Here is a 48,318-nt window from a genome sequence, read left to right as displayed (position 1 = left end):
CGACCCGGTGAACGATAGTGGACACCGCACTAGACTCGCCCGGGTGGGCAGTCGCAGGGGGACGATCGCGCTCTGGGGGGTCTTCGGCGTCGTCGCGGTGGTCTCGTCGGCACTCGTGCTCCGCCGGCCCGGCTGGGAACGCCTCTCGGATCTGCACATCTACTACGGCGCCATCCGGCACCTGCACGCCGGCCAGCCGCTCTACGAATTCGTCGCCGAGAACGGTGGGCCGTTCACGTACCCGCCCTTCGCCGCCCTGGTCCTCTCGCCGATCGGCCTGCTGCCCGAGGGCGTCCTCCAACTCTCCTGGCTGGCGCTGACCTGCGCGGCGATCGCCGCCATCGCCGTCGCGGTGGGTGGCGCCGTCACCTCGCAACGGCACCGGCGACCGCTGGTGGTCGCGGCCATCGCCTGCGCGCTGATGCTCTCCGCGCCGGCCCAGAGCAACCTGCGCTTCGGCCAGGTCAGCGTCTTCATCGTGCTGCTCGCCCTGGTCGACGGGACGGGGCTGACCCCGGCCCGGTATCGGGGCGTCCTGGTCGGGATCGCCGCGGCCGTCAAGCTGACCCCGCTGCTGTTCGTGGTCTTCTTCCTGGTCGCCCGCCGCTGGCGCGACGCCGGTCGGGCGGCCGGCGCCTTCCTGGCCTGCGGCCTGGTCGGCGCGGTCGTGCTGCCGGCGGAGAGTTGGACCTTCTGGACCGGTACCTTCCTCAACACCTCGCGGGTCGGCAACCTCGCCTCGCTCGGCAACCAGTCCCTGCACGGCATGCTGCTGCGGGTGGGCGCGGAGGGCGAGACCTTCCCGCTGCTCTGGGCCGGCCTGGTGCTGGTCGTCTGCGGTACGGCGCTGCTGCGGGCACGCCAGCTCGAACTGTCCGGCCGGTCCGCGCAGGCGGCCGTGCTGGTCGGTTGCGCCACCGTGGCGGCCTCGCCGGTCTCCTGGACCCATCACCAGATCTGGCCGGTGCTGGCCGCGATGTTCCTGGTCGGGGCGTACGGGGTGGCGCGCCGGGTGGCCGGTGTCGCGGTGCTGGGCGTGATGGTGCTGTCGCTGGGCGCGCTGCTCAGCTCGGTCTCGATGACCCCGGGACTCCAGTTCCTCTTCGAGAACTCGCGTTCCATCGCCACCATCACGCTGTGTCTGGCCGGCTTCGGCGGGGCGGCGGTCGCGGCGGTCGCCGCCGCTCGGCGTACCTCCACGGCCCGGGGTTGGCTGCGGGTGGGCACCGCCGCCCTCGCCGGGGTCGCCTTCTTCGCCGTACAGCCGCTGCCGGCGGGGGCGGACCCGACGTTCAAGGCGTACTCGATGTCCGACGTGCACAACCCGCGCTACTTCTTCGTCTGCCGCAGCGCGGCCGGGTGCGCCGCGTTCGGCGCGGGTGCGCCGATCACCTTCGGAGTCACCGCCGAGAAGACCAAGGTACGCGTCAGCGGGGTCGTCGACGCCACCGTGGCCCGGCTGGAATACCAGTCCGCGCCCGGGGGCGTCGCCCGGACGATCCCGCTGCTGGAGGTATATCCGGGGCAGCGGCTGTTCTCGTTCCGCTCGGCCAACCTCTCGCACGGCCGGTTGACCGCCTACCGCGCGGACGGCAGCCCGATCGCCGCGTACAGCGAGGAACTCGTCGCCGGGTGACGGCGCGGTACCGGCGGGTGGGGCGGTTCACCGACCCGGCAACCGGTGGCCGGGGCCCGGTCAACTCGGGATGTTAACGTGGCGCCCGGCTCACGACGGCGGCACGCAGACCAGGCAGGTCACCGCCTCGACCGGTGCCGGCCGGCCAGGCCGTGCCGGCGCCGCCGACCTCGCGCGACCGTGCGGGTCGGTCACTCCCAGTGGCGAGCGGGCGTCACCAGGCTTCACAGGAAAGGGCCTCTGGATTGTCGGCTTTCACGCGCCGTCGTCGAACCCCGACCGATGCACCGCCGGAGCCGGTGGAGGTCCCGGCCACCGACGGCCACCCGTCACCGGAACCGGACGACCACGGTACGCCCGACGCCAACCACACGTCGGAGGTCGCCGGTGGCCCGACCGACGCCGCGACCGACGCCGCCGCTCCCGCTGTAAAGCGTGGCAGGCTGCGGACCGTGGCGGCCGGCCTGACCAGCGTCCTGGCCCTGCTGCTGGTCGTCTTCGCCCTGCTCGCGCCGAACCAGCTCACCCTGCTCACCCCGGGTGCGTTCCTGCGGCTGCCGCTCGAAGCCCTGCTGGTGGTCGCGCTGGTGCTGCTCCTGCCGGGCTGGGGACGCCGGGTGGTGGCGGTACCGGTCGGGATCGCACTCGGAGTGCTGGCCATCGTGAAGGTCATCGACATGGGCTTCTTCGCGGTGCTGGCCCGGCCGTTCAACCCGGTCTTCGACTGGATCTCGTTCGAGGCCGGCACGGACTACGTCGAGGAGTCGTACGGCCGGACCGGCGCCGTCGTCGCCGTGATCGCCGCCGGCCTGCTCGCGGTCGGCCTGCTCGTCCTGATGACGCTCTCGGTGCTCCGGCTGACCCGCCTGGTGGTCCGGCACCGCCGGGCGTCGACGCACATCGTGTCGGCCCTCGGGGCCACCTGTGTCGTCGGCGCCGTGCTCGGCGTGCAGATCATTCCGGACGTGCCGGTCAGCACCCTGACCTACGACCGGGCGCTCCAGGTGCGGGCGGCCCTGCGCGACCAGGAGGTGTTCGCGGCCGAGGCCCGGGTCGACGCCTTCGGCGACACCCCCGGCGACCAGTTGCTCACCGCGTTGCGGGGCAAGGACGTGGTCCTCGCCTTCGTTGAGAGCTACGGTCGCTCGGCGGTCGAGGACCCGGCGTTCGCCCCGGAGATCGGCGCCACCCTCGACACCGGCTACACCCGACTGCGCACCGCCGGGTACGCGGCGCGCAGCGGCTGGCTCACCTCGCCGACCTACGGCGGCGGAAGCTGGCTGGCCCACGGCACGCTGCTCTCCGGTCTCTGGATCAACAACCAGCAGCGCTACACCCACCTCGTCGCCAGCGACCGGATGACCCTGAACCGGGCCTTCCAGCGGGCCGACTGGCGGACCGTCGGCGTGATGCCGGGCATCACCCAGAAATGGCCGGAGGGGACGTTCTTCGGCTACGACGAGGTGCACGCCTCGAAGGAGCTCGGATACCGTGGCCCGCAGTTCAGTTGGGCCCAGATGCCGGACCAGTACACGCTGTCAGTCTTCGAGCAGCGCGAACACGCCAAGCCGGACCACCCGCCGGTGATGGCGACGATCCCGCTGGTGTCCAGCCACGCGCCCTGGACACCGATCCCGGAACTCATCGGCTGGGACCAGCTCGGCGACGGATCGATCTTCGGGCCGATGGCCGAGGTGGGCGAGTCGTCGGACGACGTGTGGCGGGACACCGACAAGGTGCGCACCCAGTACCGCCGCGCCATCGAGTACTCGCTGAACACCGTCGTCTCCTACCTGGAGCGGTACGGCGACGACGACCTGGTCTTCGTCTACCTCGGCGACCACCAGCCGGCCCCGCTGGTGACCGGGGAGAACGCCAGTCACGACGTACCGATCACCATCGTCGCCAAGGATCCGGCCGTGCTGGACCGGATCTCCGGCTGGAACTGGCAGGAGGGACTGAAGCCCGGCCCGGACACTCCGGTCTGGCGGATGAGCGACTTCCGGGACCGGTTCCTCACCGCCTTCGGGTCGTAGCTCCGAGCCGACCCCGCTGCGCGGTGGGCCGGCCCGGCCCGGTGAACCCACCCGAAGTGTCGGGGCCCGCCGGTAGGATTTCCGGGCCCGTGCCACGGTGCTGGCCGGGCCCGGATCGATGTCCGGCCAAAGCTCTGACCAGCATTCGGAGGTTCCGCATCATGCTCGACGGCACCGGTCTGACGTTGACCACCGTCAATCTGAGCGCACCGGACCCGGCAGCGCTCGCCCGTTTCTACCAGCGCCTCCTCGGTTGGGAGATCACCGAGGAGGAGTCGGACTGGGTGCTGATGCGCGACCCGGCCGGGGGAGTCGGGCTGGCCTTCCAGACCGAGTCGCCGTACGCCCGGCCACGCTGGCCGGCCGGTCCCGGCGACCAGCAGATGATGATGCACCTGGAGATCCGGGTCGACGATCTGGAGAGCGCCGCCGCGCACGCCGTGGCGTGTGGCGCCACCCGCGCGGACTTCCAGCCGCAGCAGGATGTCCTGGTGCACCTCGACCCGGCCGGCCACCCGTTCTGCCTCTACCTCGGCTGATCCACCGCGCCGGATCGGGGAACCTCATTGGGGTGGGCACCCGTCCGGGCCGTCCCCGGCCCACCGCACCCCGATGCTCCCCGACCCATTCGGGGCCCGCCGGATCAGTCGGCGAGGCGGGCGGGGAAGCCGCCGGTGGCGACCGGCCCCCAACCGTCGATGGTGACCCGGATCAGCGACTTGTCCTGCCGGCGCATGGCCTCGCGGTACTCGTCCCAGTCCGGGTGCTCGCCGGAGATGCAGCGGAAGTACTCGACCAGCGGCTCCAGCGCCTCCGGCAGGTCGAGCACCTCGGCGGTGCCGTCGACCTGGACCCACGGCCCGTTCCAGTCGTCGGAGAGGACGCAGACGGAGACTCGGGGATCCCGGCGGGCGTTGGTCGCCTTCGCCCGCTCCGGATAGGTCGAGACGACGATCCGGCCCTCGGTGTCCACCCCGCAGGTCACCGGCGAGGACTGGGGTCGCCCGTCCGGGCGGGTCGTCATCAGGATGGCGCGGTGCCGGGGTCGGAGGAAGTCGAGCAGTTCGGCGCGGTCGACGCGGGTGTTGGTCGCGATGCTGCGGGTCATTGATCGTTTCTATCAGGCTGCGCCGGGACGGCGGGCCGGGCGGAGGGGGTCTGGGTCCACTGCGGGGCCGGCAACCGCTGTTCCGGGATTGCCGGACAGTTCAGGTGCCGGACGCGGAACGGTCGGCGTCGGTGGCGGCCTTGAGTGCGCGCAGCACGGAGAGCTCCGAATCGGTCGGCGGCTCGCCGGTACGCAGGTCGTCGGCGACCCGCAACCGCCAGCCGGTCGCCGCACGGGCCTGCTCGACCGTGGCGCCCGGATGCAGTTGGGTCAGCACCAGTTCCCGGCTGGACGGGTCGGGCCGGAGGATGCCGAGGTCCGTGATCACCACCTGCGGTCCGGCCCCGCGCAGCCCGAGTCGTTCCCGGTCACCGGAGCCGGCGCCGTAACCGAACGAGGTGACGAAGTCGACCCGCTCGACGAAGGTACGCGGACTCTGCCGCATGATGACGATGACCTCGCGGCAGGAGGCGGCGATCTCGGGTGCCCCACCGGCCCCGGGCAGCCGTACCAACGGATTGCTGTAGTCGCCGCCGATGGCGGTGGTGTTGATGTTGCCGTACCGGTCGAGCTGGGCACCGCCGAGGAATCCGACGTCGATGTTGCCCGGCTGGAGCCAGTAGTTGAAGACCTCCGGCACGCTGACCACCGCGTCGGCGGTGTCGGCCAGGATGCCGTCGCCGATCGAGAGTGGCAGCCGGTCGGGTTTGGCGCCGAGACACCCGGACTCGTAGATGAGCACGAGCCGGGGTGCGTGGGTCACCCGGGCGAGGTTGGCGGCGGTACTCGGCAGGCCGATTCCGACGAAGCACGCGGTGCCGTCCCGCAGTTGCCGGGCGGCGGCGACGGTCATCATCTCGTCGGCGGTCCACTCCGCGCTCATCGCCGCCACCTCCCGGGCCGCTCGATCCGCTCGCCCATCCCGCCGCCAGGTCCGTGCTCGCTCATCCCGCCTGCTTCGTCGGGCTCCTTCGGCCCGCCGGCCGGCCCGCGTTCGTCCGTCCCGCCACCATGTCCGCGGTCGTTCGTTCGGCCGGCTTCGCCGCGCTCGTTCATGGGTTCCTCCGGGCGTCGAGGACGTGCTGCCGCATCCAGGTGGTGAAGGTGTCCCGGTCGCGGCTGATCGCGTCCCACGCCTGGTAGAAGTTGTTGTCCCGGACCGAGTAGCCCTGTGCGTAGGACGGGTGCGAGCCACCGGGGGCGAGCGCGACCGCGCTGACCGCCCAGGTCGGCAGGACCACCTGGGTGGGCATCGGCTCCAGGGAGTCGACGATCTCCTCGACGGTGACCAGGGACCGCCTGGCGGCCAGCACCGCCTCCTTCTGCACGCCGGTGATGCCCCACATCTGCACGTTGCCGGCCCGGTCGGCGCGCTGGGCGTGCACGATCGTGACGTCGGGGTTCAACGCCGGTACGGCGGTGAGCACCTCGCCGGTGAACGGGCAGGTGATGGGCTTGATGGTGGCGGTATGCCGGGGCAGGTCGGTGCCGGTGTAGCCACGCAGCACCGCGAACGGCAGCCCGGAAGCCCCGGCCACGTACCGGTTCGCCATTCCGGCGTGGCTGTGCTCCTCGATCTCCAGCGGTGCCGGCCAGCCGTGCTCCACCGCCTCCCGAAACCGGTGCAGCGAGCCGACGCCCGGGTTGCCGCCCCAGGAGAAGACCAGCCGACGGGCACAGCCCATCCCGATGAGCTGGTCGTAGATGACGTCCGGGGTCATCCGGACCAGTTCCAGGTCGCGCCGCCGCTGCCGGACGATCTCGTGGCCGGCGGCGAACGGAATCAGGTGGGTGAATCCCTCCAGCGCCACCGTGTCACCGTCGTTGACCAACTCGGCCACACCTTCGGCCAACGAGACGATCTCAGCCATCCGTCCCCAGTCTCCTGATCGCGCGTCGTCGCCCTGCCGAGCGGTGACGGCAGACGGGCGCAGTCGTTCGTTTGGCGTACGCCTGTTCTGATATCGAACGTAGCGTGACGCATCCGGCCCCGTCAACGCCGCCCGGCGCGGCCACGGGATTTTCCGCCGCCGTCGTGGCCGTGCTGGGCCGAGCGTCCGACAGGTCCGCGCCCGCCGAGGCGGTCCGGCCGGTACGCGGACCCGCTCGGCCGGTACGCGTGGGAGAGCGCGAGCGCGCCCGCGGAGTACGGCTTCGCGGCCGGGGAGAGCGCGGTGACCGCGACGGCGCTTCGCCCGGTCGTGCACGTCGGGGCCCGGCACACCGGCGTACCGGGGCGACCCTCCCTGCCTCGTACCCGCGCCGGAAGGGTGACCCGCGCGGCGCGGTGCTGCCGTACCGGCCTCCGGACAGTTGCGATCTTCGCTGTGTCGGGAGTACCGTAGGTGAATAATTCATCGTCCGTTGAATAAGGTGATCGCGGTGGACGAGCGTACGACCTGCGTCGTCGTCGGCGGTGGACCGGCTGGAATGGTGCTCGGGCTGCTGCTGGCCCGGGCCGGCGTCGACGTGACGGTGCTGGAGAAACACGGCGACTTCCTGCGCGACTTCCGGGGCGACACGGTGCACCCGTCCACCCTGCAACTCCTCGACGAACTGGGCCTCGGCGAGCGGTTCGCCGCCCTGCCGCAGAGCCGGCTGGACGAGGTCGCCTTCCCGGTGGCGCCGGGGCGGCAGGTCGTCATCGCCGACTTCCGCCGGCTGAAGACCCGGTACCGGTACGTCGCGATGGTGCCGCAGTGGGACCTGCTCAACCTGCTCGCCGAGGCGGGCGCGGCCGAGCCCTCCTTCACGCTGCGGATGAACACCGAGGTGACCGAGCTGATCCAGCAGGACGGCCGGGTCCTGGGCGTGCGCTACCGGGGGCCGGACGGCAGGACAGCTGAGCTGCGCGCCGAGTTGACCGTCGCCTGCGACGGCCGGTGGTCGCTCGCCCGGGCACAGGCCAACCTGCCGGTCCGGGAGTTTCCGGTGGAGATCGACGCCTGGTGGTTCCGGTTGCCCCGCGACCCACACGACGACCCGGCCGGGCTCACCCCCCGGGTCGGCCCCGGCCGGTTCGCCGTGGTCATCCCCCGGGAGGGTTACCTCCAGATCGCCTACATCGCCCGGAAGGGCAGCGACGCGCGGATCCGGGCCCAGGGGGTCGAACAGTTCCGCCGCGACATCGCGGAACTGGCTCCCGGCTTCGCCGACCGGGTCGACGCGATCACCTCGATGGACGAGGTCAAGCATCTCGACGTACGGCTGAACCGGCTCGACCGCTGGCATGTGCCCGGGCTGCTCTGCCTGGGGGACGCGGCGCACGCGATGTCGCCGGTCGGCGGGGTCGGGATCAACCTCGCCGTGCAGGACGCGGTCGCCGCCGCCACGCTGCTCGCCGAGCCGCTCCGGCGCGGCACGGTGACCGAGGCCGACCTGGCCGCCGTCCGGTCCCGGCGGCTGCTACCGACCATCCTGGTGCAGCGGTTGCAGCGGTTCCTGCACCGGAATCTGGTCACCCCGATCCTGGCCGGGCGCCGGGCCGGACCACCCCGGCCGGTGCTGGCCCTGCTCCGGCGGTTCCCGGTCGTGTCCATCGGCCCGGCCTACCTGATCGGCGTCGGCGTACGCCCCGAGCACGCGCCGCCGTTCGCCCGCCGGCCGCCGGCCCCGGTCGACACCGACGGAGAGGCCGGCTGAGCACGTCCACCGCCCCGCCCACTCTGGACGGAGCAGGGCGACCCGGCCCGGATGCGGCGTCTCGGTAGCCGCCCTTCCGCTATCCGGAAGACGTACTTCCCGGCCGACCGCGTGCTCGACATGCTCGGAGGAGAAGATCCCCCGCTTCTCCAGGGAGTCGCCATGACGGCTTTCGTACGCGACCAGTGGTATGTCGCCGCATACAGCCGGGAGGTCGGGCGGGAACTGCTCGGCCGCACCATCCTCGGCGAGCCGATCGTCTTCTACCGGACCGAGGGCGGCGAGGCGGTCGGACTCGCCGACCGGTGCGTGCACCGGCGCTTCCCGCTCTCCGAGAGCCGGCTCGACGGCGACACGATCGTCTGCGGATACCACGGCTTCACCTACGACCGCGGCGGTTCCTGCGTCTTCGTCCCCGGCCAGCAGCGGATCCCGCGTACCGCCAGGGTGCCGGCCTACCCGGTGGTGGAGCAGGACTCGTTCGTCTGGGTGTGGATCGGCGACAGGGCCGTGGCGGACCCCGGGCTGATCCCCCGGGCGCCCTGGCTGGCCGACCCGGACTACACCGCGGTGTGCGGGATGGAGCCGCTGGACGCCCGGTACATGCTGCTGGTCGACAACCTGATGGACCTCTCCCACGAGACCTACCTGCACGGCGGATACATCGGCACGCCGGAGGTCGCCGAGACGCCGATCCAGACCGAGGTCGACGAGGACTCCGGGACCGTCTACGTGAGCCGGCACATGGACGACGCCGCCTGCCCGCCGTTCTACTCGAAGTCGACCGGCATCGAGGGCCGGATCACCCGCTGGCAGGACATCGAGTACCACCCGCCGTGCCTCTACCTGCTGCACAGCCGGATCGCGCCACAGGGCGGCTACCCGCCGGCCGAGGGCCCGGACGACCAGGCGTTCCACGTCGAGGTGGTGTACGCGATCACCCCGTCCACCGCGAACACCACGTACGACTTCTGGGCCGTCGCCCGGGACTTCGCCCTGGAGGACGAGGAGGTCTCCCGGTTCCTGTACTCCAGCAACCACACCGTGGTGATGCAGGACGTGACCGCGCTCAACCTCCTCGAACAGGTACTCGTCACGGAGGCGGACGGCTACCAGGAACTCAGCATCAACATCGACACCGGCGGCCTGGCGGCCCGCCGCATCCTCAAGCGGATGGCCGAGCGGAGCCGGCCGGAGGGCGCGGTGACGTCGTGACCGGGTGGAGCGGCGGTACCGCTGAGCCCAGCCGGATGCTCACCGGCCCCCGGGTGTACCGGGTCGAGTGGGTGCTCGGCACCGACCGGCTGCGCGGCTTCTGTTTCTGCGGCACCTCGCACGACGCCGAGGACCCGATCGCGCTGTGGGCCTGGCTGCTGGCGCACCCCGACAGCCACGGCGGGGACCGTCCGGTGGACCCCGAGCCGGTCGACGAACCGAACGGGATCGACGAACCGAACGGGATCGACGAACCGAACGGGATCGACGAACCGACCGGAGTCGACGAACCGACCGGGATCGACGAACCGACCGGATCGGTCCGGGACCGCCAACCCGTCCCCGCCTGAGCCGGGCCCCCACTGCCCGACCCCGACCGAATGGCCGAACCGATGCCCAGCGACACCGATCTCGGTTCCGACACCCCGGTCATCACCGCCGACGGCCCGGTCGCGACCGCTGGCGGTGAGACCGAACTCGACCTGCTGCTGACCGCCAAGACCGTGGTGGCCGACGGTGTCGTCGTACTCCGGCTGCGGCATCCCGCCGGAGCGCCGCTGCCGTCCTGGGAACCCGGCGCCCACGTCGACCTGCTGCTCCGGCCGGACCTCGTCCGGCAGTACTCGCTCTGCGGAGATCCGGCGGACCGCACCGAGCTGCGGGTCGCGGTGCTGCGGGAGAGCGGCGGTCGGGGTGGTTCGGCGTACGTGCACGACGGGTTGCCGGTAGGCGCGACCGTACGCGTCCGGGGCCCGCGCAACCACTTCGCGCTGCTGCCCGCGCAGCGGTACCTCTTCATCGCCGGCGGGATCGGGATCACCCCGATCGTTCCGATGCTGGCGGCCGCGGAGGCGTCCGGTGCCGACTGGCGGCTCGTGTACGGCGGCCGCTCCCGGGCCTCGATGGCGTTCCGCACCGAGCTGCGGGACCGGTACGGCGACCGGGTCTCGATCCGGCCGCAGGACGAGATCGGGCTGCTCGACCTGCCGGCGCTGCTCGCCGAGCCCGATCCGGAACGGCTGGTCTACTGCTGCGGCCCGGAACCCCTGCTCGGTGCGGTCGAGGCGAACTGCCGGCACTGGCCGGCCGGGACGCTCCGGGTCGAGCGCTTCGCGCCGAAGACCTTCGACGAACCGGTCCGGCGGGAGTCGTTCGAGGTGGAACTCGCCCGATCCGGCCGGACCCTGGCGGTGCCACCGGACCGGTCCATCCTGCAGGTCGTCGGGGAGGCCGGTATCCCGGTGCTCTCCTCCTGCCAGGAGGGGACCTGCGGCACCTGCGAGACACCGGTGCTCGCCGGGATCCCGGAGCACCGGGACTCGCTGCTGACCGACGAGGAGCAGGCGGCCAACGACGTCATGATGATCTGCGTGTCCCGGTCCCGTACCCCGAAACTCGTGCTCGACCTCTGACCACCCGGATCCCGGACGGCAACGGCGGGCCACGGCGGCGGCGCGGGCCCGGTGTGCCGGCCGGGGATCGTCCCGGCGGCACGCCGGTTCCCGGCCACGCGTCCGGCGAATACGCTGGCGGTAGCGGGTGTGTACGGCTTGGGGGTGGCGGTGTCGGACGGGACGCCGTCGGGGACGGGTTCGGTGACGGTACGAGCGCTGCGGCTGCTCGAGGCGTTCACGCCGGACCACCGTGAACTGACCCTCACCGAGCTGGCCGGCCGGGCCGGGCTGCCGCTCACCACCACGCATCGGCTGGTCAACGACCTCGCCGGCTGGGGTGCGCTGGAACGGGGCGCGGACGGCCGCTACCGCATCGGGCTGCGGCTGTGGGAGATCGCCTCGCTCGCACCGCGCGGCCTCGGGCTCCGTGAGGCGGCGCTGCCGTTCCTGGAGGACCTGTTCCAGGTGACCCAGGAGAACGTCCAGCTCGCCGTCCGGGAGGGCCTTGAGGTGGTGTACGTCGAGCGGATCGCCGGGCACAGCGCGGTGCCGGTGCTGACCCGGGTCGGCGGGCGGTTCGCGATGCCGCCGACCGGCGTCGGCCTGGTGCTGCTGGCCCATGCCCCGACCGACGTGCAGGAGGCGGTGCTCGACGCGCCGTTGCAGCGGTTCACCGAGCGGACCATCACCTCCGCCCGGGAGCTGCGCCGGGTGCTCGCCGAGGTCCGGCGGACCGGGATCGCGATCAGCGACCGCCAGGTGACCATGGACGCGCTGTCGATCGGCGCCCCGGTGTACGGCCCGACCGGGGAGGTGGTGGCCGCGGTCTCGGTCGTGGTCCGGGCGCCGCGCCCGCAGCGCGCCGGACTGATCCCGGTCGTCCGGGCCGCCGCCCGAGGCATCTCCCGGGCGCTGCGCGCCCCCGCGCTGCCGGCCGTCCGGCCGGGCCGCCGCGACCCTGCGGCCGGGTAGCCGGCACGTCCGCCGGGTACGCCGCCGCGGCCCTGTCCGGAGCTTGTCTCTCGGGCGTCCGCGACCGGACCGGCGGACGGTCACGAGGTGGCGGTTCCCCGTCGACGGTGCCGTCCGGGACGCCCCGGTCGACGGTCACGAGGTGGCGGCTCTCCGTCGACGGTGCCGTCCGGGACGCCCCGGTCCCGCTCGATCCGGGACGGGACGGCCAGCCGGGCGGCTGTGCGCCGGGTCGCCGGACGCACAGCCGCGCGGTCGTGCCGGAGCCGGTCGGTACGGTCCGACCAGCGGGCGGAACTCGTGCCGTCGGCGGAACCTAGGCGCTGACCAGGCCGACCCGCCGCTGGATCGGGTCGATGGCGTCGAGGCGGGCCTCAAGCCGGGTACCGACGTCCACCGGGCCGGCCTTCCAGAGCAGGCCGGGAACGCCCTCGACGGTCTCGACCAGGGCGCCGAACGGCAGCGTCCTGGTGACGGTCACCGCGACGGCGTCGCCAACGACGTGCCGACCCAGGAACTCGTCCCAGCCGGCAGGGGTGTTCGTCCGAGTCAATGTGATCACCTCCTCTCCTCACCCGGACCTCACGAGATCTGGGGGAGAGGGTGGCGGGCCGCGCGCCCGCGGCCGGATCACGCGGCCATCGGGTAACCCGTCTGCGCATGGCGCCGTGGCGCCGACCCGACCGTCACGGGAGTGATGCTACGACATCGGGGACGCCGCCCGGGTCGCCGTTCCGGCCGGGAGGTCCTGTTCAGGCGTAGGGTGGTGCGGTGCCGGGACAGCCGCCCGCATTCCAGTGGGACGAGACGCTCTACGCCGGCAGTGCGGACTACTACGCCGTCGGCCGGATGCCGTACCCGGCGGCGGTCGCCGACGCCCTGGCCACCGAACTCCGGCTCGACGGCCGTGGCCGGCTGCTCGACGTGGGCTGCGGACCCGGCTCGCTGACCCTGCTGCTGGCACCGCTCTTCTCGTCGGTGCTGGGGATCGACGCCGACCGGGACATGGTGCGGCGGGCCGAGCGGGCGGCCCGCGAGGCCGGCGTCGGCAACGTGCGGTGGCAGCGGTTGCGGGCCGAGGAGTTGCCCGCGGGGCTCGGCACGTTCCGGGTCGTCACGTTCGCGCAGTCGTTCCACTGGCTCGACCGCCCCCGGGTCGCTCGCGCGATACGCCCGATGCTCGGCGCCGACGGGGTCTGGGTGCACGTGGGCGCCACCACCCACCGGGGGGTGGACGGCACCGACCCACTTCCGCTTCCCCGCCCGCCGCACGACGAGATCGACGCGCTGGTCGCCCGCTATCTCGGCCCGGCGCGCCGGGCCGGTCAGGGAGTGCTGCCCGGCGGCACGGCCGGTGGGGAGGAGGAGGTGATGCACGCCGCCGGCTACCGGGGCCCGCGCCGGTTGACCGTCGGTGGCGGCGTCGTGCGGGAGCGCACCGAGGACGAGGTGGTGGCCGCGGTCTTCTCGCTGTCGTACGCCGCGCCGCACCTCTTCGCCGGCCGGCGGCCGGAGTTCGAACGGGATCTGCGACGGCTGCTGCGTACGGCGGCACCGGCCGGGCGCTTCGCCGAGCGGGTCGGGGAGATCGAGCTGGTGCTGTGGCGGCCGTAGTCCCGGGTGGCCGGCGCGGCGCCAGCGCCCTGAAGTGCTGACTTGTCCCACTTTCCGGTGTGGATTTGGCGACATCGAGGGACAGGACTACGGTCAAGGCCGGCTGATGCCGCGAAATGGGGCCAACACGACCGACGGGATCATGGTGACTGTCCTCAACTTTCGGCGTACCCGATCAGGTGTCCTGCTCGCCGTGACGTGCGCGGCGGCCCTGTCGCTCTCCACGGCCTGCGCGGGCCAGGGGGCCCAACGTCCACAGTGGTCGAACGGTGTCCCGGCTGCCGATTCCTCGTCGGCGGCGCCCACCCCGACCGCCGCGAATCCGAGTCCCACCCCCACGCCGAGGCCCACGGCGGCCCGGACCACCCGGCCGCCGGCCAGCAGCGCGCCGCCCCGCCGGGCCCGCACCATGGGCGAGCAGACGACGGTGACGGTCAGGGTCACCGGCGGGTTCGGCCAGGCGCAGAACTTCACCGGCCTGCACCAGGAGGGCTGTGGCAACCCGAGTTTCGGGCTGGTGCAGGTCCGGGTGGGCGCGGCCGGCAACGTCTCGTCGGTGTCGTTCCGCTACCGGGTGAACACCGTGGTCCCGTTCGACGGCAGCGGATCCGCCCGGACCATCGGCAGCGACCGGGGGACCTGGCTGACCAGCCTCGGGCCGTTCCGGGCCGAACCGCGCAACTCGGCGGGCGGCACCATCGCCATCACGGCGACGGCGAAGTTCAAGGACGGCTCGACCCGTACCGCCCGGACCAGCACCTCGCTGAAGGGCTGCCAACGCTGACCCGGCACCCCCGGCCGACCTGCGCTGCCAGTGGGTTGACGTGAAGCGAGGTTGAACTTGCAACCTGGTGACCATGGCGGACTTCACCATCGACGAGGCGTACGAGCGGCTCCGTGACACCGGCCCCGAACGTGACGGCACGCGATCAAGTTCGTCGACACGTACGCCCGCAGCGGTGACCCGACGCTTCCGGGCGTGGTCGCCGAGTCGATCCGGCCGCTGACCGAGGACTGAACCCGCTGCACCGCGCCCGGTAAGCCCGCCACCTCGGCGGTGGGCCACCGGGCGGGCGGTTCCGGACCGGACTGGGGCATGATCGCAGCGATGTCCTTCGTCCTGCACGAGCCGGCCCGGCTCGACCTCTGCTACGACAGCCTGCACGGGTTGTCCGTCGGTGACGCGCTCGGCGCGCAGTTCTTCATGGTTGGCCGGTCGCCGGCCGACCTGGCCGCGGGTCGACCGCCGGCCGGCCCCTGGGAGTGGACCGACGACACCGAGATGGCCTGCTCGGTGGTGGCCGAACTCGCGGCGCACGGCGAGATCGGCCAGGACCGGCTCGCCGCCGCGTTCGCGGAGCGCTGCGAGCCGTACCGCGGCTACGGGGCGGGTGCGGTGGTGATCCTGCACCGGGTCCGGGACGGGGTGCCGTGGCGGGAAGCGGCCCGGGACGCGTTCGGCGGAGAGGGCTCCTGCGGCAACGGCGCCGCGATGCGGGTGGCTCCGCTCGGCGCCTACCACGCCGACCGGCCGCGTCGGGCCGCCGAGCAGGCGATCCGGTCCGCCGAGGTGACCCATGCCCACCCCGAGGGGATCGCCGGGGCCGTGCTGGTCGCGGTCGCCGCCGCGCACGCCGGAGCGGCCCGGCTCACCGGAGTACGCCCGTCCGCGCCCGAGTTCCTCGACCGGCTGGAGCCGTACCTGATCGACGGGCAGCTGCGCCGGGGCGTCGAGCGGGCCCGCCGACTGCTCAGCGGCACGGCGGTGACGGTCGAGGAGGCGGCGTACGAACTGGGCAACGGCTCGCGGGTGACCGCCCAGGACACCGTCCCGTTCGCGCTCTGGGCCGCCGCGACCCACCTCGGCGACTATCCGGCCGCGATCACCGCGTGCGTGGCCGCCGGTGGGGACATCGACACCACCGGGGCGATCGTCGGCGGCGTGCTGGCCGCGTACACCGGGATCGGTGACCGACCCGACGCGGTCGGCGTGCCGGCGGCCTGGTTGGCCGCCCGGGAGGCGCTGCCCGGCTGGGTCGACCGGCCTCCGGACGACGACCCTGTCGCCGGCCGGCGATAGCCGGTTCGGCGGTTGTCGGGCTGGCGGTTGTCCCGGGACGGTCCGGCCGGTGGGGGCTCAGCGGGAACCGTTGCCGCCGTGTTCCTGGCCGGGCGCCCTGCCGGGTGGATCGGTCGGTGCATCCCTGCCCGGAGGCCGGTGCGGCTCCTTGGCGTCCGGCTCCGGGTCGGTGGCCAGCAGGCGTCGGCAGTAGTCGTCGACCTCGTCCCGACCACCGGCCGCCCGGATCAGGGCGGCGGAGGGCGGCCGGCCGGCTGAGGAGCCGTCCGGACCACCCCCGGTCAGGAAGGCCCGACACTGCGCCACGAGCGCCTGCGGCGGGGGAGTCTGCCCGGGCCGGCCGGACTCGGCCAGCGATGGCTCGGCGCCGGTCGGGGTGGGCCTCAGCGCCGGTCCGGTCGTCGGCGGCGCTGACGTCCGCACCGCCGGCGTGCCGGCATCGGCGCTCGGCGGCGTGCCGCTGGGTGGCCCGGCGGGACGCAGTGCGGGGATCTCCGCCGCCAGCGCCACGCCCGCGGTGAGCGTGGCGGCGGCCACGGCGATCCAGCCCAGGGCGCCGGCTGTGCGCCGGCGGCGATCGGCAGGTGGATCGGCGGCGGTACCGGCCAGGGCCTCGCGGGTCCCGGTCGTCCGGGGTGTCGCCGCGGAGGCCACGGTGAGGCCGTCGCGGGCCGCCCGGAACGCCGCCACCGCGGCGTCCTCGCCGTGGAGTTCTCCGGGGCGGGCCGGTGCCGCCGCGACGGCGAGCAGCTGGGCGAGCGGGTCCGGGACATCGCCGTGCGCCTGCCGGGACCCGGCGGCGCCGGCCGCGACGGCGTCGAGTAGCCGCTCCGCCGCCTCCGGATCGGGCCGACCGCGTCGACGGAAAGCCATTCTCATCTCTCTCAGCGCCATCCCTGTCCAGCTTCGACGTCCTCGCCGGACCGTACGTCGGCGACCTGCCCGTCCCCGGGTCCGGCGTCGACCGGCCGCACGGCACCGTCCTGCCCGTTCTGTGCCAGCACGCGGGCCAGCCGGCGCAGTCCCCGGTGGGCGGCGGTGCGGACCGCTCCCGGTCGCTTGCCGAGCACCCGCGCCGTGCTCTCGGCGTCCAACCCGATCACGGTACGCAGCAGCACCGCTTCGGCCTCGGTACGCGGCAGGGTGGCGATGAGTGCGACGGCGGTGTCGGTACCCAGCCCTTCGTCGGCACTCGCGGCGGTGTCCTCGGCACCGGGCAGCTCGGCGAGCGCCTCGACCGGTACCGGCAGGGTCGGCCGGCGGCGCTGGTGGCGCAGGTGGTCCAGCGCCCGGTTGCGGGCGACCCGGGTGGCCCAGGCCCGGAAGCCTGGCCCGCCGGCGAACGTCGTCAGGTCGCGGGCGATCTGCAACCAGGTCTCCGATGCCACATCCTCGGCGTCCGGCCCGACCAGCACGGTCAGGTACCGCAGCAGTCCGGGCTGGAGTTCCCGGTAGAGCATCCGGAACGCGTACTCGTCGCCCTGCTGCGCCGACCGGACCAGGGCGGTCAGCTCGGCCGGCACGGCTCAGCTCCGGTACGGGTCGCCCCGGCCCCGTCCGCCCGGGGTGCCGTCCGGACGTGATGACGGGATACCGGAGCGCTTTCCGCAGCGTCTCGTCGTACCGTGCGTTGTCGTCGGATCCCGATCCGCACCGGTCGTCCCCCGTCCACGTGATCGCCGTCCTACGCTAGGTGCGGGCCGACTCCGTAGGCAAGTCGTGACCGCGCCGCAACGAGTGAGATATCTCCGCCGCCGGCACGGTGCGTCCCGGTAACGCGATTCCGTCCTCCGGCGCTGCCGCCGACCATTGAACCTTTTTCAACCTGAACCGCGCGGCGCTCGCGCACCGCGTCTGACCTTGCGGTCCACCGCACCGCAAGGGGAGGTTGAAAAGGTTCATTCCGCGACCGCGGCGCCGAATTCCGGCCCGACGGTGACGGAGTGTTTGTCGCCGGTCGCGCTGTGCGGCGTGTTCCCGCGAATTCCGGTGCGGCCCCCGGCTACCGCCGGACCCGACGCTCGGTAGCCTCTGCGTTTCGGCAACGGACCGCCAGGGCGTCCGCGCCGTCTGGGCTACCAGGCGGACCTGGTGGGAGGGCGTCGGGAAGGCGCGGGAGGCGCGTTGACGACGGGGAAGGGGAGACGGTGATGTGGCCGTTCCGTAAGAAGCAGATCGCGGAGTCGCCGGAGCGTCCGGCCAGTACCGCGCCGCCGATCGACAAGGCCAAGGGCGACCCGGGGGCGGCGTGGCTGCGTGCCGCGCTGGAACAGCGGAACTGGATGGCCGCCCGCGACTTCCTCACCTCGGTGGAGCATCCCGACGACCGGGCGTTCTATCTGGGCGTCTGCGCGGACGTCGACGGGCTGCAGGACTGGATCGGAGAGTGGGTCGCCGCCGAGCCGCACTCCACCCTCCCGACGCTGGTACGCGGCTGCCACGCCGTCTACTGGGCCTGGGAGGCACGCGGCGCCGCCACCGCCGACCACACCAGCCAGAGTCAGTTCAAGGGCTTCTTCGACCGGTTGCGGATGGCCGAGAACTGCCTCGACGAGGTGGTGGACCGCGACCCCGACGACACCACCGCGTGGACCTTCCTGGTGACCGCCGCGCGAGGCCGTCAGGTCGGCCGGGAGGAGGCGATGCACCGCTTCGCGCAGGTGGTCCGCCGGCATCCCACGCACCTCGTGGCACACCAGCAGATGCTCCAGTTCCTCTGCCGGAAGTGGTTCGGCAGCACGGAGGAGATGTTCGACTTCGCGCGTACGGCGGCGGCCAAGGCGCCGGCCGGAAGCCTGCTGCCGGAGCTGGTCGTGGTGGCGCACATCGAGCACTGGCTGGACCTGCCCAGCGAGGAGAAGGACCCATACATCATGAGCCCGCAGGTACGTGCCGAACTGCGAGCGGCGGCCGAGCAGTCGATCTGGCACCCGGAGTACCGGCGCCGGCCGGGCTGGCCCAGTCCGTTCAACTCATTCGCGCTCGCCTTCTCCTTCGCCGAGGACTATCCGGCGGCGGCCGCCGTCTTCGACGCGATCGGCGAGAACGTGACCGAGTGGCCGTGGTACTACTCCAGCGGCAGCGACCCCGCCGGTCGGTTCGCCACCTGGCGGGACATCGCCCTCGCCAACCGGCACGAGCCGCCCCGCTAGCCGTGTAACGGAAACGCCGCCGAAATCGCTGTCGCACTTCTCCCCGGAATTCGTTGCCCGACGCCTTCCGCTGGCCCGTCGGGCTGGCTATTCTCTGCCGGTCCAATCGATCATGAGTAAAGGAACAACCGAACATGTCCAACTTCACGGGGCCGGAACAGCGGTCGAAACGGTCGATAGCCACCTGGTTCCGTGGCCTCCGGCCGATCGGCAAGTTCCGGGTCGTCCTCTTCGGCATCGCGGTCCTGGTGGCGCCGTTCGCGATCTATCTCGGGCTCGACGAGCCGAATCAGGCCGAGGCGGGCGACTGCATGGCCGGCCAGACGGTCTCCGAGCTGCGTACGGTCGACTGTGCCGACAGCGGTGCGCGGTGGACGGTGCTCGCCCGGTTGGAGGGCAAGACCGAGGCCGACCACAACGACGCCGCGTGTGCGGCCCACCCGGAGACCGAGGCGTCGTTCTTCGAGGATGGGCGGCGGTTCCGTAAGGGCTTCATCCTCTGCCTCGGACCGGTCGGCAAGTGACCCCGCCGCCCGGCGGCTCCGGATCGAGCGAGCGGCGGCCTCCGGCTCGCTCGTCCGGGCCGCCGGGCGAGCGGCCCGGGCGAAGGTCAGGCGCGCGACTGCCGGCTCGCGGTTGGCCTGGTCGTATGTGAACAGCCCGGCGCGGGCAATGCGCGTGATCGCTCCGGCATATGAGATCGCGACGTCGATGTCTGGACCTTCCGAGCGTCGGCCCATAGGCTCCATGCGCGCGGGGTTGTGCACGCGACACTCGGCAATTGCCCTCGGCTCTTCGGGCGGTGCATCATGGGCTAACCGGTCCCGGCGTATCGAGCAGGTGATGGGGGAAGAGCGTGGCGCAGGGCTCGATCAAGAAAGATCCCGCCGCCGAGCTGCGGGACGCGCTCATTTCTGCGCTGATCGACGTGCAATTTATGAATGCGCTTCCGGACCGGCGCCTACTCATAAATCTGGTCAGGCGTGACGTCATCAACTTTCCCGACGTGCAGGAGCGTTCGGAGGCCAGGCTGCACGTCGTGGAGATCGTGTTGGCGTGTCTGGGTAATCCTGGGGGGCTTCGGGCGTTGGTCGCCGCGCTGGCGACGATGGCCCCCGACGCGCCCGGCACGAAACGCGCCACCCAGCTGATCGAATCGGCCGCGTTGCTCAACCTGTTGCCGGACAGCGAGGTCAAGAGGGTGCACGAACTGCTGCGCAGGGCAGAGGGAGGGCGGGCCGAGGCGGGCTGGTGGCGACCGGCGACGAACGCGTCGGTTCCCCCACTGCCGGGTGCGGTCAAGAATCTGACAGCGGCGTTCGACCACCTCGCCACGCAACCGCACGGTCAGCACCGCCTGCCGGCGGCGCTGGTCCTGGTCAACGATGTCGCCGCCCAGCTCGACGGCCCGATCGCGGTCGAGTTGTCGAACTGGGCGGAGGGGCAGGCCGAGCGCCTGGAGGTGCTCGAGGAGTTTCGGGCGCTCCGTCGACCGCCGGAGGACGTGGTCGACGGTGCGGGTGCGGTGGAGGCGTTGGCCGTCGACCCGGAGGGGTCGTTGCCCCCGCACCACCCGGCCGACCCGCCGGAGGAGGTTGGCGGCAACGACGGCGAGAGGCCTGCCAATCTCGGACAAATTGCTACAATCCCCGCGATCAGTCCGGACGAATCGGATGGGCTGGCAGAGATTGGACCGACCGACGTCGTCGACGTGCCCGTGCCAACCGAGAGCGAGGCGGGCCTACTGCGAGGAGATCCGATGCCTCCCGTCGCCCCCACCCAGCGGTCCACCGCCAAGCTCCCGCAGGTCTGGGGCGACGTGCCGCAGCGAAATCCGAACTTCACCGGCCGCAAGGAACTCCTCGAACATCTGCACAACGAACTCCGGGCCTCCCGGGAGACCGCGGTGCTGCCGCAGGCGTTGCACGGTATGGGCGGCGTCGGCAAGTCGCAGGTCGCCATCGAGTACGTGCACCAGCACAGCAGCGACTACGACCTGATCTGGTGGGTGCCATCCGAACAGGACGGTCAGATCCTCGCGTCGCTCACCAAACTCGCCCAGCGCCTGGATCTGGACGTGAGTCCCGAGGCGAACAGCGCCGTTCCCGCCGTACGGGAGGCCCTGAGCACCGGCCAGGTGCCGTACGACAGCTGGTTGCTCGTCTTCGACAACGCCGAGGCGCCGGACGAGGTGCAGCGGTACTTCCCCACCGGCGGCGCCGGAAAGATCCTCGTCACCTCCCGTGACCTCGACTGGGCGCGGGTCAGTCAGGCGATCGAGGTCGACGTCTTCACCCGCGAGGAGAGCCGGACGTTTCTGCGGAAACGCAACCCCGAGTTGTCGGACGCCGACACCGACCGGCTCGCGGAGGCTCTGGGGGACCTGCCGCTCGCCATCGAGCAGGCCGCGGCCTGGCGCGCGGCCACCGGCATGCCGGTGGACGAATATCTCGCGTTGTTGGAGGACAAGCGCATCGAGTTGCTGGACGCCTCACCCTCGCCGGACTACAAACGGTCGGTGGCGGCGGCCTGGAAGCTCTCGTTGGAGAAGCTACGGGACGTCAACGAAGGTGCCTTCCAACTGTTGCAGATATGTTCCTTCTTCGCTCCGGAGCCGATCTCCCGGGATCTGTTCGCCGGCTCGCCGACAGCGCCGATCACACCGGCGCTCGACGCGACCCTCAGCGACAAGTTCCGGCTCAGCCGGGCGATCCGCGACATCCAGCGGTACGCGCTCGCCCGGATCGACCATCGGCGCAACACTCTGCAGATCCACCGGCTCATCCAGGCGGTGCTGGTCGGCGGGATGGACGACGAGGAGCGCACGCTGATGCGCCGGGGAGCGCACACACTCCTGGCGAACGGCAACCCCAACAACCCGAGCCGGCGGGACCAGTGGGACAACTACCAGGCGCTCCGGCCGCACGTGACCGTTTCCCGGGCGGTGGAGTCCACCGATCCCCGGGTCGAGGATCTCGTCTTCGGGATCGTGCAGTTCCTCTATCACTGGGGCGACCACACCGGCAGCGAGGAACTGGCCGAGGAGGCGCACGGGCTGTGGGTGCGCAACCGCGGTGAGGCGGATCCGCAGACGCTCCGGCTGGCCAAGTGGCTCGGCTGGACGCGCTGGATCAACGGAAAATACCGCGAGGCCCGGGAGTTGAACCGGCACACCCTCGAGCTCTACCGCCAGACGCTCGGGGACGAGGACGAGGGCACCATCGACGCCATGTACATGGTCTCGATCGACCTGCGTACCAGTGGAGACTTCGTCGCCGCCCGCGACCTCGACGAGCGGGCGCTCGCGGTCGCCCGCCGCGAGTTCGGTGAGGACGACCCCGCGACGTTGATCTGCGCGAACAGCCTCGGGGTGAGCCTGCGACTCAACGGCGAGTTCAAGCGCGCCGCGGAACTCGACCGGGACACCGCGGACCGCCGGGCGACCATTCTCGGGCCGGACGACGAGGCGACGCTGAACAGCCTCAACGGCCTGCTGCTCGACATCCGCGAGTCCGGTGGCTATCTCCAGGCGCGCCGGCAACAGGAGGACCTGTACCTCCGGCACCTGGCGGCGTTCGGTCCCGAGGCTCCCGCCACCCTGAAGGCCAGCCGGACCCTGGCGGTCGCCCGGCGGAAGGCCGGTGACCATCCCGGCGCTCGTGACCTGGCGGAGAAGACCCTCGACAAGTACCGCCGCCGCTACGACGACGACTATCCGGAGACCATCGCGACGGCGGTGGGATTCGGGATCGATCTCCGGCACGCCGGCGACCTCCCGGCGGCACTGGAACTCGGCGAGGCCACCCTCCAACGCTACGACCGGATGTTCGGCGCGCGTCACTCGTACACCCTCTCGGCCCGTACGAACCATGCGATCGTGCTGCGACTACAGGGCGACGCCGAGGCCGCGTACCGGCACGACAGCGAGGCGTTGGCGGCGCTGCGGGCCACCCTCGGTAACGACCATCCGGTGACGCTGACCTGTGCCACGAACCTGGCCAGTGACCTCTACGCGCTGGGCAGCCTGCAAACGGCGTACGAACACGACACCGACACCCTGGCCCGCTCGGAACGGGTCCTCGGGGTGGAGCATCCGTCGACCCTCGCGTGTAGCGTCAACCTGGCGCTGGACCTGCGAGCGCTGGGGCGGGTGAACGAGGCGGACAAGATCCTCGCGGACACGATGACTCGGCTCCGGCGGGTACTCGGGGAGCGCCATCCGGCGACGCTGAACGCGATCCAGAGCGTACGCGCGGACTGCGACGTGGACCCGATGCCCCTGTGACGACGGCGTCGCGGCCCCGCCGATTCCGGTGCACCGGGGCTCGGTGGCCGACTCCCGCCCCTGGCGGCGGGCCGGTCAGTCCACCCGCCCGGGAGGGCCGCTGCCGATGTTGCTGCGGGGCCGCTCCACCTGGTCCATCACCCGCTGGAGTGGCCGCGTCAGCAGTTCCTGATCGCGGCCGGCCAGCGTGGCGAGGGAATCGTTGCTGAGGTCGACCAGTTCCGTCTCGACGTCTCGGGAGAAGGAGTTTTCCACTCGCCGGTTCCTTCCTCTGGGGGACGCCGTCTCATCACCGCGAGCATGCGCTGACCCGGCCGACATCGGTGGCGGGGGAGTGTCCGGTCCGTTGGCCCTGCGGTTTCACCAGTTTCCCACACGCCTCGGGCAACCCGGTCCTGATTCATCTCTGTTTTTTCCAGGTGGCCGGTGGGATGCTGAATGTCTGGAGGCATCAATGTCGAGATCCTTTGGTGCATCCTCCGGCGTCAAAGTCGGCATCGTCACCGCATTACCGGTGGAATGCGTGGCGATGCGGATGATGGTCGACGAGCTGGAGGAGCTTCGAGTTCCCGGCGACCCCAATCACTACCGCGGCGGGACACTGCCGAGCCGGGATCCGGAGCGCCCGCACCGGGTCGTCACCGCCGTGCAGACCGAGGACGGTACCCGTAACGCGGCCGCGATCTGCGCGGACATGGCGCGCAGCTTTCCCGGGCTGGGGACGTTCGTGATGTGCGGGATAGCTGGCGGCGTACCCGCGCCGCACCAGCCCGACCGGCACGTACGGCTCGGCGACATCGTGGTGGCGACCAAGGGCGTCGTCGACTACGACCACGTCTGGACGGTGGACGGCACCGACACGCTCCGCCGGTCGGTGCAACAGCCGTCGAAGGCGCTGCTCCGGGCGGATCGGGAACTGGAGATGAAGGAGCTCACCGGCGAACTGCCCTGGGGTGCGCTGCTCGACACCGCACAGGCCAGGGCGGCGTGGTTCCGCCGGCCGGCCGAGGAGACGGATCCGCTGGCGCGGCAGGAGCCTGTCGAGAGCCGGCCGGGCACCCGAGCGGAGTGGCCGGTCGGCTCTCCCCGGGTACACCGTGCCGCGGTGGGCAGCGCGGACCGGTTGCTGCGCGACGCGGCCCGCCGGGACGCGTTGGCGGGCCGCCACCAGATCCGGGCCGTCGAGATGGAGGGCTCCGGGGTGGCGGTCGCCGCCGACCTGCACGAGCGGCAGTGGTTCATGGTCCGTGGCGTCGCGGACTACTGCGACAACCGGACGAAGAACGACGTCTGGCATCCGTACGCGGCACTGGGCGCGGCGGCGTACGTCCGCGCGCTGCTGGCCGAGACCGCGCCGTTCGGGTCGGAGGACGGGCGACCGGCCGGACCGGCGGCGAACGGCCTCCAGCCGAACGGCCTCCAGGTGATCGTCGACGCGCTGCTAAGCGTCCCCGCCATGCGCGACGACTACCAGCGGCGAGCGGTCATCAACATGTTGCCCGAGCACATCCGGACGGCGGTCCCGGACAGCGTGGTCGGCAGGTTGCACGTCGTCGGGCTGGTGCGGACCTGCGAGCACTATCCCGGCGGCCGGGAGGCACTCCTCGACGCGCTCCGGCTGACCTTCGGTGCGGACGATCCGGACTATCGGCGGATCAACGGGATCGTCGAGCGGCACTGGTCAGGCGGTTAGCGCCGCGGTCGCCTCGTCCAGCCAGGCGGTGAGCCGAACCGGGTCGGGGTGGTAGCCCTCCTCGACGGCGTGCAGGTACACCGCGCGGACGAGTTCCGGGCGGTGCAGCAGCGCGGAACCGGAGTCGGGGTCGGGGCCGAGGGTGCTGAGGCCGAGCCCGACCCAGGCGTTCAGGTCGTGGGCGTTCGCGGCGAGGCGCGCTCGGTAGCCGGCCCGGGCGGCGTCGAGGTCGTCCCGGACCAGTGCGACGTCCGCCTCGGTGAGGTCGAGCGCGCGCATCCGGGGCCCGAGCTGGAGCGGGTGTCCGGCGATGTGCCGGCGGACGAGCAGCAGCATCCCGGGTGACCAGCGCCGCTGCGGGTGCGCCAGCAGACCGGGCCGGTACGAGTCCAGCTCCACCCGCTGGTCGCGGGCCCAGGCCCGGGTGAGCCGGCGGACGTCCGCCGGCGGCGGGTGCAGGTGCCGGATCCGCCATCCGGCACGGTGACCGGCGGCGATCAGTTCGGCGGCGCGTACCGCCCCGGCGGGCAGCGGATCCGCCAGCCAGGGCTCGACCCGCTCGGTCAGCCCGGCGACGAGCCGCTCGCCCCAGCCGGTCAGGCCGGAGCCCGGCTGCCGGACCTCCCGGAGCGCCTCCCGGACCTGCGCCCGCGCGTACGCGTACTCCAGGTCCGCGCTGCGCCGGTGCGGCCCGGTACGGCGCAGCCGGTAGTCACGCCAGAACCCGGCGATGCCGACGAAGGCGTAGATCCCCTGCAACAGGCCGCTCATCGGGCGCGGGTCGTCGCGCCAGGGCGCGTACCTGACCTGCTCGTCGGGGCCGGTGGTCAGCGGCACCAGGTGCATCAGGCCGCCGAGCTTGATGTGTTGGAACTCGTGCACCAGCGCGACCGCCAGGGTCACCTCGTCCGGCGGCGTCGAGACCATCACGCTCCCGAACGCCTCGCCGGTCGACGCGCTGCGCGTCTCCGAATCGTCGGTGCCGGGCAACGGCACCAGGGAGACCACGGCCGCCGCGATCGCCTCGGCGCCGTCCGGCCGCTGGTCGTGGAGTAGCCGCCAGGCCCCGGCCAGCAGCTCCGTCCAGCGCGCCACGGCCGCCGCGTCGAGCCGGTCCGGCTCGACCGGGTCGGCGAGTTCGCGGTACGGGTCGAGGTCGTCGAGCAGGACGCGTAGCCGGGGATCGGGGCCGACCGTCAGCCGCCGCAGGCTCCACCAGCCCGGGACCTCCGGCTCGGGCGAGCAGAGCCGGACCGTCGGCCCGGCACCGGGGGCACCGATCCGGAGTACGCCGTCAGCGCACTCCGCCACCACCTGCTGCCACCCGGTCGAGTCGGCGAGTACCGCCATCCCGAGCGAGGGCAGCATGACCCGGCCGGAGCGCGCCGGCAGCCGGGTACGCCAGGACAGGCCGGCCCGGGCGGCGGCCACCAGCGCCACCGCGTGCAGAGCGCCGAAGTCGATCCAGATCGGAGCCCGCGCCTGTGCACCGCCGCGATGGCGCCGCAGCGCGTACGCGGCCCAGTTGCCGACCTGGGGATGCAGCAGCAACTCGGCGAACTCGGCCGGTGCCGCCCGCTCGGCCCGGATCAGCACCTCCCGGGCGGCGTCGGCCGGCGGCAGCGGGCCGAGCAGCCGTGGCTCGGCCCGGGCCGCCTCCACCACCGCGTGCAGCAGCAGGAGTCGCCGGCTGCGCTGGGTGTGCCAGAGCGCCCGGACCAGGTCGGGACCGCCGTCGCCGGTGCAGAGCGCGTCGAGGTGTTCCCGGGGCAGGCGATGGTGCGGGAGGTTCGGTTGCGGATCGACACGGTCCACCACTGACACACTCCTCGCTCCGTCTTGCGTAGACAGCGCTGTCCCGTCCGTGGCCAGTGCCGGAAACTCTACCGCCGTCCCCGGGCGCGGCAACACATCGAGAAAGGACGATCAGATGGTGCTCCGGTGCGATGCCGGGCGCGGCGCTGCAACGGCGTGCGGGGTGTTACCGGAAGCGGGCACTTCCGGTAACACCCCGCACTTTCCCGCGACTACGGGTTGACGGTGATGGTGAAGGTGGACGTGGTGTTCCGGATGTTCTGGTAGTTGTTGCTCAGCCGGAGGTTGTTGAAGACCGCCGTACCGCGCGCCGGGCCCTGACCGGCCTCGGGCATCTCGTTCGCCCAGATGCCGAACCCGGACTTGGCGTCGTACGCGTCGCCGCTGCGTTGCGCGCCGCTGATCGAAATGTTGGTGAATACGGTGTCGGTGACCGGGAACTGTGGCTGACCGCCCACGTAGTTCGTCTGGAACATGATGCCGTGATAGGTCGGGTCCACGATGTCGACGTCACTGACCCGGATTCCGCGCATCTCCTTCGACGCGGAGAACACCCATATTCCGGGGAACGTCTGCGCGCCCCAGAAGTGGCCGCCGGACCGGACTATCGAGGCGTTCTCCACCCGGGTGATCCCCGGCCCGAACCCGACGAACGGATAGCCGAAGTCGAGCGAGCTGATGGTGATCCCGGAGTAGACGAGCTGGTCGGCGATGTACATGTTGCGGAAGGTGTTGTCCTGCCCGCCGTACACCGCGACCCCGGCCGCCCGCCAGGTCAGCGTCGCCGTCAGGTTCTCGAAGACGTTGCCGGTGTTCGCCCCGCCACCGGCGTCGGTCGCGGAGAAGAGCGCGAACGCGTCGTCGCCGTTGCCGCGCCCCTCGACGTTGCTGACCAGGTTGTTCGTGCTGCCGTTGGTCATGTTGACCGCGTCGGCGAAGGTGTTGCGGATCCGCGAGTTCTTGATGGTGACGTTGCTGACGTGCACGCCCCAGAACATGCAGACGGTGTGCTCGACCCAGACGTTGTCGAAGGTCAGGTTCGAGACGTTCTGCAACTCGCCCCAGACCTTGCCGGGGCCGTCGATCCGGGACGTGTAGTTGCCGAAGAAGGCGAGGTGCTCGAAGGACGAGCCGTTCGCCGTACCCTCGACCCGGAACCCGGCGTCGGTGTTCTCCTGGCCGGGTGGGGTCTGGAACCGGGTGTACCACATGCCGGCGCCGACCACCTTTACCGCCTTGCCGTACACCTGGAACTTGTTCGAGGTGCTGTAGGTGCCGGCGGGCAGGTAGACGCCGACCAGGTTGCCGGTGGTGTCCATCCGGACCCGGTCCAGCGCGTTCTGCACGTCGGAGTGGCTGGTGCCGGCCGGCGTGGTGTAGCGGGCCGGGTCCGGGTTCGCCCTCGGCGAGACCTGCTCGGTGTTGATGAAGTCGATCGCGTACGTGGTGCTGTTGGCCGGGTCCTTCTGCAACCTGATCCGGCTGCCGGCCGGGATCGACGAGTTGAGCAGCACGTTCGCCTCGTCGTAGATGTGCCGGGGGCCACCCGAGCCGGGCGAGTTGTTCGGGCTCGCCTCGGCCCCGTAGAGCCAGGCGTACCGGCTGGTCAGGTCGATGGCCTTGTGGAAGGTGCCGTCGACGTAGATGTTCAGCGTCGAGTTGGCGCCGCCGCCACCCGGGGCGTCCGGCATGGAGAAGCGGGTCACCAGGGTGTTGGTCGGGGCCCGGGTGGTCCACTCGACGTAGGCGCCGGTGCTGTTCAGGGTCACCGCGCGCCGGCCGGACGCCTCGCCGGCGAGGTCGCCGACGGTCCGGTTCGGCCCGACGATCGCCGCGCCGCCGCCGAGCGTGCCGTCCTCGGCCTCGTACATCTCGTACGGCATGTTGGCGCCGCGCCCGACGAAGAACGGGGTGTCGCTGGTGTTGTTGCCCTGCTTCACCGGCAGTTCGTTGGCGTCGGCGGCGAGCACGGTCCGGACCGTGTACCGGCCGTTGGTCGCGGTCCAGGTGCCGAGGTTGACCGGCGCGGTGCTGGCCCCGGCGGCGATGGTCCCGCTGTACGAGCCGGTCAGGGTGCGTACCGCCGTGCCGCTGGCGTTCAGCACGGTCACCGTGATGCCGTGCGCCCCGCCGGCCGAGGCGCTGGTGCCCTGGTTGCGGATCGCCACCGCGAAGGTGACCGTCTGGCCGCTCGCCGGGGTGCTCGGCGACCAGCTCGGAATCGCCACCAGATCCGAGCTGGCCACCGGGGCGACGGTCAGCGAGGACGGGTTGGTGAAGCTGTTGTTGGTCTCGCTCTGCTCGACGACCGAGTGGGACTCGTCGACCTTGGCGGTCAACTGGTAGGTGCCGGCGTTGCGCGGTCCCGCGTTCGCGGTGACGGTGCTGCTGGCCCCGGCGGCGAGCCCGCCGACGGCGGCGGTGCCGACCAGGGTCGTACCCAGGTAGAAGTTGACGTTCGTGGCACCGGAGGCGGCGGTGCCGGCGTTGCGGACCGTGGCCGAGACGGTGATCGCGGTGGTCTCGACCGGCGCGGCCGGGCTCCAGGTGGCGGCGGTGATCGTCAGGTCCGGGTTCGGCGCCGGCACCCCGAAGACCTGGAACTCGGCGACCTGGCCGGCCGGCGCCCCGCTGTTCGAGGTGATCGACAGCCGGACGTCGGCGACGTTGCCGCTGACCGGGATGGTCACGCTGTTGCCGCTGCCCGGGCTGAAGTTGTAGACCGTTGCCGCCGACAGGCTGCCGAACGACGAGCCGCTCTGCTCGCGGCCGAGCACCGCGATGGTCTGGCTGCGCGGGCCCCAGGCCGGATCCGGGTTCAGTCGGACCACCACCGAGCTGACCGTGGCGTTTGCGCCGAGCTGCACGGTGAGCACGCTCGGGTACGCACCGCCGGCCCCCTCCCAGTACGTCGCCACGTTGTCGTCGTTGGCGTTGGCGGCGACGAAGGTGTGCACGGTCGACGAGGCGCTGATCGGCTTGCCGATCGCCAGGTTCGTCCCGGCCGGCGGGTTGCCGGTTCCGGTGCGGGTCACCGTGTTGCTGTTGCCCGACACGTTGCCGGCGGTGTCCCGGGCCCGTACGTAGTACGAGACCGTCGCGCTGGTCGGCTGGTTGTCGGTGTACGTCAGCACGTTGCCGAGGTTGGCCCGCAGCGCGCCGTTGGCGTAGACGTCGTACCCGACCACACCGACGTTGTCGCTGGCGGCGCTCCAGGTCAACCGGATCTGCCCGCTGGCTGGCTCGGTGTAGGCCAGGTTGGTCGGCGCGGTCGGGGCCTGCCCGTCCGGGCCGCCGGTCGGGCCGTGCACCTCCAGCTCGGAGAGCTGACCGGCCGGCCAGCCGTTGTTGGCGGTGATGTGCAGCCGCAGGTAGCGGGTGTTGGTGGTCGGCAGGTTGACGGTGACGGTGTTGCCGCTGGCCGGGTTGAAGGTGTAGCCGGTAGCGGCGACGAGCGTGCTGAACGTGCTGCCGTTGTTGCTGTTCTGCACGGCGAGGGTCTGGGTGCGGGTGCCCCAGCCGGAGGGCAGTTTGAGCACGAGCCGGTTCACGTCGGTGGCCGCGCCCAGGTCCGCCTGGATCCACTGTGGGAAGGCGTTGTTGGCGCTCTCCCAGTAGGTTCCCTGGTTGCCGTCGCCCGCGTTGCCCGCCGGGTATTCGGGGTGCGAGCTGCTGGCGCTGATGCTGGCCGCGACCGCGACGTCGGCCCGCTGGGGTCCGTCGTCGGGGCGGGCGGAGGCCGGGGCCGGGAAGAGCGATCCGGCGGTCACGAGTAGTCCGGTAGCGAGCGTCGCCGCGATCAGGCGGGGTCTCGGTGGTAGTTGTCTCATCGTGTTCCCTTGGCGCTCGTCGGAACCGACTGGAGGTGCTGCGAGCGGCCGGGCCTGGTCGGCGGCTGGCCCGGCTGCCGCCCGCCGCCGAAGGCGAGCGGTGGCGCCGTCCGTCCGCCTGTCCACCGCCGCCGCGACCCCGCCGAGGGTCGATCCCCGAGGCAGCCGGGGAAGGAGCACAGAGAACGCCTGTCCAGAAATTCCGGAGAGTAGGAGGCTATCTAGCAACCACACACCCGAAACTTGCGTGCTGTCGTCGTAATGTTGCAGACGTGCTACGGCCGCGTCAACACCTGTCGACCATCAATCCGGGTCGATGCGGGTGGAGCGTAGCGATTTATCCGGACCGATCATTATTTGCGGCGAGCGAGGGCTTCCGGCGCGTCCGGTGAGCGCTGTCGACCGGTCGACGGCACGGCTGCGGCCTGGGCCTGTGCCCACTCGCTGACCCGGGCGGCCGAGGAGGTTATCTCGGCGCCGACCGCATCCGCCTGCCTGCGGCGCTCGTCGCTGACGTACGAGCTGAAGAAGAGCGCCGGACCGGAATAGCCCGCCTCGCGCAGCGCACGGAGGCCGTCGAACCCGGCCTGGTCGTCCCCGTCCCGGCCGACGTCGGAGACGAGGGCGTTCGGGCGGAACATCAGGAGCAGGTCGAGGGCCTGCCGGGTGTCCACGCAGGTACGCACCTGGGCGCCCCGGGCCGTCAAACTCTCGATCGTCATCTCGTTGCCGGCCGGCTTGTCGTCGACCCAGAGCAGGCGTAGGCCGTCGAATCGGGGCTCCGTGCCGGCGGACGGGTCGAGCGGTGTGGGGGCGGTGCTCAGCGGACGCCGACGGAGCCGATTCTGTAGCCGCAGGCGTTCGTCCTCCGGCCCGAGGTCGCGGATCAGCCTGTGGCAGTCCTCGTTGTCGACCAGCAGTCGCCACGCCTCGGACACCCGCCCGTCGAGTTGCCCGAGCGCCCGTTCCCACAGTTCCAGGTCGGCGCCGCCGCCCGGCGGCACGACGCCGTACGACGTCATGAGATCCTGTCCCGCCCGGATGCTCTCGTCGTCCGACGACAACTGTCCCCGGCCCAACAGCCAGTTCCGGGCGTGCCGGTAGGCGAGGAAGTCGCCTGCGGTGTCACCGGCGGTGTGCAGGATGTCCCGGTAGAGGTCGGGATAGAGGTGTTGCAGGAGTACGGACTTCAGCAGGCCGTCGGCGCCGAACTGTCGCCAGTGCGGGTCGAGCTGGTATTCGGCGACGAAACTGTTGAGCAGCCGCTTCACCCGGCGGGGATTGCCCGCACACTGCCGGCCGATCAGGGCGATCAGTGGCTCGGTCAGCAGGTGCCCCGTCCGCGACCTGGCCGCGTACCCCCGGATCATGCTCGCCACGGTCGCCTCGGAGGCGACCGGTATCTGGTAGCTCACCTGGACGATCTTCTCCAGGTACTCGCGTACCTGTGCGCCGGTCTCGATTCCCGACAACGGGATGCGGGACAGCACGGACAGGTCACAGCCGAGCACGAAGGCGATGCCGGGAAGGTCGAGGTAGAGCTTGATCGCCTCGCAGATCTCGATCGCGGTCGCCTCGCCGCAGCGGTCCAGGTCGTCGACGAAGACCACGATGGTGTGCCGGGGCTCGCCGGTCGTTTCGTCGACCCAGGCGTCCAGTGAGTTCCTCAGCAGTTCGCGGGCCTGCTCCCGCGCCCTGGCGTCCACCGACATCTGCGCCCAGAGCTGGTCGAGCGCCCGGTCGAGCCGGAAGAACGACGCGGCGACGGTCGCGCCGATCCGTACCGAGCTGCCGAGTAGTTCGTTGTCGCGCAGCCGCCGGAACGCCCGCCGAACCACGTTGCGGTCGAGCTTGCCCAGCACCACCTTGAGCAGCCCGGTCAGCGCGCTGACGCCGCTGGCCGTCCAGGCGTTGAACCACACGGTCTGCACGGCGGGACGCCCGGCGAGGATGTCGGAGAGCTGTCTCATCAGGGTGCTCTTGCCGGTACCCCAGCGGCCGTCGACGGCCAGCACGAAGGGGGTACTCGCGCGCGAACCGTAGATCAGGTTCGCGAGTTCGCCGGCGACCATCGAGGTGCCCAGCAGGTCCAGGGTCTGGTCCTCGACGGGTAGGTCGTTCAACAGCACGAATTCGCCCTCGTCGACGGCAACCATGGCGAGCAGTGTATGACCGGGGTCGGGTCGGCCCCCTTTACCGGCTACCGCACACTGGAGCCGCCCCGTCTCCGGGCCAGGAGGTATGTGATGTGGTTCGAGTCGGTTCCGATCTTCGTGTACGCCTATCTCGGGGTCGCGGCGGCGGTCTTCGTCGGCGCGTGGCGGTACCGCAGCCGGGCGCTCGGACAGCCGCCCCGGCTGGGGCTCGGTGACCTGACCCCGCAGCAGGTCGGCTACCTGCACGCGGGGGAGCGGCTGGCGGTCTACGCGGCGCTCGCCGGCCTGCGCGGTGCCGAGGCGGTACGCCTGACACCCGCCCGTACGCTGCGGGTGCACGGCCCGCTGCCACCCGGCGCCACCGCACTGGACGAGGCGGTCCACGCGGCGGCCGGTGACGGGGTGGCACAGCAGGCGCTCCGGGCCGATCCTCGGGTGGTGGCGGCGGTCGGGCGGCTCCGCGACGAGTTGGAGGAGTCCGGGCTGCTGCTCGGCCCGGCCGTGTCCCGCAGGGTCCGGCGCAGCGCCAGGCTGATGCTGCTGCTGCTCGTCATCGGCGTCGCCGGGATCAGCGGCGACCTGGTCGGCGGGCGGTCGCCCGGTTGGCTGGGCCTCGCCACGCTCGCCGTGGGCTGCGGCTACTTCGCGCTGGTCGCCAAGCTGCCCCGGGAGAGCGCCTCCGTCAGGGTGCTGCTCGAACAGCTCCGCCGGTCGTACGCCCACCTGAGCCCGCACCACCGACCGGCCCTGTCCACCTATGGCCCGGCAGCGGCGGCGATGGCGGTGGCGCTGTTCGGCACCGCCGTCCTCGGTGAACTGGACCAGGAGATGGGCGCCGAGGCGTACGTCGAGCACCGCGCCCTGGACACCGGGCCGACCGGCGCCCCGGGCAGCGGTTACGGCCACAGCTACGGCGGCGGTGACGCCGGCAGTGGCGGTGGCGGGAGCGATTTCGGGGGCGGCGGCGACGCCGGTGGGAGCGGCTGCGGTGGCGGGGGAGGTTGTGGCGGCGGGGGTGGCGGTTAGCCGGCGGTCCGGCCGGGCGGGCGCTGAGGCGGGCCGAGGGTCTGGAGACTCTGGCCATAGTGACCGCGATCGGCAGTCTGACGACGATGCTCGCGGCGGTCGGGTTCCAGGTGGGCCGCAACGTCGTCCAGGCGCCGGCGCTGCCGGGTGCCTTCGTCGCGCCGCCGGTGCCGGGCCCGCAGCCGGTACCCGGCCGTCCTCAGGCGTACGCCCCGACCGGGCGGCCTGTCTCCGGACCGGGTCAACCGCAGGTGTGATCAGTGGTCTGCGAGGTGGCGGACGAAGGCCCGCCAGGCGTACGGGCTGAACTGGAGGGCGCCGGCCTCGCGGTCCTTGCTGTCCATGCCACGGGCGGTCGGCAGCGGTCGGACGAACTGTCCGGCTCGGACACTGTCGACCTGGGTGCACAACCGGGGCAGCCGGCGAGGGACGGCCCGGAGGAGCCAGGCGAGGTCCCGGCCAGCCGGTACACCGGAACGGAGTGGCCCGTGGGTGCACAAGCGGGGCAGCTCGACAGCTTGCGAAACACCTGGTCCTTCCCCCGGCGGCGCGGCCCGCTGGGTGGCCGAACCGCTGACGACGACGTCACCGGCCGGGCGGTGGATGCCCGTCCGCGCTGGCGCTCCACCCCGACCCGAAGCTCATGCACGCGCGCTTCCTCGGCTGGGCGGCACCTCGGCTCCGCATCGCCCGGGACCGTCTACGCCTAGGCTCGATGCAGGAGTGGAAGGAGTCGAGGATGCCGGAGACGACGGTCGCGGACTTCTGGTTCGATCCCTCCTGCCCGTATACCTGGACGACCTCGCGCTGGCTGCTGGAGGTGGCGAAGGTCCGGCCGGTCGAGCCGCGCTGGCACCTGATGAGTCTGTCGGTGCTCAACGAGGGGCGGGACGACGACCCGGAAGGTGACCCCGACGGCTACCTCTGGGTACCGGTGCGGATCTGCGCGGCGGCGCGCCAGGAGTACGGCCCGGAGGCGCTGGCCCGGCTCTACACGGCGATGTGGACCACCGCCCGGGGCGACGGGGACTGGCTCGGCGACCTGCACACCGCGCTGGACGCCGCTGGCCTGCCGCGCGAGCTGGTCGAGGCCGGCACGTCGACCCGGTACGACGAGATCGTGCGGGCCTCGCACGCCGAGGCGATCGCGCTGGTCGGCGAGCACGTCGGCACCCCGATCATCGCGGTGACCGGCACCGACGGCCGCCGGGTCGCCTTCTTCGGCCCGGTGATCTCCCGGATCCCCACCGGCGAGCAGGCCGGCCGGCTCTGGGACGGGACACTGCTGGTGGCCGGCGTGCCCGGCTTCCACGAGTTGAAGGGTCGGCCGCACGCCGAGCCCCAACTCGGCTAGATCCTGCCGGCCGACTACCGGTGGGCCGGGTGCTGTGCCAGCCGGGCACGCAGCCCCTCGGCCCGTGGATGGCCCAGCGTGTCGAATATGTCCAGCGCCTGCTGCCAGCAGTCCCGGGCCTGGACCGGCTCGCCGGAGCGGAGCAGGCCGTCCCCGAGTACCTCCAGGGTTTCGGCCTCGAATCCGCGACAGTGTTTCTGGTGGAAGAGGTCGCGCGCCTCGTACAGGCGGATGAGGGCCTGCCGGTGCTGCCCGGCGTGCAGCAGTGCCTCGCCGAGATTGAACAGCGCCGAGGCAACGCCTGCCGGGTCGGCCAGCCGCCGCCGGACCTCGAGCGCCTGCGACAGGCAGCGGATCGCCTCCCGGTGCTGCCCGGCCCCGGAGTACGCCCGGCCGAGGTTTCCCAACGTCATGCTCTGGTCGTACTGGGAGGCGGTATCCCGGCGAATCTCCAGAGCCGCGGTCAGGTGGTCGATGGCCTCGTGGAACCTGCCCTGCCGGCCGTACGCGATCCCCAGGTTGTTGAGTGTCCGGCCCTCCCCGCGCCGGTCGCCGACAGCGCGGCGGATCTCCAGTGACCGGGTGAGGCAGTCGACGGACTTCTCGGTCTGGCCGAGCTGTCCGTAGCCGAGACCGAGACCGCTGAGGATCAGCGCCTCACCGGCCCGGTCATCCGTCCGGCGTGCCGCGTCGAGCGCGATCCGGCTGGTGCCGAGCCAGTCGTGCCAGTTGCTGCGGCGGTCGAAGTACAACCGGAGCACCGCGGGCAGGCGCCAGGCAATGTCGTACCTGCCGTGGCCGAAGGCGCTGTTCACGGCCGCGACCAGGGTGCTCTGCTCGGCCGTGATCCACCCGAACGCCTGTTCGTCGGTGTCGAACACGGGCAGGTGGGGTGGTCGGGCCCGCTCGTCCAGCACGACCTCCATGTTGTAGGGGAACAGCCGGCGGACGGCCGCTTCGGCGGCGTACAGATACCAGGTGAGGATTCGACCGACGGCGGCATCGATACGGTCCGCACCGTCGGCACCGTCATCCAGGCTGGCCCGCGCGCCGGCGTACTCCCGGAGCAGGTCGTGCAGTCGGTAGCGGTCGGCGGTGATCGGAGTGACGAGGTGCTCGTCGCCCAGCCGCTCCAGGGTCTGCCGGGCCATCGACGGCGGCACGCCCACCAGCGCTGCGGCCGAATCGACGGTGAAGTCGTCGCCGGGGTGCAGCCCGAGCAGCCGGAACAGCCGCTGCCCGGCCGGATCGAGGGCCCGGAAGGAGAGGTCGAACACGGCGCGGATCTGCCGGTTTCCGACCGCCAGCTCGCCGAGGCGGTTGCCCTCCGCGTCGAGCCGGGCGGCGAGGTCGCTGAATGTCCAGGCTGGCCGGGACCGCAGCCGGTGGGCGGCCAGCACGACCGCGAGCGGCAGCCGCCCGCACAGGTCGGCGACCCGGCGAGCGCCGGCCGGATCGGCGGCGACCCGGTGCTCTCCGGCGACCCGGCCGAGCAACGCGTGCGCGTCCCGTGCGGTGAACACGTCCAGGTTCAGGGTGTGGGCGCCGTCGAGGGCGAGCACTCGACGGCTGGTCACCAGGACGAGGCTCGTCGTACTGGCCGGCAGCAGCGGTAGCACCTGGTCGTCGCTGGCGGCGTTGTCCAACAGGACCAGGGCGTGCCGGCCGTGCAGCCGGTCCCGGTACAGCGCCGCCCGGGCATCCAGACCGTCGGGGATCTGGGCGCCGGGCACCCCCAGCAGGTAGAGAAACGAGGCGAGTACGGTGGCCGGATCGGCGGGCGGCTCGTCGGCGTGACCGTGCAGGTCCACATAGAGCTGGATGTCGACGTACCGTCCGGACTTGACCAGTTGGTGGGCGAGGTGGACCGCGAGCCGCGTCTTGCCGACCCCGGCCATTCCCTCGATCGTGGAGATCACCACGGTACTGCCGGTCTCTCCGGCCGCCGGCAGGGCCGCCGACAGGGTGCTCAGCTCGGCCTCGCGGCCCGTGAAGCCGGCGATGTCCGGCGGTAGCTGGCGATGTGCGCTCACTGCCGTGCCGGTCCCCGCCGGCCTGGTCACCTCCTGGCGCAGCACCCGCCGGTGTGCTGCGGCCAACGCGGGCCCGGGGTCCGCGCCCAGTTCGTCCGCGAGCCGTCGGCGTAGCGCCTCGAACACCCGCAACGCCTCGGCCTGCTGACCGGTGCCGGCCAGGGCGAGGATCAACTGCGCGTGGGCGGCCTCGTCCAGCGGATCGGCGTCGGTGGCCTGCCGCAGCAGGGGCAGCACCTGATTGTGCTGGCCGAGCCCGGTGGCGAGGTGGGCGTACTCCACGACGACCGACTGCCGTTCCCGGTCCAGCGCCGCCGCCTCGGGCAGGATCCGCAGGCTGGCAAGGTCGGCCAGCGGGGCACCACGCCACAGGCCGGTCGCCTGCCGGTACCACTCGTACGCGGACGCCAGGTCCCCGTCCCGATGGGCGCCGCGTGCCCGCCGGACGAGGCGGCGGAACTCGAGCAGGTCAAGCTGCTCGTCGTTGACGGTGAGCTGGTAGCCGCCCCCGGTGGCGACCAGCAGGCGGTCCGGCTGGGTGGTCGGCTGCGGCGCCCGCAGTCGCTGGCGCAGCCGGGATACGTGGTTCTGCACCAGAGCGGCTGCGCTGTCCGGCGATTGCCGGCCCCACATCACCTCGACGAGCGTGTCCAGGTGGACCGGCGCGTTCGGGCGCAGCGCCAGCGCGGCCAGCAGGGTGCGCTGCTTGGCCGAGCCCGGATCCACGCCGACCCCGTTGACGAGGACGGCGAGCGGGCCCAATACCTGCACCCGCAGGCCGTACGCTGGCGGGTGGGCGTGTCGACCGAGGCGGATGAGCCTCGATGTCTCCCCGGCGGACAGGCCGAGGGCGCTGGCGAGTCGGCGCAGGGTGGCGGGACGCGGCGCGGCCACGCGTCCCTGCTCCAGGTCGCGCACCCCACCGACGCTCAGCCCAGCCCGGTCAGCCAGGTCCTGTTGGGTCAGACCGGCGCGTTCCCGGAACTCACGAAGGGAACTGGAGAGTCCCGCCTTACTCACTGGTCGTCACCGCCCGACCGCGTCCTCGTGGCTGGTCGCTCCCGTAGGAAATCCTGGGCAACCGTACATCGACCCCGCCGGCACCTGCCGCCCCGTACCCAACCCGTAGTCGGCCGGTGGACCACCCCGCACCACCTCGCCGACCAGCGCCGCCAGCGGCCGGGTACGGCTGGCCAGACGCCAGGGCTCGGCGAGCGTCCTCTGTCACCGTCTAGCCGTGACGACGAACAACCGGGCCGGTTACCGGCGGGGGATGCGCCATGGATAGGCCGCTGCTGAGGAGTCTGCGCGACCCGGTCGAGCAGCGGCTGCTGCGCGAAGCCCTGGAGGAACAGGCCAAGGACGACCGCGACCCGCTGGCCCGCGACATGGCCCGGGACGTACTCGCCGGCAACATCACGCTCTACGAGGCGGTCGGCTCCAGCGTGTACGGCGAGGTGTTCGCCCAGCGGGCCGAGGAACACGCGAGGTGGTGGCACGACTTGCCCGACGACGAACGCGAGCGGCTGTACGCCGAGGGCCGGGAGGCCATCGCGAGGGAGCGGGAGGAGGAGAGCCGATGACCTTCAAGGTGAAGACCGCCGACCTGCGCGGGTACGTCGGCCTGCTCAACCGCAACGCCGAGCACAACGACAAGATCCTTGCCTACCTGCGCCAGTGGTGCGGTCAGGAGATGCAGGCGATCTCCTCCGAGGGGCTGCTGGCCAAGGCGCTGAACTTCCACGACCGGATTTACGACGACGCGGTGAACCTGGTCACCCAGCTCGGCCAGGCCCTGCGCGCCTCCGCCGCCGAGTTGGACAAGGCCGCCAAGCTCTACGACGGCAGCGACAAGGCGGCCAAGGAGCGCTTCGAGTCGTCCCAGTACGTCGTCAACGGCCACTCGCAGCGAGAGGGCTGGGAGGCGAGCCATTCCGGCTTCGCCGACTACATGAACCCGCTCGACGTGCTCACCGGCACGCCGAGCTACACGGAGTTCAGTGACCCCACCAAGGTCCTCGACAAGATCGCCGAAGTCAGCATGACCGGGATGGTCATGAACTTCATCGAGGAGCTGACCGGCACCAATCCACTTCAGAAGATCGCCGAATTCGTCGCTGGCGACTGGAAGGCCTACAGCCGGACCGCCGGGGCGTGGCGGGCCATCGGTGAGGCGCTGGAGCGGATCGGCAAGAACATCGACCGGGGTCTCGCCTCGCTGGACCGTGCCTGGGAGGGCGGCGCCAGCGAGGTGGCGTACAAGTCGTTCCAGGCGCTCGCCGACCTGTTCAAGAACATGTTGTCCCGGTTCACGGAGGTCCACAAGGCGTACGAGCAATTCGCGCAGTTCGCCATGCACACCGCCTCGGTGCTGGTCGACACTCTCAAACTGGCCATCGATACCGCGATCATCTTCCTCACCAAGAAGAAGGGGGTGTTCGGCGATGCGATGGCGGGCTTCTACACATTCAAAATCGTCAAGTACGTCGGGTACATCGGCTGGACGATGCTCACCGCCCGGGGCACCATCGCCACGATCTTCGGGGCGCTGGCGGGAGGCGGGAGTTCACCGCTGCGCGGAGTGAAGGCTATGGGTTATGACGCATCTGGGATCTGACGGCGTGATCCGGGCCGGCGGGGAGGTCGCCGCGTACGGCTTCGACGACGAGCAGGACGATCCGTTACGCGACGTCCGGCACATGCTCGACCGGCTGTACACCGCCGAGGACGGATCGGAGAGCGATTACGTCGAGCTGATCAGGCAGATCCTGTACGCCGGGATCGAACGGGACTCATCCGGTAACGGGTGGCCGTGACGCGTTACGAGTCCGCCGACGGCGGCGGGGCCGGGCCGCCGCGGCAACGGCTGGCCGCCCGGCGCCGCTCCAGCAGCCGGTGGTACGCGGCCAGCCCGTCCGGCACCCACGCCCACTCGGTCAGCCGCCTCGCCAACTCCTCGTCGGTGAGGAACGCGTGCCAGGCCACCTCCTCGACCTGCGGGTCGACCGGCGTCGCGCAGCACACCTCGTAGACGGCGGACCACCAGGTGTGCTCGGGAGTCTCGTAGAGGAACTTGAACAGCGGGGTCGGCGCGGGCAGGCCGGTGACACCCAACTCCTCCTCGGCCTCGCGCCGGGCCGCCTCGTCGTACGTCTCGCCGGCGCCGACGACCCCGCCGACGAACATGTCGTAGCGGGACGGGAAGACGAGCTTCTGCGCGGTACGCCGGTGCACGAAGATCCGCCCCGACGGGTCGCGGGTCAGCACGAAGACGGCCCGGTGCCGCAGCCGCCGGGCGTACGCCTCGCCGCGCGGGGCCTGCCCGACCACTCGGTCCCGCTCGTCGACGATGTCCAGGATCTCGTCCGCCGACCGTGCCACGGGACTACTCCACCTCCACCGCCTCGTACGTCAGCACCAGCTTCTCGGTCAGCACACTGGTGCCACCAGCTAACCAGGTCCACCCGCTCCCGGTCAGCCCGGCCACTGCCACTGGGCGACCATCGGGTGGTCCTCGCCGTACCGGCGGGTGTGGTCGCGGCACTCCTGCCGGGCGTCGACCATCGCCTGCCGCAGGTGGGCGGCCCGGGTGCCCAGCCCGGGGACCCGGTCGATCACGTCCATGACCAGGTGGAACCGGTCGAGGTCGTTCAGCATCACCATGTCGAACGGCGTCGTGGTGGTGCCCTCCTCCTGATAGCCCCGGACGTGCAGGTTGGCGTGGTTGGTCCGGCGGTAGCTGAGCCGGTGGATCAGCCAGGGATAGCCGTGGTAGGCGAAGATCACCGGCCGGTTCCGGGTGAAGAGGGTGTCGAACTGCGGGTCGGCCAGCCCGTGCGGGTGCAGGCTCGGGGGTTGCAGCCGCATCAGGTCGACGACGTTGACCACCCGGACCTTCAACTCGGGCAGGTGTCGGCGGAGTAGGTCGGCGGCGGCCAGCGTCTCCAGCGTCGGTACGTCGCCGGCACACCCGAGCACCACGTCCGGCTCAGCCCCGGCGTCGGTGCTGGCCCAGTCCCAGATCCCCAGTCCGCGCCGGCAGTGCAGCTCCGCCTGCTCCATCGGCAGCCAGTTCGGGGCGGCCTGCTTGCCGGAGATCACCACGTTGATGTAGTGCCGGCTGCGCAGGCAGTGGTCCATCGTGCAGAGCAGCGTGTTGCCGTCCGGCGGCAGGTAGACCCGGACGATCTCGGCCCTCTTGTTGGTGACGTGGTCGATGAAACCCGGGTCCTGGTGGGAGAAGCCGTTGTGGTCCTGCCGCCAGACGTGGCTGGAGAGCAGGTAGTTGAGCGAGGCGACCGGGCGGCGCCAGGGGATGCCGCGAGTGACCTTGAGCCACTTGGCGTGCTGGTTGAGCATCGAGTCGACGATGTGGACGAACGCCTCGTAGCTGGTGAAGACGCCGTGCCGGCCGGTCAGCAGATAGCCCTCCAGCCAGCCCTGGCAGAGGTGTTCGGAGAGCACCTCCAGCACCCGGCCGCCCGGGGAGAGATGCTCGTCGCCGGGCTCGGTCGGGCCCATGAAGGCCCGGTCGGTGACCTCGAAGACCGGGGCCAGGCCGTTCGACTCCACCTCGTCCGCGCCGAAGAGTCGGAACCGGTCCGGGTTGGCCGCGATGACGTCCCGGAGCCAGCCGCCGAGGACTCCGGTCGCCCCGCTGACCGGACGGCCGGGCCGGTCCACCTCGACGGCGTGGGCCCGGAAGTCGGGCAGCACCAGGTCGCGGAGTACGACGCCGCCGTTGGTGTGCGGGTTCGCGCTCATCCGCCGGTCGCCGCGCGGAGCCAGGTCGGACAGCGCCGGCAGCGGCGCGCCGGTCGCGTCGAAGAGCTCCTCCGGCCGGTACGACCGCAGCCAGCGCTCCAACTGGGCCAGGTGACCCGGGTTGTCGCGTACCCCCTCCAGCGGGACCTGGTGGGACCGCCACGTCCCGGCGACCTGCTCGCCGTCCACCTCGCCCGGCCCGGTCCAGCCCTTCGGGGTCCGCAGCACCAGCATCGGCCAGCGCGGTCGCTGCACCGGCCCACCCCGGCGGGCACGGCGCTGGATCTCGGTGATCTCGTCCAGCGCCCGGTCCAGGCAGGCCGCCAGCTCCCGGTGCACCCGGGCCGGCTCGCCCCCGTCCACCACGTACGGCCGGTAGCCGTAGCCGCGCAGCATGCCGAGCAGGTCCTCCTGGGGCATCCGGGCCAACACCGTCGGGTTGGCGATCTTGTATCCGTTGAGGTGCAGGATCGGCAGCACCGCGCCGTCCCGGGCCGGATCGAGGAACATGGTGGAGAGCCAGCTCCCGGCGAGCGGGCCGGTCTCCGCCTCGCCGTCCCCGACCACGCAGGCGACCAGCAGGTCGGGATTGTCGAACGCGGCTCCGTAGGCGTGCGCGAGCGAGTAGCCCAGCTCGCCGCCCTCGTGGATCGACCCCGGCACCTCCGCCGCGACGTGGCTCGGCAGCCCACCCGGGAAGGAGAACTGCCGGAACAGCCGGGCCATCCCGGCCTCGTCCCGGCCCACCGACGGGTACAGCTCGGTGAAGGTCCCCTCCAGCCAGGTGTTCGCGATGATGGCCGGAGCGCCGTGCCCGGGTCCGGTCACCAGCATCGCGAACAGGTCGCGGGCCACGATCACCCGGTTCAGGTGTGCGTAGACCAGGTTCAGCCCCGGGTCCGTACCCCAGTGGCCCAGCAGGCGCGGCTTGACGTGCTCCGGCCGCAGCGGCTCGCGCAGCAGCGGGTTCGCCAGCAGATAGATCTGCCCGGCGCTGAGATAGTTGGCGGCCCGCCAGTACGCGTCGATCCGGCCCAGTTCCTCGTCGGTCAGCCGAGGCTGCGGGTCCAGCGCGGTCTCCATCACCCGAGCCTGCCCCGAGCCGGGCCGACCCGCGACCGGAACGCCCATCTCGGCACGCTCACTCCTGGATGTACACGCCGTGCGCGCTGCGTACCACGACCACCGGCGAGGCCGAGTGGTAGAGCATCGCCTGGCTGACCGAGCCGAGCATGCCGCGCCAGGGCTCGTCGCCGCGCGCACTGACCACCACGAGTTCGGCCCGGAGCGTCTCCTGGGCCAGCGCCGACTCCGGGTCGCCGGTCCGGACCTGCTGTTCCACCCGGACCGAGGGGTACTTCCGCTGCCACGGCGCGACCGCCTCGGCGAGTTGCTCGACGACCTCGGGCGGCGGGGCGCCGTCCGTACCGTCCGGGTCGCAGACCTGCACCACGACCAGGTCGGTCAAGTGCCGCGCGGCGGTGTCGAAGGCGAAGTCGAGGGCGCTCAGCGAGCTGGCCGAGCCGTCCACCCCGACCAGCACCGGTCCGGCCGACGGGACCTGTTCCCGGGCCACCAGCACGCTGCATCCGGCCCGGGCGGCGAGCTGCACGGCGGTGGCGTCGGAGTCGGCCGGCACGTCGGGATCCGCGCCGAGCCCGCCGTCGCCGATCACCAGCAGCGCGGCGGAACCCGACTCGCGGAGCAGGGTGGTGATCACCGGCCCCTCGATCAGCGCGCAGGAGACCTCCACTCCCGGCTGGGCCTCGGCCGCGGTGGCGGTCGCCCGGCGCAGCAGCTCCTCGGCGGGACGGCGGGGCTCCTCCGGCATCGGCTCCGACGGGTCCGCGACCCAGTTGAACGCGTGCACGACACGCAGCGGGCGGGAGTGCAGCACCGCCTCGCGGGCCGCCAGCCGGACCGCCGTCATGCTCAGCCGGGAGTCGTCGACCCCGACCACGACCAGCGCCTCCTGCGGAGCGTTCACCGTCGCCCCGCGATCACTCGGCCACCGGCCCGCCACCAGCTACGTGGCGTGTCCTCTGCACCAGCCGAGAGTATCCGGGCGGTGTGGCGGGCGGCGGCGGATTCGGCCAGTACGGCCGCACAGTGGATGGTTCGTCAGGGCTCGACCCGCAGTACGGCGATGGTCGCGTTGTCCCGACCGCCCGCGACAAGCGTGTCGGCGAGTACGCCGCGGACCGTGTCGGCGGGGCTGCCGGTCGCGCCGAGCCGGCTGGCCAGCCGCTGGTAGTCGAGCTGTTCGGCGACGCCGTCCGTGCAGAGGCAGTAGACGTCGCCGGGTCGCAACGCGACGTTGAGCAGGTCCGGCTCGGGCATGGCCGGGTGGCCCACGTAGCGGGTGAGCTGGTAGCGGGCGGCGGCCGCCGCCGGGGAGTCCGCCGGATACCAGCCGTAGACGGCGCCGAGCCAGGCGGCCGTGTGGTCGACGGTGAGCAGTTCGAGTAGTCCGGCCCGGAGCCGGTACGCGCGGGAGTCGCCGATCTGCACGATCCAGCCGGAAAGCTCGGTCACTCCGGCCGGGTCCGGTGCCGTACCGCCCAGGCCCGATCGGGCGATCGGCGCGGTACGCCGCGGCCCGACTCCCTGGCCGACGACGCCCGGTTCGGCCGGGAACGGTGCTTCGGTGACCCCGCCAGCGGGCGGGTGAGTCGAGCCGGCGGCACCCGGTCCGGTGGCCGGCGGCACGACGACCAGGCCGGTGAAGGTGCAACCGGTCAGCTCGTCCAGTTCGGCGCCGGCCGCCCGGACCCGGGACTGCGCCTGGGCCATCGCGGCGCGGAGCTGGCCGGGGCCGATGTCGGGAGCTGCCGCGCGAATTCCGGCGACCATGGTTTCCATGGTGGTACCGCCGGCGATGGTGCTGCCGCGGCCGTCGCCCATCCCGTCGGCGACCGCCAGGAACGGCAGCACCGGATCGACGTGCAGTACGTCGAAGTTCGCCGAGTAGCGCTGACCCACCCGGGTGCCTCCGGCGACGCTGAGCCGGTGGCCGGCGAGCGGGTAGCTGCGGCTCACGTCGCCCTCGGCGGGCATCCGGTCCGGACCCGTCACAGGGCTACGGTGCATGGCGGGGAGGTTAGCAGGATTTGGCAACCAGTCCGGGCGGTATATGCGAATCGTCGCAAATCCCCACCGCCGTCGGTTCTGTGCGGACTCGGCCCGGTCCCGTTGTGCCGCGCGGGGGCGGGCTCGACTGCGAGGATGGAGCGGTGAACCTGCCCGACGTGCTGCGCCGGCACCGGCTGCTCGCCGTCGTGCGGGGCGACGACCCCGATGCGGCGCTGGCCAGCGTACTGGCGCTGGCGGAGGCCGGGATCGCACTCGTCGAGGTGTCGCTGACCTCCCGGGACGAGGCCGGGGTGCTGGTCCGGGCCCGGGCGGCGTTGGGCCCGGAGGCGCCGCTGGGTGCCGGTACGGTGCTCACCGAGGCCGACGTGGTGCAGGCGGAGCAGGCCGGAGCGTCGTTCGTGGTGACCCCGGGACTGGTGCCGGCGGTCGCCGAGGCGGTCCGGCTCGGGCTGCCCGTCCTGGTCGGCGCGCTGACCCCGACCGAGGTCGTCGCGGCCAGCCTGGCCGGGGCGGCGGCGGTGAAGCTCTTTCCCGCGTCGCTCGGTGGCCCGGCCTACCTCCGGGCGCTCCGGGAGCCGTTTCCGGACGTCCCGTTCGTGCCGTTCGGCGGGGTGGACGTCGAGTCGGCTCCGGAATACCTCTCGGCGGGAGCCGTCGCGGTCGGCGCCTCCGAGTCCCTGCTCGGCACGGCGCCCCAGGGTGGCGACCTGGCCGCACTGCGGCTGCGGGCCACGGCGTTCCGCGCCGCCGTCTCCTGATCGGCTCGATCATCCGGTGTGCCGGCAGGACTCCGGGCCGACTGTGTCAACTGGGGTTGACACACGTGGCCCCGTCAACCTAAGTTGACAGTATGAGTCAGGCAACGGATCTGGCGGCGGCGGCCGGCAGCACCGACCCACGGGTCGGGCTGCGTGCGGTGGTTGCCCTGCGCCGGTTGTTGGAACGCCTGGAGGTCGTCCAGGTCGACAACGCCCGGCGCCAGGGCTGGTCCTGGCAGGAGATCGCCGACGCACTCGAAGTCAGCAGGCAGGGAGTACACAAGAAGCACGCCGGCCGGGCGTCGGCGCGTACCCAGGGAGGGGCATGATGTTCGAGCGGTTCACGGTGCAGGCCCGGGACGTGGTCCGGGGGGCCGTGGCGGCGCGCGAGCGGCTGGGGCACCGCAACGTCGGCACCGAGCACCTGTTGCTCGCGCTGCTCGACGGGGAGAAGAGCTCCGTCGCCGGGCTGCTCAACCAGTCCGGCGTGGACGCCGCGCGGGTGACCGAGGCGATCGAGCGGAAGATCGGCCGCGGCACCGAGGAGTTCGGCGACCGCGACGCGGAGGCGCTCCGCTCGATCGGCATCGACCTGGCGGTGGTGCGCTCCACGATCGAGGAGTCGTTCGGCGAGGGCGCTCTGGAGTCGCCGCCGGCCCGGTCGTCGCGGCGGGGCCTCTTCGGCGGCTGGGACTTCGGCAGCCGGTTCTCCGCCCGGTCGAAGAAGGTGCTGGAGTTGGCCCTGCGTGAGGCGGTCCAGCTCCGGCACCGGGAGATCGGCGCCGAGCACATCCTGCTCGGGCTGCTCCGCGAGGGACACGGGCTGGCGGCGCTGGTGCTGACCGAGGCCGGGGTGGACCTGGCCGAGCTGCGCCGCCGTACCCTCGACTCCCTCCGCGAGGCCGCCTGACCAGCACCGGCCGGATGCGGTCGGAGCCGCCGGGAGCCGGTCGAGGCCGGCGCCGGACCCATCGAGTCGGGCCGAGCCGGCCGGGGCGGTCGCGGGCTCAGGCCGGCGGGCGGCCGGCGTCGAGCTGTTCGCGGAGGATGTCGGCGTGCCCGGCGTGCCGGGCGGTCTCCTCGATCATGTGGGCGTAGATCCAGCGCAACGAGACCCGGCCCAGCCGGGCGTGCGGCGCGGTGTCGTCGAGGGCGAACCGGGCGGCGACCCGACGCGACTCCGCGCACGCCTCGGCGTACTCGGCGAGCAGGCTCTCGACGGTGTCGTCGGGGCCGAGCGTCCAGCTCGGGTCGCCGCCGTCCACCCAACCGGCGATCTCGACCGGCTCCCGTTGGGCCAGCCGGCGCTGGAACCAGCTCCGTTCCACCGCCGACAGGTGCTTGAGCAGCCCGCCGAGCGTGGTCAGCGAGGGTACGAGCCGACGCCGGGCATCCTCGTCCGACACCCCGGTGATCTTCTCCGCGAGTTCCCGCCGCTGGCAGTCGAGGAACGCCTCCCAGACCGCCCGCTCACCGGCGGTGCCGACCTGTTCCTCGGGGGCGAGTGGTGGATCGACCATGTGGGCACTGTAGCGGCCGGCGGCGCTGACCCGACGAAACCCGCCCGGCATGCGCGATTGGTCACGTCCGCCCGGCTCGCTGCCGGCGGCAAGCTGCTGCACACTGGCGGCCGTGAAGGCGCACGAGGAGAGCACGGCCGGCGTGCCGGCGGATTCCCGGGCCGGCGCTGCCGGCGGTCTCCGGTCGGCGGTGGTGGTCAACCCGGTGAAGCAGACCGACCTCGACGGGCTGCGCCGGACCGTCACCGAGACGCTGGCCGCCGCCGGCTGGCCGGAACCGGCCTGGTACACCACCACAGTGGACGACCCGGGCCGGGGCCAGGCCCGGCAGGCTATCGAGAACGGCGCCGAGGTGGTCTTCGTCTGCGGCGGCGACGGCACCGTGATGTCCTGCGTCGGGGCCCTGGTCGGCACCGAGGTGGCGATGGCCATCCTGCCGTCGGGCACCGGCAACCTGCTCGCCGCCAACCTCGGGCTCTCCAATGACCTGGCCGCCGGGCTGGAGGTGGCGCTCGAACAGGGCCGGCGGCGGATCGACGTCGGTACCTGCGGCGACCGGTACTTCACCGTGATGGCCGGGATGGGCTTCGACGCCCAGATGCTCGCGGCCACCTCCGAGACCACCAAGGCCCGGGTCGGCTGGCCGGCGTACGTGGTGGGGGCGCTGCGGCACCTGCGGGACCGGCCGATGCGGGTGTCGATCCGGATCGACAACCAGCCTCCCCGACGGCGCCGGGCCCGTACCGTCCTGGTGGCCAACGTCGGGCGGTTGCAGGGCGGGGTACGGCTGCTCGCCGACGCCGAGCCGGACGACGGCTACCTGGACGTGGCCGTGCTCACGCCCCGGACGCTCAGCCACTGGGTCTCGCTCGGCTGGGCGGTGCTGCGGCGGCGCCGCCGGGTGCCCCGGATGGAGGTGCTGCGCGGCCGGCGGGTCACCGTCACCAGCAACCGGGCCCAACCGCGCGAGCTGGACGGGGACGTCATCCCCGCCGGCCGCGCGCTGAAGGTGTCGGTCCGCCCCCGGGCGCTCTGGCTCTGCGTACCGAGGCCGGAGACCGAGCCGGACCTGGCGGTGGACGCCGACGCGGTCGCCGAGCGCGGGGAGCGGCGGGTGGAGGAGGTGCGGTGAGCAGTACCCG

Annotated in this window: 42 protein-coding genes (1 of these 42 cut by a window edge); 26 read left to right on the top strand and 16 right to left on the bottom strand. The window is 72.1% G+C overall.

The window, feature by feature from the left end; all coding sequences use genetic code 11:
- The first annotated feature begins 43 nt into the window (after positions 1 to 43).
- The 3 genes from AAH979_RS29880 (at position 44) to AAH979_RS29870 (ending at position 4,211) form a co-directional block, all read left to right on the top strand.
- Positions 44 to 1,636, top strand: a complete 1,593-nt coding sequence (locus AAH979_RS29880) for a glycosyltransferase 87 family protein (RefSeq protein WP_346261464.1) — start codon at positions 44 to 46, stop codon at positions 1,634 to 1,636.
- Positions 1,637 to 1,935: 299 nt separating this feature from the next.
- Complete coding sequence (locus tag AAH979_RS29875) at positions 1,936 to 3,672, top strand: sulfatase (protein WP_346261463.1); 1,737 nt, start codon at positions 1,936 to 1,938, stop codon at positions 3,670 to 3,672.
- A 161-nt stretch (positions 3,673 to 3,833) separates the two neighbouring features.
- On the top strand, positions 3,834 to 4,211 hold the full coding sequence (locus tag AAH979_RS29870; RefSeq protein WP_346261462.1) for a VOC family protein: 378 nt from the start codon (positions 3,834 to 3,836) through the stop codon (positions 4,209 to 4,211).
- 104 nt (positions 4,212 to 4,315) lie between these two features.
- Here the strand turns inward: AAH979_RS29870 and AAH979_RS29865 are convergent, their stop codons facing one another.
- From AAH979_RS29865 to AAH979_RS29855, 3 genes are all read right to left on the bottom strand, one after another.
- Positions 4,316 to 4,780, bottom strand: coding sequence for a PPOX class F420-dependent oxidoreductase (locus AAH979_RS29865; RefSeq protein WP_346261461.1), 465 nt, complete (start codon positions 4,778 to 4,780; stop codon positions 4,316 to 4,318).
- A 100-nt stretch (positions 4,781 to 4,880) separates the two neighbouring features.
- The gene (locus AAH979_RS29860; protein ID WP_346261460.1) at positions 4,881 to 5,663 is read right to left on the bottom strand and encodes a CoA-transferase subunit beta; all 783 of its coding nucleotides are present in this window, start codon (positions 5,661 to 5,663) and stop codon (positions 4,881 to 4,883) included.
- 169 nt (positions 5,664 to 5,832) lie between these two features.
- Positions 5,833 to 6,651 carry a CoA-transferase gene (locus tag AAH979_RS29855; protein ID WP_346261459.1) on the bottom strand — a complete coding sequence of 273 codons (819 nt, stop codon included), beginning with the start codon at positions 6,649 to 6,651 and terminating at the stop codon, positions 5,833 to 5,835.
- A gap of 511 nt (positions 6,652 to 7,162) precedes the next feature.
- Here AAH979_RS29855 and AAH979_RS29850 point away from each other — a divergent pair.
- The 5 genes from AAH979_RS29850 (at position 7,163) to AAH979_RS29830 (ending at position 12,003) form a co-directional block, all read left to right on the top strand.
- The gene (locus AAH979_RS29850; protein ID WP_346261458.1) at positions 7,163 to 8,422 is read left to right on the top strand and encodes an FAD-dependent oxidoreductase; all 1,260 of its coding nucleotides are present in this window, start codon (positions 7,163 to 7,165) and stop codon (positions 8,420 to 8,422) included.
- 162 nt (positions 8,423 to 8,584) lie between these two features.
- Positions 8,585 to 9,637: an aromatic ring-hydroxylating dioxygenase subunit alpha gene (locus AAH979_RS29845; protein WP_346261457.1), complete on the top strand. Its 1,053-nt coding sequence runs from the start codon at positions 8,585 to 8,587 to the stop codon at positions 9,635 to 9,637.
- Entirely contained in the window at positions 9,634 to 9,987 is a 354-nt protein-coding gene (locus AAH979_RS29840) for a hypothetical protein (RefSeq protein WP_346261456.1), read from the top strand. Before AAH979_RS29845 ends, AAH979_RS29840 begins: the two co-directional genes overlap by 4 nt.
- Positions 9,988 to 10,017: 30 nt before the next feature.
- Positions 10,018 to 11,049 carry a PDR/VanB family oxidoreductase gene (locus tag AAH979_RS29835; RefSeq protein WP_346261455.1) on the top strand — a complete coding sequence of 344 codons (1,032 nt, stop codon included), beginning with the start codon at positions 10,018 to 10,020 and terminating at the stop codon, positions 11,047 to 11,049.
- 183 nt (positions 11,050 to 11,232) lie between these two features.
- Positions 11,233 to 12,003, top strand: a complete 771-nt coding sequence (locus AAH979_RS29830) for an IclR family transcriptional regulator (RefSeq protein WP_346261454.1) — start codon at positions 11,233 to 11,235, stop codon at positions 12,001 to 12,003.
- A 316-nt stretch (positions 12,004 to 12,319) separates the two neighbouring features.
- Here AAH979_RS29830 and AAH979_RS29825 read toward each other — a convergent pair whose 3' ends face one another.
- Positions 12,320 to 12,565 carry a hypothetical protein gene (locus AAH979_RS29825; RefSeq protein WP_346261453.1) on the bottom strand — a complete coding sequence of 82 codons (246 nt, stop codon included), beginning with the start codon at positions 12,563 to 12,565 and terminating at the stop codon, positions 12,320 to 12,322.
- A 209-nt stretch (positions 12,566 to 12,774) separates the two neighbouring features.
- Here AAH979_RS29825 and AAH979_RS29820 point away from each other — a divergent pair, with 209 nt between their 5' ends.
- The 3 genes from AAH979_RS29820 to AAH979_RS29810 all read left to right on the top strand — a co-directional run bounded on the left by AAH979_RS29820 (position 12,775) and on the right by AAH979_RS29810 (position 15,697).
- Positions 12,775 to 13,617, top strand: a complete 843-nt coding sequence (locus AAH979_RS29820) for a class I SAM-dependent methyltransferase (protein WP_346261452.1) — start codon at positions 12,775 to 12,777, stop codon at positions 13,615 to 13,617.
- A 142-nt stretch (positions 13,618 to 13,759) separates the two neighbouring features.
- Positions 13,760 to 14,401: a hypothetical protein gene (locus AAH979_RS29815; protein ID WP_346261451.1), complete on the top strand. Its 642-nt coding sequence runs from the start codon at positions 13,760 to 13,762 to the stop codon at positions 14,399 to 14,401.
- A 324-nt stretch (positions 14,402 to 14,725) separates the two neighbouring features.
- The gene (locus tag AAH979_RS29810) at positions 14,726 to 15,697 is read left to right on the top strand and encodes an ADP-ribosylglycohydrolase family protein (RefSeq protein ID WP_346261450.1); all 972 of its coding nucleotides are present in this window, start codon (positions 14,726 to 14,728) and stop codon (positions 15,695 to 15,697) included.
- A 57-nt stretch (positions 15,698 to 15,754) separates the two neighbouring features.
- Here AAH979_RS29810 and AAH979_RS29805 read toward each other — a convergent pair whose 3' ends face one another.
- Together AAH979_RS29805 and AAH979_RS29800 are read right to left on the bottom strand one after the other, a co-directional pair.
- Positions 15,755 to 16,570 (bottom strand): hypothetical protein, encoded by an 816-nt coding sequence (locus AAH979_RS29805; RefSeq protein WP_346261449.1) that lies wholly within the window; start codon positions 16,568 to 16,570, stop codon positions 15,755 to 15,757.
- Between the two features lie 11 nt (positions 16,571 to 16,581).
- Positions 16,582 to 17,220, bottom strand: coding sequence for an RNA polymerase sigma factor (locus AAH979_RS29800; RefSeq protein WP_346261448.1), 639 nt, complete (start codon positions 17,218 to 17,220; stop codon positions 16,582 to 16,584).
- A 627-nt stretch (positions 17,221 to 17,847) separates the two neighbouring features.
- Here AAH979_RS29800 and AAH979_RS29795 point away from each other — a divergent pair.
- The 3 genes from AAH979_RS29795 (at position 17,848) to fxsT (ending at position 23,134) form a co-directional block, all read left to right on the top strand.
- Positions 17,848 to 18,849, top strand: a complete 1,002-nt coding sequence (locus AAH979_RS29795) for a DUF4034 domain-containing protein (protein ID WP_346261447.1) — start codon at positions 17,848 to 17,850, stop codon at positions 18,847 to 18,849.
- Positions 18,850 to 18,983: 134 nt separating this feature from the next.
- Positions 18,984 to 19,373, top strand: coding sequence for a hypothetical protein (locus AAH979_RS29790; RefSeq protein WP_346261446.1), 390 nt, complete (start codon positions 18,984 to 18,986; stop codon positions 19,371 to 19,373).
- Positions 19,374 to 19,705: 332 nt separating this feature from the next.
- On the top strand, positions 19,706 to 23,134 hold the full coding sequence (fxsT, locus tag AAH979_RS29785; RefSeq protein WP_346261445.1) for an FxSxx-COOH system tetratricopeptide repeat protein: 3,429 nt from the start codon (positions 19,706 to 19,708) through the stop codon (positions 23,132 to 23,134).
- 75 nt (positions 23,135 to 23,209) lie between these two features.
- Here the strand turns inward: fxsT and AAH979_RS29780 are convergent, their stop codons facing one another.
- A complete protein-coding gene (locus AAH979_RS29780; protein ID WP_346261444.1) occupies positions 23,210 to 23,389 on the bottom strand; it encodes a hypothetical protein in 180 nt (59 codons plus the stop codon).
- A 199-nt stretch (positions 23,390 to 23,588) separates the two neighbouring features.
- Here AAH979_RS29780 and AAH979_RS29775 point away from each other — a divergent pair, with 199 nt between their 5' ends.
- Entirely contained in the window at positions 23,589 to 24,827 is a 1,239-nt protein-coding gene (locus AAH979_RS29775; protein WP_346261443.1) for a hypothetical protein, read from the top strand.
- Here AAH979_RS29775 and AAH979_RS29770 read toward each other — a convergent pair.
- The 3 genes from AAH979_RS29770 to AAH979_RS29760 all read right to left on the bottom strand — a co-directional run bounded on the left by AAH979_RS29770 (position 24,816) and on the right by AAH979_RS29760 (position 32,628).
- Positions 24,816 to 26,645, bottom strand: coding sequence for an HEXXH motif domain-containing protein (locus AAH979_RS29770; protein ID WP_346261442.1), 1,830 nt, complete (start codon positions 26,643 to 26,645; stop codon positions 24,816 to 24,818). The two genes, AAH979_RS29775 and AAH979_RS29770, sit on opposite strands and share 12 nt — an antisense overlap.
- 209 nt (positions 26,646 to 26,854) lie before the next feature.
- Positions 26,855 to 30,472, bottom strand: coding sequence for a discoidin domain-containing protein (locus AAH979_RS29765; protein ID WP_346261441.1), 3,618 nt, complete (start codon positions 30,470 to 30,472; stop codon positions 26,855 to 26,857).
- A gap of 353 nt (positions 30,473 to 30,825) precedes the next feature.
- Entirely contained in the window at positions 30,826 to 32,628 is a 1,803-nt protein-coding gene (locus tag AAH979_RS29760) for a P-loop NTPase fold protein (RefSeq protein WP_346261440.1), read from the bottom strand.
- Between the two features lie 90 nt (positions 32,629 to 32,718).
- On the opposite strand from AAH979_RS29760, the gene AAH979_RS29755 reads away from it, so the two are divergent.
- From AAH979_RS29755 to AAH979_RS29745, 3 genes are all read left to right on the top strand, one after another.
- A complete protein-coding gene (locus AAH979_RS29755; protein ID WP_346261439.1) occupies positions 32,719 to 33,654 on the top strand; it encodes a TIGR04222 domain-containing membrane protein in 936 nt (311 codons plus the stop codon).
- Between the two features lie 59 nt (positions 33,655 to 33,713).
- Complete coding sequence (locus AAH979_RS29750) at positions 33,714 to 33,911, top strand: hypothetical protein (protein ID WP_346261438.1); 198 nt, start codon at positions 33,714 to 33,716, stop codon at positions 33,909 to 33,911.
- Positions 33,912 to 34,393: 482 nt separating this feature from the next.
- Positions 34,394 to 35,008, top strand: a complete 615-nt coding sequence (locus tag AAH979_RS29745; protein WP_346261437.1) for a disulfide bond formation protein DsbA — start codon at positions 34,394 to 34,396, stop codon at positions 35,006 to 35,008.
- A gap of 14 nt (positions 35,009 to 35,022) precedes the next feature.
- Here the strand turns inward: AAH979_RS29745 and AAH979_RS29740 are convergent, their stop codons facing one another.
- Positions 35,023 to 38,061, bottom strand: coding sequence for a BTAD domain-containing putative transcriptional regulator (locus AAH979_RS29740; RefSeq protein ID WP_346261436.1), 3,039 nt, complete (start codon positions 38,059 to 38,061; stop codon positions 35,023 to 35,025).
- Between the two features lie 260 nt (positions 38,062 to 38,321).
- On the opposite strand from AAH979_RS29740, the gene AAH979_RS29735 reads away from it, so the two are divergent.
- From AAH979_RS29735 to AAH979_RS29725, 3 genes are read left to right on the top strand one after another with little or no spacing between them, the layout of a single operon-like run.
- Positions 38,322 to 38,624: a hypothetical protein gene (locus AAH979_RS29735; protein WP_346261435.1), complete on the top strand. Its 303-nt coding sequence runs from the start codon at positions 38,322 to 38,324 to the stop codon at positions 38,622 to 38,624.
- Positions 38,621 to 39,658, top strand: a complete 1,038-nt coding sequence (locus AAH979_RS29730; protein ID WP_346261434.1) for a hypothetical protein — start codon at positions 38,621 to 38,623, stop codon at positions 39,656 to 39,658. Before AAH979_RS29735 ends, AAH979_RS29730 begins: the two co-directional genes overlap by 4 nt.
- Positions 39,639 to 39,857, top strand: coding sequence for a hypothetical protein (locus tag AAH979_RS29725; protein WP_346261433.1), 219 nt, complete (start codon positions 39,639 to 39,641; stop codon positions 39,855 to 39,857). The genes AAH979_RS29730 and AAH979_RS29725 overlap by 20 nt, the downstream gene beginning before the upstream one ends.
- 4 nt (positions 39,858 to 39,861) lie before the next feature.
- Here the strand turns inward: AAH979_RS29725 and AAH979_RS29720 are convergent, their stop codons facing one another.
- The 4 genes from AAH979_RS29720 to AAH979_RS29705 all read right to left on the bottom strand — a co-directional run bounded on the left by AAH979_RS29720 (position 39,862) and on the right by AAH979_RS29705 (position 44,895).
- Complete coding sequence (locus tag AAH979_RS29720) at positions 39,862 to 40,422, bottom strand: NUDIX domain-containing protein (protein WP_346261432.1); 561 nt, start codon at positions 40,420 to 40,422, stop codon at positions 39,862 to 39,864.
- A gap of 93 nt (positions 40,423 to 40,515) precedes the next feature.
- Positions 40,516 to 42,888 (bottom strand): phosphoketolase family protein, encoded by a 2,373-nt coding sequence (locus tag AAH979_RS29715; RefSeq protein ID WP_346261470.1) that lies wholly within the window; start codon positions 42,886 to 42,888, stop codon positions 40,516 to 40,518.
- 58 nt (positions 42,889 to 42,946) lie between these two features.
- The gene (locus AAH979_RS29710) at positions 42,947 to 43,792 is read right to left on the bottom strand and encodes a universal stress protein (RefSeq protein ID WP_346261431.1); all 846 of its coding nucleotides are present in this window, start codon (positions 43,790 to 43,792) and stop codon (positions 42,947 to 42,949) included.
- A 134-nt stretch (positions 43,793 to 43,926) separates the two neighbouring features.
- Complete coding sequence (locus AAH979_RS29705) at positions 43,927 to 44,895, bottom strand: serine/threonine-protein phosphatase (protein WP_346261430.1); 969 nt, start codon at positions 44,893 to 44,895, stop codon at positions 43,927 to 43,929.
- A 143-nt stretch (positions 44,896 to 45,038) separates the two neighbouring features.
- On the opposite strand from AAH979_RS29705, the gene AAH979_RS29700 reads away from it, so the two are divergent.
- The 3 genes from AAH979_RS29700 to AAH979_RS29690 all read left to right on the top strand — a co-directional run bounded on the left by AAH979_RS29700 (position 45,039) and on the right by AAH979_RS29690 (position 46,566).
- Positions 45,039 to 45,656, top strand: coding sequence for a bifunctional 4-hydroxy-2-oxoglutarate aldolase/2-dehydro-3-deoxy-phosphogluconate aldolase (locus AAH979_RS29700; RefSeq protein ID WP_318402199.1), 618 nt, complete (start codon positions 45,039 to 45,041; stop codon positions 45,654 to 45,656).
- A gap of 92 nt (positions 45,657 to 45,748) precedes the next feature.
- Positions 45,749 to 45,985: a helix-turn-helix domain-containing protein gene (locus tag AAH979_RS29695; protein ID WP_130463859.1), complete on the top strand. Its 237-nt coding sequence runs from the start codon at positions 45,749 to 45,751 to the stop codon at positions 45,983 to 45,985.
- The gene (locus AAH979_RS29690) at positions 45,982 to 46,566 is read left to right on the top strand and encodes a Clp protease N-terminal domain-containing protein (RefSeq protein WP_346261429.1); all 585 of its coding nucleotides are present in this window, start codon (positions 45,982 to 45,984) and stop codon (positions 46,564 to 46,566) included. Before AAH979_RS29695 ends, AAH979_RS29690 begins: the two co-directional genes overlap by 4 nt.
- Before the next feature lie 97 nt (positions 46,567 to 46,663).
- Here the strand turns inward: AAH979_RS29690 and AAH979_RS29685 are convergent, their stop codons facing one another.
- Positions 46,664 to 47,176: a DinB family protein gene (locus AAH979_RS29685; RefSeq protein ID WP_346261428.1), complete on the bottom strand. Its 513-nt coding sequence runs from the start codon at positions 47,174 to 47,176 to the stop codon at positions 46,664 to 46,666.
- A 142-nt stretch (positions 47,177 to 47,318) separates the two neighbouring features.
- Between AAH979_RS29685 and AAH979_RS29680 the strand changes: the two genes are divergently transcribed.
- Positions 47,319 to 48,308 (top strand): diacylglycerol kinase family protein, encoded by a 990-nt coding sequence (locus tag AAH979_RS29680; protein WP_346261469.1) that lies wholly within the window; start codon positions 47,319 to 47,321, stop codon positions 48,306 to 48,308.
- Positions 48,305 to 48,318, top strand: partial view of a YihY/virulence factor BrkB family protein gene (locus tag AAH979_RS29675; RefSeq protein WP_346261427.1) — the beginning only. 1,081 nt of this gene lie beyond the right edge of the window; the window shows 14 of its 1,095 coding nt (coding positions 1–14); its start codon is at positions 48,305 to 48,307; the stop codon falls past the right edge of the window. The genes AAH979_RS29680 and AAH979_RS29675 overlap by 4 nt, the downstream gene beginning before the upstream one ends.

Source organism: Plantactinospora sp. ZYX-F-223, assembly GCF_039649625.1.
Taxonomy (GTDB): Bacteria; Actinomycetota; Actinomycetes; order Mycobacteriales; family Micromonosporaceae; genus Plantactinospora.
The sequence above is the reverse complement of the archived record's forward strand: the minus strand, read 5'-3'. Positions and strand labels throughout refer to the sequence as shown.

Excerpts from the sequence above, each read along its gene's own strand:
- AAH979_RS29860 (WP_346261460.1), bottom strand. The coding sequence starts at position 5,663 with ATGAGCGCGGAGTGGACCGCCGACGAGATGATGACCGTCGCCGCCGCC.
- AAH979_RS29765 (WP_346261441.1), bottom strand. The coding sequence starts at position 30,472 with ATGAGACAACTACCACCGAGACCCCGCCTGATCGCGGCGACGCTCGCT.
- AAH979_RS29775 (WP_346261443.1), top strand. The coding sequence starts at position 23,589 with ATGTCGAGATCCTTTGGTGCATCCTCCGGCGTCAAAGTCGGCATCGTC.
- AAH979_RS29810 (WP_346261450.1), top strand. The coding sequence starts at position 14,726 with ATGTCCTTCGTCCTGCACGAGCCGGCCCGGCTCGACCTCTGCTACGAC.
- AAH979_RS29790 (WP_346261446.1), top strand. The coding sequence starts at position 18,984 with ATGTCCAACTTCACGGGGCCGGAACAGCGGTCGAAACGGTCGATAGCC.
- AAH979_RS29815 (WP_346261451.1), top strand. The coding sequence starts at position 13,760 with ATGGTGACTGTCCTCAACTTTCGGCGTACCCGATCAGGTGTCCTGCTC.
- AAH979_RS29760 (WP_346261440.1), bottom strand. The coding sequence starts at position 32,628 with ATGGTTGCCGTCGACGAGGGCGAATTCGTGCTGTTGAACGACCTACCC.
- AAH979_RS29730 (WP_346261434.1), top strand. The coding sequence starts at position 38,621 with ATGACCTTCAAGGTGAAGACCGCCGACCTGCGCGGGTACGTCGGCCTG.
- AAH979_RS29855 (WP_346261459.1), bottom strand. The coding sequence starts at position 6,651 with ATGGCTGAGATCGTCTCGTTGGCCGAAGGTGTGGCCGAGTTGGTCAAC.
- AAH979_RS29690 (WP_346261429.1), top strand. The coding sequence starts at position 45,982 with ATGATGTTCGAGCGGTTCACGGTGCAGGCCCGGGACGTGGTCCGGGGG.
- AAH979_RS29845 (WP_346261457.1), top strand. The coding sequence starts at position 8,585 with ATGACGGCTTTCGTACGCGACCAGTGGTATGTCGCCGCATACAGCCGG.
- AAH979_RS29735 (WP_346261435.1), top strand. The coding sequence starts at position 38,322 with ATGGATAGGCCGCTGCTGAGGAGTCTGCGCGACCCGGTCGAGCAGCGG.
- AAH979_RS29685 (WP_346261428.1), bottom strand. The coding sequence starts at position 47,176 with ATGGTCGATCCACCACTCGCCCCCGAGGAACAGGTCGGCACCGCCGGT.
- AAH979_RS29755 (WP_346261439.1), top strand. The coding sequence starts at position 32,719 with ATGTGGTTCGAGTCGGTTCCGATCTTCGTGTACGCCTATCTCGGGGTC.
- AAH979_RS29805 (WP_346261449.1), bottom strand. The coding sequence starts at position 16,570 with ATGGCTTTCCGTCGACGCGGTCGGCCCGATCCGGAGGCGGCGGAGCGG.
- AAH979_RS29695 (WP_130463859.1), top strand. The coding sequence starts at position 45,749 with ATGAGTCAGGCAACGGATCTGGCGGCGGCGGCCGGCAGCACCGACCCA.
- AAH979_RS29705 (WP_346261430.1), bottom strand. The coding sequence starts at position 44,895 with ATGCACCGTAGCCCTGTGACGGGTCCGGACCGGATGCCCGCCGAGGGC.
- AAH979_RS29795 (WP_346261447.1), top strand. The coding sequence starts at position 17,848 with ATGTGGCCGTTCCGTAAGAAGCAGATCGCGGAGTCGCCGGAGCGTCCG.
- AAH979_RS29865 (WP_346261461.1), bottom strand. The coding sequence starts at position 4,780 with ATGACCCGCAGCATCGCGACCAACACCCGCGTCGACCGCGCCGAACTG.
- AAH979_RS29715 (WP_346261470.1), bottom strand. The coding sequence starts at position 42,888 with ATGGAGACCGCGCTGGACCCGCAGCCTCGGCTGACCGACGAGGAACTG.
- AAH979_RS29835 (WP_346261455.1), top strand. The coding sequence starts at position 10,018 with ATGGCCGAACCGATGCCCAGCGACACCGATCTCGGTTCCGACACCCCG.
- AAH979_RS29745 (WP_346261437.1), top strand. The coding sequence starts at position 34,394 with ATGCCGGAGACGACGGTCGCGGACTTCTGGTTCGATCCCTCCTGCCCG.
- AAH979_RS29870 (WP_346261462.1), top strand. The coding sequence starts at position 3,834 with ATGCTCGACGGCACCGGTCTGACGTTGACCACCGTCAATCTGAGCGCA.
- AAH979_RS29725 (WP_346261433.1), top strand. The coding sequence starts at position 39,639 with ATGACGCATCTGGGATCTGACGGCGTGATCCGGGCCGGCGGGGAGGTC.